The following is a 57,671-nucleotide window of genomic DNA, read 5'->3' on the forward strand; positions in this document are numbered from 1 at the left end:
CGTTTGAGGAGATTTTACAGATAGTCTGGGATAAATCTTGTTTTCCGGGAAATTCGGGCTGTATCGGGCTAAATTTTGTTGCTGAGAGACTTTTAGAAGCAATTTGGGGAAATCACGTTTTCTGGGAAATACAGGCTGTGAATTGCGCATTTTGCTTTTTGGAAACGTTACTTGTATCTGGGATTAATCTTTTTTTTGAAATACAGGTTGTATCGGGTGGGATTATGCTCTGAGGTGGGATTTTGGATCAGATAGGGATAAATCTTGTTTTCCCGGAAATTCGGGCTGCATCGGGTGAAATTTTGCGTTTGAGGAGATTTTACGGACAGCCTGGGATTAATCTTTTTTTCCGAGGAATTCGGGCTGTATCGGGCTAAATTTTGTTGCTGAGAGAATTTTAGAAACAATTTGGGAAAATCATATTTTCTGAGAAATACAGGCTGTGAATTGCTATTTTGCTTTTTGGAAACTTTACTTGTGTCCGGGATTAATCTTTTTTTTTGAAATACAGGTTGTATCGGGTGAGATTATGCTCTGAGGTGGAATTTTGGATCAAATCGGGATTAATCTTGTTTTCTGGGAAATTCGGGTTGTAAGGGGCGAAATTTTGCGTTTGAGGAGATTTTACAGATAGTCTGGGATAAATCTTGTTTTCCGGGAAATTCGGGCTGTATCGGGCTAAATTTTGTTGCTGAGAGACTTTTAGAAGCAGTTTGGGAAAATCACGTTTTCTGGGAAATACAAGCTGTGAATTGCGTATTTTGCTTGTTGGAAACTTTACTTGTGTCCGGGATTAATTTTTTTTAAATACGGGTTGTATCGGGTGGGATTATGCTCTGAGGTGGAATTTTGAATCAGATAGGGATAAATCTTGTTTTCCGGGAAATTCGAGCTGTAAGGGGCGAAATTTTGCGTATGAGGAGATTTCACGGATAGTTTGGGATAAATCTTGTTTTCTGGGAGATTCGGGCTGTATTGAGCGAAATTTTGCCTTTGAGAAGATTCTACGAATAAGCTGGGATAAATCTTGTTTTCTGGGAAATATGGGCTGTATCGGGCGAAATTTTATGTCTTAAGGGATTTTACGGATAGTCTGGGATAAATCTTGTTTTCCGAGGAATTTGGGCTGTAAAGGGCGAAATTTTGCGTTTGAGAAGATTTTACGGATAGACTGGAATAAATCTTGTTTTCCGGGAAATTCGAGCTGTATCAGGCTGAATTTTGTTGCTGCGAGAATTTTAGAAGCAATTCGGGGAAATCACGTTTTCTGGGAAATACAGGCTGTGAATTGCGTATTTTGCTTTTTGGAAACTTTACTTGTGTCCGGGATTAATTTTTTAAATACAGGTTGTATCGGGTGGGATTATGCTCTGAGGTGGGATTTTGGATCAGATAGGGATAAATCATATTTTCTGGGAGATTCGGGTTGTAAGGGGCGAAATTTTGCGTTTGAGGAGATTTTACAGATAGTCTGGGATAAATCTTGTTTTCTGGGAAATTCGGGCTGTATTGAGCGAAATTTTGCGTTTGAGGAGATTTTACGGATAGTCTGGGATAAATCTTGTTTTCTGGGAAATTCGGGCTGTATTGAGCGAAATTTTGCCTTTGAGAAGATTTTACGAATAAGCTGGGATAAATATTGTTTTCTGGGAAATATGGGCTCTAAGGGGCGATTTTTTGTTTTAAGTTTTTTTCCCAGTAGTCCGGGCTGAGTCTTGTTATTTTTGGAAATAAGGGCTGACAAGGAGGTATTTTGTTTTGTGAGGATTTCGGCCTGTTTATTAACTAAGATTTTTAGCAGAGTATTTTTAAGATTTTAAGACTGATGAGTTTTTTTGCAGGATATTTTCTTTGCAAAGAGCTTTTCAGCCTTTTTTTTTGTTTTAGTTTTTTGTCAGAAAGATTTTCTTTTAATTTTTACGTGGACTTACTGGAATTTTATGCAAACTGCCCCCGGGTGGATGGGGCGCAAAGCGCGTCCGGAGTATGACGGAGGACCGGCCGGAGGGTAAGCCCAGGAAGACGGGTGATGATGTTAGTTCATTCTTATTTTTTTTTATTTTGGGGTGGAAAAAACATGAACGGCACCAATTTGTTATGAAAATTCGGATTTTGGCCAAAAAAAGCTAAAAAATTTTTAAGGTAGAAACAAAAATTCCTAAAAAAAGCAAAATCAGTAAGCTCATTCCATTTGTTTTTTAAAAATTTAGGTTAATCTTTAAGTATGAGTAGTCAGGAAGACATTCTAACCATTTTTGGTTCAAACATTACTAAACAGAGAGTAATGCACAGTATTACACAAGAGGAGCTTGCCGCAAAAATTGATTTAACACCAAGAGAAATCACTGGTATTGAATCAGGTAAGCATTGGACAAAGGCCGATAAGATTGAAAAAATTTGCGACCTTTTCGAAATTTCTTATTATCAGCTGTTTGAGGGGGCAAAGAAGACTACGGCAGCTGATGATAACGGCAACAAGATGCCAGACAGAAAACCAGCGGAAGAGAGTCCGGAAACAAAGTTGCATTCACAGGAACTGATTGTGAAACCTGGTGAAAAACTGATAACAAAGCCGGAACTCTATATTCCTGTTGGCAGGGTTCTTGGAATCAATCTGATTCATCTCAGGAAAAAAGCCGGGATGTCTCAGAAGGATTTATCAAGGGCTTCCAACGTATGCGAAAAAAGCATTTCAAATATTGAAAATGCTACTGTCTGGCCTTCTGCTGCTGTCCTGCAAAGGCTGGTGGACATTCTGCAGGTACCTGTGCGAAAACTGTTCGCAACTCCCATTATGGTGTCCGCATACGACCTGGCCCTTTGCATCTACAATCTCAATCATCATGAACTGGCCTTATTTATTGAGCAGTTAACAATGCGGCTTATAGAGTTGCAGGATGATGATTACTAGCAGCTGCGGCAATCAGGAAGTTTTCTTCTGAGAAGACTTTCTGGCTGCTGTACTTCCGGAAGAAGTTTTCTTTGCAGAAGAAGCTTTTTTTGAAGAAGATACTGTTGCTGACTTTTTCGACGCAGACGGACTTGAAGAAGCAGCAGCGGTTTTCTTTACAGAAGAAGTTTTTTTTGCTGCTGATGTTTTTACAGTCTTTGCTTTTTCAGCAGAAGTCTTCTTTGGAGCAGACGATTTTGCAGATGCTTTTGCAGACACAGTTTTAGCTGACCCGCTTTTTACAGATGCAGTTTTTGTGGAAGCTGCCCTGGAGGATGCATTTTTTACAGATGCTGTTTTTGTTGAAGCGGACTTTACAGAAGCACTTTTTTTTGCAGGAGATGAACTGTCATCCTGGAGATCTGCTGCTTCTAAAATAACTGTCGGCTGAGACGATGCAGGTACAGAAGACATGTCATCAGATTTTTTCTCTTCTCCTTCAGAAATGGAAAGTTTTTTAGATTCGATTTCCTGGAGTAAATTTTCTATCTGTGAATAAAGGGAATCAAATTCCTTAAGATCGGAAGAAGATTTTTTTGCCACTTCCCTTTTCTCAAAAGTAAGTTTTCCGAGATCTTCGTAAAGCTTTTCTAATTTTGAATTAAGTCTTGCAATATCAATGCGGGTTACAGACTTATCACTGAAGTCGTTTATTTTTTCACCAGCTTTGTGAAAAATATTTTTTGACGACTCTACACTTCTGTCAAGAAATGAAAAAAGTTTGTCCTTAAATGATTTCTTTTCTGCCATGTTTATCTCCATTAACTTAAATATAACTTTAAAAAACCATACGCGCAACTATGGATTTAATTCCCATTCACCATACTCATCTACAATTTCTGTTTTCATACTGGACATTGGACGCCAGGATACTGAGAATGAAAAATACGGATGGTAATCGTAATACTTCTGACTTCCACTGGTAACTGTTCTTGGTTTAAATGTAAGGGTTGCAGCCATATCCCAGTCACACAGATCATGGGAAAGGGAAACTGAGAATGATTTTATTTTATAACCGGAACCTTTTCTTGCAGACTGGTCAGAATCATAGAATGAATCATCATCCCAGAATTTAAATGAATTATACAAATCAATAAGAGGATTAGTTTCACCACCGATTATGTCACCATAGTCAGTATATTTCTGGATATATCTGAAAATAACTGAGTTTCTTGATTCTGCAGAAAATGTCAGGTCAAGGAAATCATTTATTTTAAATGTCATAGAAGGAACAAATGTAAAGTAACTGTTTGTCGGTTTAAGACAATCATAAACTATGCTTGTAGAAAGTTTTGGTGTCCATGAAATTCTATTCAGCCAGTGATAGTAAGTTGTACTTGAAGAAGCATAGGACAAAGTAAGGGAGTAAGGCTGAAATTCCTTATCTGTTTTTGCAGTCCAGGTCATTGTATCTTTATCAAAGTCATAACCTGTAACATAACTCATTACATAGGCGGCCTTAAAATTATTCCATGTGGCAGAAAATTTAAATGAATCAGAATGCCATTCATCAAGATCATAATTATAACTTTCAGTAAGACTTAAGTTTCCTAACTTTATGGTTGCGGACTGCTGGAAAGGATTCCATTCATATGATTCATCAGTAGAACTAACCTGCTGAATACTGCTGGCAAAACTCATGCTTCCTACAGGAAACCCCAGTTTAAAGGTTGCAGAATAATATTCAACCTGAGGTGGAAGTTTTGTTGACAAAGTAAGGGTCTGGGAATATTTTCCTTCAACAGCAGACAGGGTTCCGCTTAAAGTATGAGTTGTAAAACAGTCATCATCAAAAAGATCTACAGTATTATATTCCCACTGAGGATCATCTGCATCTCCAAGAAATTCCGTTTCAATAAGCTTTACTGTTGTAGACCAGTCAATACTTGTATTCTTAAATACTGAATTATAAAGCAAAGGTTTTACAGAAACTGTATTTGAATTTGTAAGGTCAAGTTTTTTTGCAGCATAATCAGTTTTCTTTACACTGGCTGCAGAAGTTTCTGAATATCCATCCAGATTAGGGTGAGTCTGATATACAGGATTAAAAGTAAAGGTATTTGACATAGATGCAAAAGTACTTCTGTAGGAAAGCTTACTGGTTAAAGTTGCAGGAACCTTTACCTGATAGTATGAAGAATAAATGTAACTCCAGTCAAAATCCTCCGGCTTATAGAGGGGATGCTCATCATAAGTCTGATAGTTTATCTGAGATGTATACTGAGGTGTTATGGAATAAGAAAGTGTATATTCAAGTCCTTTAATATCCGTAACTGAAGAAGATGCTGAGGCTGTAAGGGATGGAAAATTCTTTTCTGAGAAAACAATATCTTCCTTACTGCTGCCAGTGTCTTCTGAGCTATCATTGTCACTATCACTTACAGTTTCGCTTTCAGTCTGAACATTTTCCTGGTCAGTATCTGACTCATTTTGCTGCAGGGCTGCCTTTTCTTTTTCAATTTCTTCCGGGGTTTTAAATTCATCAGGTACATTAAGACTAGTTGTAAAGCCTGAGCTTTTCTTAGAAGAAGACGATGAACTTGAAAGCTGAATTAAGGTTCCGGCAATTTTTGCTGAAACCTTAAAAGGTGTTACCTGTGACGGATAGAAAAAAGTTCTTTCCGGTGTATATGTTCGCCATGTCGAATCAGAGTTTACCCATTCCTCATCATAATAAACACCATCTGAAGAAGAAGTTGTCCTGGACTTTGAACTGAAAACAAGGGATGAAGAAAAACTTGAAATTGAAAGTGAAGAAATATAAGGCTTTATAAAATCCGGAAGAGTAAAATTATATGAGCCTGATGCAGTCCAGGTAAAGGAAGTTACTGTATTTGATGTTGTATCTTCTTCCTCTGAACCATCCCCGTTCATTAAAAATCCCAGCCAGTCAATATATTCACTTCTTTCTGAAAAATCGTCAGTAAAATACGGGTCTGAATATACAGGCATGGCAAGGGTAAATGTAAAAGGTTTTGTCATTGAAAAATTAAGGCCGGCACTATAACGGAATGGAAGTTCAACCCCAAGAAAATTTGACTTATCTGAATAAGTTTCTTCGTTGTAGTAATTGCTGTAAAGTCCGCCTGTTTCAAAAATTGTCTGGGTAAAAGCAATATTTACATTTCCGGAAAGATTTGAAATCATACCTCCGGGTTTATAAACACCTTCTGCACCAAACATAAATCCAAGGTTTGTATAAAAGTCAGCCATAATCTTAAGATAATTTGTAGTATTACCTTTAAAATCATCATCAAGATTATGAAGTACAAGTCCTTCCCTTTTTTGTTCCTTAAGGCTTGTAGCTTTCATAAAGTTGAAGAGACCTTTTGTTATATCATCGTCATCGTCATCATCTGAGCTTGTATCCAGAGGCTTTCTTCCAAAAATATATGTAGTGGTATTAAAATAATAGCCAAGCCTTTCATCATAACCAAAACTTGGATTAAAAATAAGTTCGTCCTTTGGATAATAAAATGCAGGAAGGTAAAGAAGTGGTACATGACCTACAAATAAAACTGCATTAAAAAATGCAAACTCTCCACCCGGCAAAAGCCAGATTCTTGAAGCCCATATTTTCCAATGAGGATCTTCTTCGTCACAAAAGGTAAGTTCTGCATTTTTAAAAGCTATGGTACTTGAGGAGTCACGGCCAAAAATTTCTGACGCAACTATAAGGGTTGAACCTGAAGGAAGATTAATGGCATCACTCTGAGTCTGTACCGCCCTTCCGTTGTCAAAAATACCTTCCAGCGTGCTTGTGTTAAAAAGAAGGGATGAAGCAGTAATATTCTGTCCCCCTGCACTGCCCCCGGTCTGCTGAAGGCTTACATTACCCACTGCATAAACCATGTCAGTTGTACGGTTAAAGGTTATGGAATCTGCACTTATGGATGTTACCGTACTGCCCTTTGTTACGGAAATTTTTACAGCCCCGGTAAGAATTATTTCTTCTGTTCCTGTTTCCTTGTTTTTTCTATACTCAGTATTCTGTGCGCTCTCAATTTTAATTACACTCTGATCTTCCTGTGAAAAAAGACTGAAAGAAGCAAAAGTAATTAAAAGCATGAGGACGATTTTTTTTAAGGTTAAAAAATACTGCGGTTTCACTTTGAAGAAGAATTATATACGGGAGAAGATATTTCTTCAATCGAAATAACCTTATAACTTTTTATCCCTGAGGGCTTCCCTTTCAAGCATACTCTTTATGAATCTGCCGGTATAACTTTTCTTTGACAGTGAAACTTCTTCCGGTGTTCCGGTGGCTATAACTTCTCCGCCTCCGGTTCCTCCTTCAGGACCAAGGTCAATTATGTAATCCGACTGACATATAACATCAAGATTATGTTCAATCATTACAACCGTATTGCCTTTATCTACAAGTCTCTGAATTACATTCATAAGCTGCATAATGTCTGCAAAATGAAGTCCTGTTGTTGGCTCATCAAGAATGTAAAGGGTTTTTCCTGTTGAAGGACGACAGAGTTCTGAAGCAAGTTTTACACGCTGAGCTTCACCGCCGGAAAGAGTAAGGGCATTCTGTCCAAGCTGAATGTATCCCAGACCAACTTCCTTTAAGGTTTCAAGCTTTCTTGCTATATGAGGAATACCTGCAAAAAAATCTGCAGCATCTTCTATAGTCATATCCAGAACATCACTTATGGATTTTCCCTTGTAAGTAACTTCCAGAGTCTCCTGATTAAAACGCTTTCCATGACATACATCACACTGAATGAAAACGTCAGGAAGGAAATTCATTTCGATTGTAATGGTACCTGCACCTTCACAGTTTTCGCACCGGCCGCCCTTAACATTAAAACTGAATCTTCCAGCTTTATAGCCCTTTGCCTTGGCTTCAGGAAGGCTTGCAAAAAGATCCCTTATTTTATCAAAGACACCAATGTAAGTTACAGGATTTGATCTTGGTGTTCTTCCAATAGGAGTCTGGTCAATACTGATTACCTTATCAATATTTTCAAGACCTGTAATTTTTTTATACTTTCCCGTTTCGTATTCAGTGCGCATTACCGCATTACTTGCAGCCGGATAAAAAACATCACTTAAAAGAGTTGACTTCCCGCTTCCTGACACACCTGTTATACAGGTAAATGTTCCAAGAGGAATATCCACGCTGACATTTTTAAGATTATGTTCAGTAACTCCCTGAATCCTGATAAGGTTACCATTTCCTTTTCTTCTTATTTCCGGAATCTTCATCCTGAGTTTTCCGGCAAGATATTTTCCGGTAACAGAATCTTCCACCTGCATTACCTGAGCCGGAGTTCCGCTTGCCATAATTTTTCCGCCGTGAACTCCTGCACCTGGTCCTATATCAACAAGCCAGTCAGCAGTAAGCATAGTCTGTTCATCATGTTCAACAACAATAACAGTATTACCAAGGTCCCTTAAATATGTAAGGGATTTTATAAGCCTTTCATTGTCCCTCTGATGAAGACCGATGGAAGGTTCATCAAGAATGTACATAACGCCTGTAAGTCCGGAACCAATCTGAGTAGAAAGACGAATACGCTGAGCCTCTCCACCTGACAAAGTTGAAGCACTTCTATGAAGGGTTAAATATTCCAGACCTACATTCTTAAGAAAATTAAGACGGGAATTTATTTCTTTTAAAATCTGAGCTGCAATTTTCTGTTCAGTTGGAGTAAGGCTGAGATTTTTAAAAAAGTCTATGGTTTCAAGAACAGAAAGTTCAGTAAGGTCCCAGATGTTTTTTCCGCCGACAGTAACACATAAAGCTTCAGGACGCAGTCTTTTTCCATGACAGGTCTGACATTCAGAAACCGACATAAATTTTTCCTGCATGCGTTCCTTCTGACTTTCACCCCAGGCTTCTGCATAACGTCTTTTCATATCTGCCATTACACCCAGCCATGGTCTTTTATATTCAGAATAACCTTCTCCACTCTGCTTCTGATAAACCCAGTGAAGGATTTTATTTTCATCACCATTCCAGAGATAATGATACTGAGCCTTTGTAAGTTTATTCAGGGGAGTATCCAGTGAAAAACCTCCAGCTTCTGCAACAGCTTCAAAAATACTTCTGTTCCATGCGCTGTCAGGATTATAAAAAGCGATACCTCCCTGATTAAAAGAAAGATTTTTATCCGGAACAATCAGGTTTTCGTTCCATTCCATTTTTTCACCAATACCGGTACAGTCAGGACAGGCACCAAAAGGATTGTTAAAACTAAAAAGCCGGGGCTGCAAATCTGGAATTGAAATACCACAGTCAGGACAGGCATTCTTCTGGCTGAAAAAAACTTCCTGTTCTATATAAGAGGCTTCACGATCATAAGGAGTTCCCCTGGAATCAAGGGCTGCAGCAACCTGAGCATAAGCCTGATCTTCTTTATTAACCCGCCTGAGTACAATAAGGATTCCATTTGATGCATTAAGGGCTGTTTCTACGGAATCAGCAAGACGCCTTCGTATTTCATCTTTTAAAACAATACGGTCAACAACAATTTCTATAGTGTGTTTTTTCTGTTTATCAAGTTTAATTGAATCTTCCAGCTCTACCATAAGGCCGTCAATTCTTGCGCGAACAAAACCTGATTTTTTTGCGTCTTCAATAACCTTTACATGTTCACCTTTTTTTCCCCTGATAACAGGAGCAAGGACTGTAAGTTTGGTTCCTTCATCCCAGCTGAGAATAGTATCAATAATCTGATCTACTGACTGTTCGTTAATCTCCCTGCCGCATTTGGGACAATGAGCCTTACCGATTCTTGCATAAAGAAGCCTGTAATAATCATAAATCTCAGTAACGGTTCCTACTGTTGAGCGGGGATTTTTATTAGTTGATTTCTGTTCAATGGAAATGGCTGGAGAAAGGCCTGAAATCATATCTACATCAGGTTTATCCATTCTTCCAAGAAACTGACGGGCATAGGAAGAAAGACTTTCCATATACCTTCTCTGTCCTTCTGCAAAAAGAGTATCAAAGGCAAGAGAAGACTTTCCGCTTCCAGAAAGCCCGCTTATAACTACAAGACGGTTTCTTGGTATTTCTACATTTATATTTTTAAGATTATGTTCACGTGCACCCTGAATTACGATTTTTTCCTGACCTTCAGGTACTTTATTTATTCTATCCATGTGCACAATTAAATGTTAAAAAACTTAAAATTTCAAGTAAGACTGCCTGCGCCTGATAAATTTCCCTGAAGACGAAGCTTCTCTTCTGCTTCTACAACTTCAAGTACGGAATGAATAAGATTATCAACAACCTGAAGATTCTTTTTAAACTCAGCCCGGTAAAACATCTGAGTACCCTTTTTAACGGAAACAAGAAGTCCACTGTCTTTTAAAACTTTAAGATGATGGGACACGGCAGGACGGGAAAGCTTAAATCTTGAGGCAAGCTCTGTAACGTTAATTCCGTCAAAACCAGACTCAGAGACTTCAAGCATTATCTTCTGGCGTATTTCATCACCAAGGGCAATGAATAAAGGGGAACATTTTAAAAACATTCCCTGCAGCCTTTTAAATTCCTTCTTATTCATAATTCCAATATATTTTGACTGAATGATTTTGTCAACATTATTAGTTTAAGAAATTAAACACTTAGACGCTTAAACAGTTAAACTTAAAATATTTTTAATAGCTATAATTCTTTATATTATATACAATTACAAAATTTTGAGAAATATTAATATAAAAAATTTACACTTTTTATTTGACATTTATTTTAAATTGATTATCATATTTGTATTGGTTCAAGTTTTTGAACGGATATATCATATACAAAGAGGTAATTTCAAGATGAAATTCTTAAAAGCTTTCTTTAAGCATCCCTGGTTTATCATCATAGCCTGCCTTTTCGTTACAGGATTTTTTGGATTTTTTCTGAAAGATCTTAAACTTGAAAATTCCATGAGGCAGTTTTTTCCCCAGAAAAATGAAGCATACACAAGGCTTACTGACACTGAGGATAAATTCGGAAGTATGCTTGCAATTGGTGCCAGCATAGAAGCAGAAACTGGAAGTATTCTTACACCTGAATACATTTCTGTAATTAAAAAAATTACTGACAGGGTTGCCCTTCTTTCTGAAGTAGATACTTCTAAAGTTAACCCTTCAGAAAAAAGTATAGATTCCCTTACCCACATTGATTATCTTTGTGCAGATGAAAGCGGTGCTATTTCTGCATCCCAGCTTATTCCTCCTGAATACTTTGATGAAAACAGTAACTATATTGCCGGAGACGAAGGAATAAATGAACTTAAATCCCGCCTTACTGAATGGTCAGATATGTACAACAGGGTTATTGTTAATGACAATAATACAGCCGCACAGATGCAGATTACCCTTAAAACAACCAGTACATACGAAAACGATATAGAAGCTGCAAAGCGTAATCTTGAAAGTGCAAAAGCCTCCGGTGACGAAGGAGAAATCAAGGCAGCAGAAGAAGCACTAAAAGCAACTGTTGATTACCCGGAAAACAATCTTAAGGAAGCAAAAGAAAGTCTTAAAAAAGCCAAAGCTTCTGGTGATTCAGAAAAAATCAAGACGGCCTCAAAGACATACGAAGATGCAAAAGCTTACTATGATTCATGCAACTCTGATTCTGTAAGACAGCAGAGCACACTTACCGCAATCCGCAAAATCGTAGAAGAAGAATGTAAGGGACACGGAGTTAAATATAAGCTTGTAGGTGAACCTGTTCTTTCTGAAAGCTCAAGGCAGTTTATGACAGCTGACCTTATAGGCCTTATTCCACTTGTAGTAGTTGTTGTTCTTGTTTCTCTTTACCTCAGTTTTAAAACTGTAGCAGGAACACTTCTTCCACTTATAACTGTATTAATGTCTACAGCTATTTCCTGTGGTCTCATGGGTCTGTTTGGAATTACATTTACCCTTGTTTCCAGCGTTATTCCTGTAGCCCTCATTGCAGTAGGCTCTGCTTACGGAATCCATGTTCTTACCCACTATTATATTGCCTTAAAAAATGCAGGAAGTGAGCTTACAAAAGAATCTTATGAAAACTGTGTATTTGAAGGTCTTAAAGATGTATGGAAGGCAGTTATTCTTGCAGGAATTACAACAGCTGTAGGATTTATCTCTCTTGTTACCAGTCCAATTGAACCTCTCCACAGTTTTGCCATCTTTACAGCAATTGGTGTAGGCATTTCCCTGCTTCTTTCAGTTACATTCATTCCTGCAATTCTTCTTGTTAAGGATTACAGAAAAATCGGAAAGAAGAAGGAAAACTCACTTTCTGAAAGAGTCAGAAGACGTGCAGAAAAAGTACGTGCCAAAATCGAATATCAGCTTGCCCGCCGTGGTGGTAAGTCTGTTGATGAAGCAAGTGGAAACACCCTTTACCTTATTTTCCGTTTCTTCTGCGGTACAAAAATCCGTCTTATAATTACAAGTGCAGCAATTGTTGTTTTCAGCATTGCGGGATTCAGACTCCTTAAAATTGATACAGCCCTTATTAACTACTTCCCTGAGGACTGTCAGTTTAGAAAAGATATTGATTATATTGACGAACGTTTCGCAGGAACAAACAGTATATTCTTTAATGTAATTTCTCCTGATGCAAGAAAAGCAATGGAAGAAGAAGCTTCTGTTAATTCTGAGGATGACAACCAGGCAGAAGATGCCTTTGCCGAACTGGATGAATTTGAAGACTTTGACTTTGATGCTGCAGTAGCAGAAAGTTCTGAAGAAAATACTGAAGAAAGTGATGACTCTGATGAATTTAATTTTGACGAATTTGATTTTGATGCTGCAATGGAAGATACGGAAGAAGAAGTTGTTACCGCTGCCACAAATATTACTAACCCTGAAATTCTTAAAGCCGTTGACGACATGAACAAATACCTTCTTGCAAAACATAAAGGTATCGGTAAAATCGTAGCCCTTCCTACATTCATCAAGCGTGTAAACCAGGTATGGAACGCACCTGGAGCACAGGATGATGAAGCAGGAGCTGAATATCTTGCAAAGCTTAACACTACCCTTACAACACAGGAACTTCTTGAAAAAATTAACCACGCTTACATCGAAGCCGGTGGTAAATATGCAACTGTTGAAGACATCATTGACATCCTTATGAAGGACACAAACTTTAACGGTACAGCTTTCTATGAAGTACCATACGATCCTGAAAAATATCCTCAGGATACCCGTGAAGCATTATCAGGTATTGTTGCAAACTATCTTGATTCAATTCTTAGTGGTTCAGCTTCAATCAGCCGCTTTGTTGACAGTACATCACAGCCGCAGATTATGCGTATCACCTGTCAGCTTCGTGTTCATACAACAGATGCAGTTGAATCTGTAATCAATGATGCAAAGGAATATGCAGCCCATAACTTCCCGGAAGGATATACACTTGAATCAACAGGTTCATCTGATATGGAAGTTGTAATGACAGACATGATTGTAGAAAGTCAGATTTCTTCTCTGGCTATCTCATTAATTTCTGTATTTATCATTATTGCAATTTCATTCAAATCAGGATGGGCAGGTATTCTTGGTGCAATTCCTCTGGCATTTGCAATTCTCCTGAACTACATGATTATGGGTTTTGCAGGAATCAACCTTGACCTTGTAACAAGTATTATCGCTTCCCTTGCTGTAGGTGTAGGAATTGACTATACAATTCACTTCCTTTCTACTTACAAGGAAGAACGTTCTAAAACTGATGACATTGAATATGTAACTAAACAGACTTTCCAGAAGAGCGGCCACGGTATTATCACCAACGCACTTGCTGTAGGATTCGGCTTCCTTGTTCTCTGCTTCTCTAAGTTTGTAGTACTCCGCTACATTGGTGTACTGGTTGCACTGGTAATGTTTACATCAAGCTTCCTTGCAATGACTATCATTCCTGGAATCCTTACACTTCTTGACCCTAAATTTATCAGGCCAAAGAATAAAGAATAATGAACATAAATCATGTAACCATATAATGGTTTATTGGTTTAATTATATAAACGGATATATCAGACAGAAGCTTTTCTTCTGTCTGATTCAATACAACTTATAAGGAGATATAAATATGAAAATGACATTGAAACTTACAGCATTAACACTTGCCCTTCTTTCTGCAACAACTGCTGCATTTGCCCAGGGATCAGGAAAAAGCAATGAAAAAGGCGATGAAATCATGCGCATCGTTCGTGATTTTAAGAAACCTGATTTTTCTACTTCTGACGTAATCATGACTCTTACTGACAAAAACGGTAAAAGTGAAAAACGTGCAGTAAGGGAATACGGCCGTGATAAAGACGGACAGACATCTGTTGTAATGATGTTCCTTTCACCAGCCAGCGTTAAGAATACCCGCTTCCTTCAGATTGAAAAAGAAAATGCTGATGATGACAAGTTCATTTATCTTCCTTCACTTAAAAGCACCCGCCGTGTAAATGCAAGCGAAGGTTCAAAATCATTTATGGGAACAGACGCAACTTACGACGATCTTTCTACAAGAGAATTTGAAGAAGATTATCATGAATATATTACAACAGAAGACAAGAACGGTTATAAAAACTGTGATGTTGTAATCATGACTCCAAAGGATAAGGGCTCAAGCCAGTACAGCTACAGAAAAGCATGGATTTATCACGTAGATGAAGCTGCAAAAGTTTACTACCCTGTTTACACTGAACTTTACGATAAAAACAATAAGCTTGTAAAAAAGCTCACTGTTTCTAAGATTGAAAAAGTTGGTGACTTCTACATTCCAATGGATGACAAAATGGAAAACGTACAGACTGGTCACTCTACAACTCTTGAAATCAAAAAAGTTGATACAACAACAAAAGTACCGGACCGTTACTTTACACAGAACTTCCTTAACACAGGTAAATAAATTAATAAGAACTGTTAATTGTCCTTAATCCATATGCTGCCCGGATTCTTCACTGAGTCCGGGTATTTTTTTTGCCAATTTTTTATTTATATAAGGAGGGAATAAAAAAACAGGGCCTGTAAAAAAGCAGCTGACTGTAAAAAATATAAGTCCCGCTTTTTAAAGCCCTGTTTTATTAAGAAAACTTTACCTGAAATTAATCAGGGCATGTTCCTAAAAAACAAAATCTATAACTTCTTCTACCCTGCTGACAGGAATAAACTTGATGCCATTTTTTACATGAGCAGGTATTTCATCAAGATCCCTTTCATTTGCCTTAGGTATAAGAATGGTTTTAATCTGGTTTCGCTTTGCTGCAACTGTTTTTTCCCTTAAACCACCAATAGGAAGAACCTGTCCTGTAAGGGAAAGCTCTCCTGTCATAGCAAGATTAGGCTTAATTTTCTTACCTTTAATAAGGGAAAGGAAAGTTGTAGCCATTGTTATGCCGGCACTTGGTCCATCCTTTGGAGTTGCCCCCTCCGGAATGTGGAGATGAATTGTATTCTGTTCAAACCAGGAAGCTTCTTTTATTCCCTTTGCAATTGCGTACTGCTTTGACCAGTTAAGGGCAATCTGGGCACTTTCCTTCATTACGTCACCCATCTGTCCTGTAAGCTGCAGGCCGCCTTTTTCTGATTTATAGGCAATACTTTCAAGAAGAAGGGTATCTCCTCCCATACTTGTCCAGGCAAGACCAATAGCTGTTCCAGGAATATCAGCACGCTTTATCTGGCTTTCATCAAAGATACTCTTACCAAGATACTTACGAACTTCTTCTTCTCCAATAACATAAGTCCTGGAAGAAAGTTCTTCCTGAAGAGACTTCTTTGAATTTTCATACTTCTGACTTTCTTCAAGAACAATCTTACGAAGGATTTTGTCTATACATTTTTCGTAATGACGAACTCCAGCTTCCCTTGCATATTCCCTGGCAATAAGTGAATAAGCTTCTTTTGTAAACTTAACCTGATTTTTCTTAAAGCCGTCCTTTACAAGATTCTTTGGCAGAAGATATTTTTTTGCAATTTCAATCTTTTCCTGATCGATATAACCTGAAAGTTCAATAATTTCTGCACGGTCAAGAAGAGGCTGTGGAATTGTATCAAGTGTATTTGCCGTAAGAATAAAGAAAACACTGCTGAGATCAAAGGGAAGTCCAAGATAAGCATCACGGAAATTATTATTCTGTTCAGGATCAAGAACTTCAAGAAGTGCAGCTCCCGGATCTCCCTGACTGGAGGCATTCATCTTATCAACTTCATCAATCATGAATACAGGTGCCTTTGTCTTTGAAAGCTTAAGTCCTTCAATAATCTGTCCCGGCTGAGAACCAATATAAGTACGCATAAAGCCCTTAATTTTGGCCTGATCATGTTCACCACCTACACTAAAACGGTAGAAAGGTTTGTTCATACAATTAGCAATTGAACGGCCTACACTTGTTTTACCAACACCTGGAGGTCCGCAAAGAATAAGAACAGCACCTTTACCGTCATTCTTAAGTTTTCTTACGGCAAGGTATTCAAGAATTCTCTTTTTTACGTCATCAAGACCATAGTGATCCTTCTCGAGGATTTTGCGGGCATCTTCAATATTGTAATTCTCTATTGGAGCATCATTCCATGGAAGGGAACAAACAAGCTCAAGGTAAGACCTGGTACTGTTGTAATCAGGGTCGTGACTGTCCATCATCTGGAATTTTTCAAGTTCAGAATCAAGGCTTTCCTTTATTTCACCGGAAAAATTAAATGAATCAATCTTTGACTTAAACTTCTGATATTCACTGGCATGGGAATTACCTACCCCCAGCTCTTCCTGAATACTCTTCATTTCTTCCCGAAGGAAATATTCCCTCTGGTTCTTTTCTATTTTTTCATTAAGTTCGCTCTGGATTTTTTTCTGTACCCTGAGGATTTCCTGTTCTTTCTTTATAAAAACAAGAACCTTTTCCATACGTTTACGTACATCAACAGTTTCAAGAATTTTCTGCTGTTCAGTTTTTTCTATATTAAGTATTGAAGTTATAAAGTCTGCGATTTTGCCAGGATGATTAATATTATTAAGGTTCATCCTCATTTCTTCACTTACAAGGGCATTAGCTTCTCCGATTTCCCTCATTTCACTTATAAGGGCACGGGTAAGAGCCTTGACTTCAAAAGAGTTTTCCCCTGTATCAGGCAGATATTCAACGGCTGCTACCATAGGGCTGGTTGCAGAGAGAACTTTCTTAATCCTGAATCTTGTGATTGTAGAAACAAAAAGGTTTACTGCACCATCAGGAAGGTTTGTCTTCTTTATAATTCTTGCTGCAGTACCTACTTTATAAAGATCAGCTGCCGTAGGATTCTTTTTATCTTCCTTAAGGAGAACAAAACCAACGTAACCGTCACCTTTATAGGCTTCTTCTATAGTCTTTATATCGTCATTGCCGTTCACCATAAAAGGTGTAAAAATTCCTGGAAAAATAGGAATGCCTCCTAAAGGAAGAAGGCATAACTTATCAGGAAGATTCATATCCTGAGGCATTAAAGTTGTAGATTCATTAATACTAATTTCTTCATTATCTGAAAAATTTTGTTTTTTGCTCATACCTCAAATATACTGAAATTATGGCAAAAATACAAATTTTTCTAAAAAGTGTATTTAGTCACTAAGACAGGTAATTTTCATTACTTTCATGGAACCGGTAAATTCAAGTTTTTCATCAGGAAGTGCTGCAAAAGAATCTTCTTTAGCAAAAGAAAGGCCGTTTACGCTGCCCTGACCCTCTAAAACAAAGTAAAGAAGAACATCACCTGGAGTTTCCTTTGCTTTTCTTGCCTCCTGAGTATAGCTGTCATTTACGGTAAAGGTTTCAAGTGAAAAATATGGACATTCAAAATGACCGGAAAAAGCTTTAACAGGATTAAGGCCGTCATTTTTTATACAGGCAATTCCCTTTTCTACGTGACACTCCCTGCCCCTGTTAAAATCATAGAGTCTGTAAGTTATATCACTGGACTGCTGAATTTCTAAAAGACGCATGCCTTTTCCAATTGCATGAACTGTTCCGGAAGGTATAAATACAAAATCACCTTTCTTAACATCTACATAAGAAAGATACTTTTCAAGACTGCCGCCTTCTATTGCATTTTTTAATTCATCATCAGAATAGCTGCCATTAAGACCGTAAACAAGTTTTGCACCTGCTTCTGCATCAAGAACATACCAGCATTCTGTTTTTCCACGGCAGTTTTCGTAGAGGGCTGCCTTTTCATCATCAGGGTGAACCTGAATACTTAAACTGTCATTTGCCTGGATAATCTTTCCTAAAAGAGGATAATCACCTCCTGCAAAAGATTTAAAATCCTCCTGGCATCCATTGGGATGTGTAGACGCAAACCATAATTCATAGCCCCAGATTTTTTCGGATTTAATAGCTTTAAGTTTAAGCATTCAAGTACTCCTGTTTTATTGTCTTATATTTATTTCTGATATTTACTTCTGCCAGAGAAGAGACGGATAATATCCGCTTTTTATCTTAGCATCAATTTCTTCCCTTACAATCTGACGGTCTTCCGGATAAGTCATACCAAACCATTTTTCCGGCGAAGTATAAAACTTAATTGTTCCATGACCATGTCTTACTATATCACTGGCAGCAACAGGTAAAAGAGCTTCTGTCTTTGCCTGGTCCAGGGAAGTTGCCTTAAAATTATCCCAGTAAACATTAAATTCTTCAAAAGCCTTAAGGGAAAAACCAAAGAGATTCATGCTTACCCATTCTTTTCCGGTAAATGGAATTTCTTTACCATCAACTTCGCTGACAATTCCGTCACCCTTATAGGAAATCTTAGTATTTTCTACGATAGAGTCAAGATATCCGTCCTTTACGGTACAGACACCACGGCTTACGGAACCACTTTTACTCATTGTATTGCCAAGAACGTAACCTACCATGGCATGTTCAGGAGAATCAGTTTTTATTGAGGAAAGATGGCCGGAAAGAATCTTAAAGGCTTCCCTTCCATAATAGTCATCACTGTTTATGACTGCAAAAGGGGTCTTTATTGCTTTCTGGGCACAAAGAACAGCATGTACTGTTCCCCATGGCTTTGTTCTTTCTGCACAACGGCTGAGTTCTTCTCCTGTAAGAAGGGAATCCTTTGACTGAAAAACATATTCCGCATCAAAATTACGGGCAAGACGGTCAAAAAGCCTTTCGCGGAAATCTTTTTCTATGTCTTTTCTGATTACAAAAACAACTTTTCCAAATCCACATTTCTGTGCATCGTATGCTGCATAATCAAGAAGACATTCATTGTTTTTTCCTACTGCATCAATCTGTTTTACTCCGCCGTAACGGCTTCCCATTCCGGCTGCAAGAACTAAAAGAGTTGGTTTCATGATTAATTCCTGTTTTTTATTTTGTAATTGCCTCAAGGGCTATTTCTATCATATTTGTAAATGTAGTCTGCCTTTCTTCTGCAGTTGTTTCGCCTCCAAGAAGAATGTGATCACTTACAGTAAGAACAGCAAGAGCCTTTCTGTTAAATTTTGCAGCCAGTGTATAAAGTTCAGCTGCTTCCATTTCTATACCCATGGCTCCATATTCAGCCCAGAGCTTCCAGTTGGATTTAGGGTCATAGAACATATCACTGGAAACAATATTACCTACATTTGTCTTAAGTCCTTTTGCCATACTTGCATCATAGGCATTCTTAAGAAGTTCAAAATCTGCAATTGGGGCATAATGAAGGCCGTTAAACCTCATGGTATTAAGACCTGAATCTGAACATGCACCCTGAGCAAGAATAACTTCACGAAGGGCAATATCCTTTCTTACGGCACCGCAGGTTCCTACACGGATTGCTTTCTGAACTCCATAAAACTGGAAAAGTTCATTTACATAAATAGAAAGGGATGGTTGTCCCATACCTGTTCCCTGAACAGATACTCTTTTTCCTTTATAAGTTCCGGTAAAACCATACATACCGCGGACTTCATTATAACATTTAGCATCTGTAAGAAAATTTTCTGCAATAAATTTTGCCCTTAAAGGGTCACCTGGAAGAAGAACTGAATCTGCAATTGCTCCTTCTGCTGCATTGATGTGTGTACTCATTATGTAACTCCTTTTTAAAGTCAGTAAAATCCCTGTCTGAATAATTTCTGCAGGGTCTTTCAGTATATCATATATTCAGTAAATAATCATAAAATTATTCATTTGAAAAGGTTTTCATTGCTATTATTTGTCAGCCATCTATTGAAAAAAAATTAACGACCGGCTTTAACAGTAATATTAAGAAGTTTTTTTGCTTCTGAAGCAGAAGGCAGAGATGAAAGTCTCCAGCTCCAGTTACCATTAGCTGCAGAAGGAACATTCATACGGCCTTCACTTCCGGTTTTGAGGATATCCTGAAGGGGAATTATGCAATATTTTGCACAGGAAGATTCTGCACATTCAACAAGGGCCTGACAGATTTTTTCTTCCGGCGTATCATCCTTTAAGCCAAGGTAATCACAAACATTCCATTTATACTGAAGTGGATTTTCCTTAAGGGCAGCTGTAGTAGTATTATTGTCGTGGGTACCTGTATAAACTACACAATTTTCCGTATCAAAATTTTCCGGCAGATAAAGATTGCGGCTGCTTTCTTCTGTCCATGGATTTTCGTTAAAGGCAAACTGAAGGATTTTCATTCCAGGGAAAGCACACTGATCCCTTAAGTCTGCAACTTTTTTAGTAATAACACCTAAATCTTCTGCAATAATTTCTGCTTTAGGACATTTTGCCTTAATAACATCAAAGAGATCTTTTCCGGGCCCCTTTGTCCACTTGCCATTAACAGCAGTTTTTTCGCCTTCAGGAACCTTCCAGTAAGATTCAAAACCCCTGAAGTGATCAATACGTACAATATCAACAAGCTTCATCATGGAAGAAATACGGTTTACCCACCAGGAATACCCGTCTTCCTTTAAAGCCTTCCAGTCATATAAAGGATTCCCCCACAACTGACCGGTTGCAGAAAAATAATCAGGGGGAACTCCTGCCTGACTTTTCTGCTGAAGGCGTTTTCTGCAAATCTGGAAAAATTTCTGGTTTGCCCAGAGATCTGCACTGTCTCCTGCAACAAAAATAGGAATATCACCTATGATTTTTATACCTGCTGCATTTGCATAATCTTTAAGGGCCTGCCACTGAGAAAAGAAGAAAAACTGAACAACCTTAATCTGTTCAAGTTCATCTTTATGTAACTGAGTCCATTCATTAAGGGCTTTTTCCTGATGACGGGCAAGATCCTTAGGCCAGTAATTGTTCCATCTTGAAGCTTCTCCGTAAACTTTTTCTTCTGCAGCCCTGGAGTCATAATATTTTTTTATTGAAGTAAAAAGTGCAAAATCATCAAGCCAGAAAGCATTCTTTTTCTTAAAAGAAGTAAAAGCCTTTTTATCATCAGCATTCATTGATAAAAGAAAATAAGAGGCGCATTTATAAAGGAGAGGAAGCTTCCACCAGACAAGGGCTCCAAAATCTACCCTTTCGGAAGACTTTATGTTTTGAGGAACCTTTACATCCGCTTTTTTAGCCCATCCTCTTTTTACAAGGTCTGCAAAATCTATCATAAGGGGATTTCCTGCAAAAGTAGAAAAACTTGCATAAGGTGAATCCCCGTATCCTGTAGGTCCCAGAGGTAAAATCTGCCAGAGTTTTTGACCTGCATTTTTAAGCCAGTCACAAAATAAAAATGCCTGACTTCCTAAAGTACCAATACCTTCCTTAGATGGAAGACTTGTTATATGAAGTAAGATTCCCGACTTGCGGATAATTTTTTTTGCCATACTGTCAGTATAGTGCATAAAATGCAGGAATTCCACGAAAAAAAAATACTAAAAAAAAGCGGCTTTCCTCTGCCAGAAAAATTCAGCAAAAGAAAACCGCCTTTATCATTACATAAATTAATTATATTTCAAAATCCATGCATACACGGGTTTTGGTATAAGGACGTACTGCTTCATTTGCAGCCTTAACATGATCAGGATGAACCTGATAGCCTTTAAGGGCTTCTTCACTTTCAAGACATGTATCAAGCATTACATCTGCATTGGAAGAAGTAAGGCCATTAATATTAACCTTTACTTCCAGAAGACCTGGTACTTTTCCTTTAAGGGCTTCAAGCTGCTCCTTAATGTTCTTTTTTACCCTGTCTTTTTCTGCAGAATCAAGCTCGTCCTTAAGCTGCCATAAAATTACGTGCTTTACCATATAATTACTCTGTTGGTCTCTTCTTAAGTTTCTTTGACTTAATTACAGCCTGACCTGTACCTGTGCTCTGTTCCATCATAGCACGAACCTTAAGTGGAAGACCGAAGAGTGTAATAAAGCCTTCAGCATCCTTGTGGTTATAAAGTTCACCAGTTGTAAAGCTTGCAATTGATTCATTGTAAAGGCTGTATGGTGAAGAGCTTCCTGCTCCGCGGATTGAACCCTTGTAAAGTTTAAGCTGAACCCATCCGGTTACAGTTTCTTCTGTTTTGTCTACAAATGCCATGCAGCTGTCAAAGAGTGTTGTAAACCATTTTCCGTCATAGATAAGTTCTGCAACTTTAATGGAAAGCTGCTGCTTGTAGTGATATGTATCACGGTCAAGACAAATATGATCCATCATGCGGTGTGCTGCATAAAGAATAGCTCCACCTGGTGTTTCGTAAACACCACGGCTCTTCATTCCTACACAACGGTTTTCACAGATGTCAACAAGACCAACACCATTTCTTCCGCCGATTTTGTTAAGTTCTGTCATGATCTGAAGACCATTCATTTTTTTACCGTTTACAGAAACAGGAATACCCTTAACGAATTCAATCTTAACGTATTCGCCGCCTTCTTTTGCTTCTTCAGGAACAACAGTGTTCTTAAGCATATGTTTATAGTTAGGTTCATTTTCTGTCTTTTCAAGTTCAAGACCTTCATGGCTAAGGTGCCAGATGTTTTCGTCACGGGAATATGACTGGTCTTTCTTCATTGGAACTTCAAGTCCCCTGTCTTCAAGATATTTGATTTCTGCTTCACGGCTGTCCATGTTCCATTTATCATCACGCCATGCAGCGATTACTTTAAGATCTGGAGCAAATGCCTTAATAGCAAGTTCAAAACGAACCTGATCGTTTCCTTTACCTGTAGCACCGTGACAGATTGCAACTGCCTTTTCCTGACGGGCATATTCAACAAGAATCTTTCCAATAAGAGGACGGGCAGTAGAAGTACCAAGAAGGTATTCATCTTCATAAACTGCATTAGCCTTAAGTGCAGGCCAGATGTATTCTTCAATGTATTCCTGACGGGCATCTACAACATAACATGCAGAAGCACCTGTCTTAAGGGCACGCTTCTTAATTGCCTTCCAGTCATCACCCTGACCTACGTCAATGCAGACAGCGATTACATCATAATCGTAATTTTCCTTGAGCCACGGAATAATAACTGTAGTATCAAGTCCACCTGAATAAGCAAGAACAACCTTGTCTTTCTTTGATTTTTTAGCGGCCTTTTCAGCCTTTACTGCCTTAGCTGGTTTTTCTGCAGCTTCAGTTTTTTTAGTTGCCATAGGAATCCTCGCAAAATGAAAATTTATACATTCAATATAGTAATTAACTTATAAATATGCAAGTAACATGCATAAAAATACTTTCAAATTCGGGGAAAAGTTTAAAAATATGCTAAAATTTTACAAATGCTGCCTGAACCGTAAACCTGAAGGCCTTTTCTTCCGGCGATAAATAGGAAAATGCAGCTGTTTCCCTGCGGAAAGAACCAAACTTATCATTACAGCAGGTACATTCAGGGCGTACACAGATATTTTCTTCCGGCACACCACATTTTTTTAAGAGGGCAAGGTTGGCCCTGGCAAGAGAAAGGGCGTACTGGCCCTGTCCAAGGTTTCTGACACATTCAGGAGTAAAATTGGATGAAAAATACTCTGCCCTTTCCTCGTCAACATTATAACAGCAGTCATGAATGTGGGGTCCAAGTACGATTTTAAAATCCTCAGGTCTGGCAGAAGTTTTTTTGAGGGCAAGCTCCAGGGCATTTTTTACAATACCGGTTCCCTTCCAGCCTGAATGAAGGACAGCCACAGTAGAAGTAACAGGGTCATACATAAATATTGGCATGCAGTCCGCTACAGTTACCAAAGGTATAAGGGATTTGTTCTGAGTAATAATTCCATCTGCCCTCACATTCTTACAGTCATCAGCATCCTTAATAAATACAACTTCCTGAGAATGATAAAGTTCAACCTGAGCAGGAATTTTATCAGGAAAAGAAAGGCGGTTTAAAAATTCAAGACGGTTGGGATTTACTTCGTTCCAGCGGAATCTCATGGAACCTGCAGCTTTTAGCGACATTCCCCAGACAGGTGAATCAGGTGAATCAATAAATTTCTGAGAAAGAATAAGGTCTTCCATAACAAACTAAACTAAACTGAACTTGAATCAAGGCCTTCTGCTTCCGTTAAAATATCATAGGCATGGTCTATGAGCATATATGCAGCAGAAAGATTTTCCTTAAATTCCTTGTTCTGTCTTCCTCCGATTTTTGACCAGTTGGTAAGTCCTCCGTAATACTGACTTTCTGCCCCGTTTACAATGGCACCTATAAGTCCCTTCATTGAACGGAACCATTTACCTGCCTTTTCAATAAAGCTCTGGGCAGTATCTTCTACATCATTCATTACGGCTGTAAAACCTGCACGACTTGATGGATCCTTGTCAGGACTATGACCGAGACTGTTAAGGGCAGCTGCTACTTCTCCCCCGTCAGAAAGGGATGCATTAAATACAGCAAAATCATTCCTGATATTCTGCAGGAACCTGAAGTTATCCGTATATTCAGCAGAATTTTCCTTTACTACAAAATCCCCTTCCAGCATTAAGGTTTTTAATACTGCTTCTATAGTTTTTACGATTGTTCCAAAGAAAAGCCAGATAAAGCCCATGGAAAGTTCATATCTGAAAGGATAACCTGTCCAGAGTTTAGTCCATGGCCTTACAGGAAGAAGTGGAAGATCATCATAATCAAAGTAAGTCTTTATCTTAATCTGAACCCTGTATTTTTTATAATCAAAGAGCCACTGATTCCATCTTGTGTCAAAATTAATTCTCCACTGGCTCTTGAATTTTACAAACCAGTCTTCCCCACCACCAAATGGTCTTGAATCATAAAGGGCATTGTCAAAAACCAGGCGGGCAATATCCTTAACAGGAAGACCGCTGGAAAAAGAACGGATTTCTTCTATATGAAGATGGGCTCCGTTTATAAACTCAGAAACAAGCTGTTCTTCATCACCCTGGTTGGGATTATCTGCCGTAGTGTTGTAATAAAAGGAAAATAAAGCTACAAGGGCTTCATTACCTGGAATATTAACTACATTCATTACCTTTGCTATTGAAGCAAAGTCACTGCGGGAAAGATTATAAAGACATTCCTTTGCCGGTGTAAAATTCCTTATAAGGGAATCAACATGCATGCGGTTAAAGGCTTTAAGCCATTCAATTGAACGGACACACATATACATGGCAGTTCTTTTTGATTCAGGAAGGCTGTCCAGGGCATCATCGATTTTTTTTATAAGCTGAACCCTGGTTTCTGTTGTAAGGTTTTTTGTAAAAGGAAATTTATAGGGATCTGAATTCTGCTGAATCTGTTCCGTAATTTCCGGCATTACAACAAGACTAAGATAATAATAGTAAAGACCAGGGTTACTTTCATAACTCTCAATATAAGGCATAAAAAATTCCTGAACCTTACGAATCATAAAAAGCTTTTCGTAAGTACCCAGGGTAAGGACACTTCTTCTGTGGGAAATAAGTCCGGGATATGTATGTTCTACATCATGAGCTATGTGATTTATAAGGGATGTATTGTAAATATCTTCCGGAGTAATATTAAAAAGAGCTGATTTTATTTTAATCCAGAGACGCCTTAAAAAAGATTCCTGCTGAAGGCGGATGGAAAGGCTTGTTTTATATTCCTGCTCATTTACAGGCAGTGAAGATACATCATCATCCTCTTCTTCCTGTGCAGACCTGCTGACCTTATCAAGCATATCCTTACGCTCATCATCTGAGATTGTAGTAACCATTCTGTCAAATGCGGATCTTTCGTTCTCTGCTGCCATAGATTCCTTATCCTAAAAAAAACATTGTACTTTGTAAAGTAAAAACACAAGATTTATCCCTTTTAATAATTTCTCAATTTAAAGCAAAAATTAATCTTAAACAAATGTAAGGGAAGAATAAATTCAGAAAACAAAAAGGAAACTGGCTGTAAATAAAAAAAGTTCCCTTAAAAAAAGAGAACTTTAACTACGGTCCCTACGGGAGTCGAACCCGTCTTTAGAGATTGAGAATCTCTCGTCCTAAACCGATAGACGAAGGGACCAGAATGTAAAAAAGTTGTGTTTTCTACAAAAAAAAACTGAACCAAAGGTCCAGTTTTTAGTTCCCCAAGGAGGATTCGAACCCCCACAGTCAGAACCAGAATCTGAAGTGCTACCATTACACAATCGGGGAATGCAATGTGAAAGTAATATATAAGTTTCAAAAAAAAGTGTCAATAGGATAATGTCATTTTTTAATATTTTTTTTGTAAAAGTGTAAAATAAAGGGGACCTGCACCTTTAGCAGCATCAGGAAGAATATGAAATCCATATTCTGTTTTAAGGGCAAGAGAAAACATGGTAAGGGGATCAAGCGAAAACTCCTGACTGTCCCAGGAAACATCAGCAGTAAAATTATTAAGGTTACCTTTAAGGACTTCTTTTACATAATCAGGACTGCATATATTAACATCATCAAATTTTTTAAGAAGCTTTTCCACCCTGCCATCGTTTTCATCATGGCTTAAGGCACAGGTTGCATATAAAAGAAAACCGCCTTTTTTTAAAAGTCTCCAGGCAGATGACATAAGGGCCCATTGTTCCATGGAAAGGGTCTTTACTCTTGAAGGAGTCCAGTCCTTTAAATACTTAGGATCTGCAAGGACATGACGTTCACTGGAACAAGGAGCATCAAGGAGAATGGCATCAAAAGCCTCTTCCTGACGCTTGCACCATAAGGCAGCATCTCCAAGACTGGTAATTACTGTAGAAGAAATTTCTTCCGGTAAAACTGTTTCAATTACTTTATCAAGACGGGCTTTTCTGGCAGGGGACCTTTCATTGGAGTTAAGGCTGGCAGAAGGAGATTTTATTCCGGAAATAACAAGGGACTTTCCACCAGGAGCTGCACACATATCAAGAAGGGAAGAAGCCTTTGTCACATCAAGGCACAAGGCAGCGGTAAGGCTGGCAGGATCAAGAAAATATGATTCTTTACCCCAGGAAAGACGGGCATAAACATTGTCTTCTCCGAGAGCAGCCTTTAATAAAGGCCATCTGTCTGCGTAAAGCTCTCCATAATAAAGTTCAAAGGCCTGTTCCCCTGTTAATCTGGGGGTGTTTTTTTTCTGTTTCATAAACTGATCCTGTAAATCTATAAAAAGCTAAAAAAAAGCTCAGGTCCAGATATTTACGATAAATCCCTAGTTAAAATATCTGTCGTAAAGTTCCATTCCCTTATCATACTCTTTTTCAAAGGAATTAAAGCGGTAATCCATATCTGCAAGAGTATTTTTATTAACAACTTTAAGCTGCCCGTTCTCCCTGTAAACTTCAAGAAGGCCATAGTAAATCTTAGAAAGAATCACCCTTCTCTCTGCATTTTCAAGTCTGCCCTTAAAAGTTTCATCAATGGCTGCTTTATCAAGAAGGATACGCAGGGCCGGAGCAAAACGCTTTTCGCTGAGCATTATAACATCTGTACCAGCTTCTATTGCCTTTACGGCAGCTTCTTCCGGAGGAAAACCGTTTTCTGTTAAGGCTGCCATAAAAATATCATCACTGATAACCAGGCCATCATAAAAGAAATCCCCCTTAAGCTTTTCCTTTATCCAGTAGGGACTTAAGGCTGCAGGTTCATCACCGGAAAGGGCGGCTATTCTTGCGTGGGACATAAGGACCGCTCCCGGACTTGTAGTTAAAACCAGTTTAAATGGCTTTAAATAATATTGTTCAAAAAGAACTTCTGAAACTTTAATTTCCGGAAGTCCTGTATGAGGGTCTACATTTGTATTGCCTGGAAAATGTTTTACAACAGTACATACCCTGGCTTTTTCAAAGGCATTTATCTGGGCTACAGAAAAAGCAACTGTTCTTGCAGGATTACCAAAACTTCTTGAAAGAAGAAAATCACAGTTTTCCGGACCTGAAGGTTCAGCAACAGGAGAAAGGTTCATGGAAAAACCAAGGTACTTCATCTGTCTGGCCTGACTGTAATACATACGTTCTGCAACATCTGGAGAAATGGTTTCTGCAGTCAGTTTGGCTGAAGGAAAAGAACTGGTTATTCCTTTAAGGCGGTTTACCATACCTCCTTCCTGATCAATGGCAATATGTGGAAGTGGAAGGGAAGCTTCCGAATATACTTCATTTATGGATTCTATATATTCCATTACCTGCATATAGTCATCTGCAATATTATAGGCAAATAAAAGACAGCCTCCAGGAGCAAGTATTTTTTGTTTAAGTTCTATACTGTTTTCTTCATTTTCAGGATATACATCGTAATAAGTTTCTACAGGTAAAAAACGCCTGCATCCTGCAACATTTACAAGAAAAAGCTGACTGGCAGCATCTTCCGGAGACAGGGAAGCCACATAGGAAATAGCAGCCAGGTTAAGTTCATCATAAGAAAAATTCTCACCATTACAAATGTAACCATCCCTGCAAATATTAAAGGCCTTTGAAGAACAGATAAGGCAGCAGAATAAAAATATGAATATACGCAAAAAAACTTTATGTTTTAAAATTGGATTCATATTAAAAGATTATCAGAAAGGCAATTAAATTTAAATATTTTATAAAAAATTAAATTCAATATATCCGGGAAAAAAGCCCTGCTATGTCAAATTTTTTGTTTAACTGCTATAATTTGTCCTGATGAAAAACATTATTATAGTTACAGGGGCCTCCAGCGGCATGGGTACATGTTTTGCTCAGGAACTGGCCCTGGAAAATCCTGACCAGCTCTGGATTATTGCAAGAAGAAAAGAAAAGCTTGAAGAATTAAAGAAAAGCATAAATATCACCAGTCCTCAGGTAGAAACAGTCTGCATTGCTCAGGACATAAGCGGAAAAGAAGGAGCCCTTGCCATAAAGGCTCTCCTTAAAAAAGCAGATGAAGAAAACCAAAGTCAGGGAGGAATCTGCATTAAGGTTCTTGTAAACAATGCCGGCTTTGGAAGTTACGGAGAATTTGCAGACACTGACACAGAAAGGGAAATGGATATGGTAGAGCTTAACTGCACTTCCCTGACAGGAATTACAGGATACGCCCTCCCTTACATGACAAAAGGCTGCCGCATTATAAATACTGCAAGTCTTGCATCCTTTCTTCCTTTGGGAAACTTTGCAGTATATGGAGCAAGCAAGGCCTATGTCCTTAGTTTTAGCGTTGCATTAAGGGCAGAACTTAAAGACAGGGGAATAAGTGTAACAGCACTTTGTCCCGGACCTGTAAGTACAGAATTTGCCAACGTTGCTTCAAGGGGAGCAAGAAAAGAAGTTTTACACGGAAAGGACCCCCTTAAAACAGTAAGACATGCAATAAAGGCTTCAAAAAAAGGTAAAATGTATTCAATGTATGCCTTTAAATGGAAGTTTAAGGCAGCAGCCAGCCGCTTTATAGGCAGATATGCAGGGGCCTGGTTTACCTTCAAATATTGCAAAAGACCAAGTAATTGATATAATTCTATACTATAAAAAAGGACGCCGGTTGTGCTTCAGCAGATGCTGTCTGGAGTGCCAGAGAACAACTGTCCTGAAAAAAAATTTTATACATAAAGGACATTTTTATGGAACAGCAGTACAAAATCACCAGTGCACTTTTCACGGACTTCTATGAGCTCACTATGGCTCAGGGTTACTGGAAGCAGAACATGAATCACAAGGTCGTATTCGACATGTTCTTCCGACGCAATCCCTTTAATGGAGGATTCAGTGTTTTTGCGGGAATTGAAACTCTTCTTGACATTATTACAGAGTTTAAATTTTCTGAAGAAGACATTGCCTATCTTAAGGAACAGAAAATCTTTGAACAGGGATTCCTTGATTACCTTAAGGACTTCCATTTTTCCGGAGACTTATGGTCTTTTGAAGAAGGTTCAATAATTTTCCCACAGGAACCTCTTGTACGTATTCACGCAAACCTTATTGAAGCACAGATTCTTGAAGGTCTTGTTCTTAATCACATTAACTTTCAGAGCCTTATTGCAACTAAAACAGCAAGAGTATGGCTTGCCAGCAAAAAAGGAAACATTATGGAATTTGGCCTCAGACGTGCTCAGGGACCAGATGGTGCAATGAGTGCAACCAGGGCTTCTTACATTGGTGGAGCTGCAGGTACAAGTAACACTCTTGCAGGAAAACTTTACGGTATTCCTGTAATGGGAACAATGGCTCATTCCTGGGTTATGAGTTTTCCTAGTGAACTGGAAGCTTTTGAAGCCTATGCAAAAATCTATCCTGAAAAAACAGTATTCCTTATTGATACCTATGACACACTTAAAAGCGGAATCAAAAACGCTATTAAAGCCGGAGCAAAACTTGTTGAACAGGGATACAACTTTGGCGTAAGACTTGATTCCGGAGACATCTCTTACCTTACTCAGGAAGTACGAAAGGAACTGGATAAGGCAGGATTCCCACAGGCCTTTATTTCCGTTTCAAACGAACTTACAGAAGAAATTATTGAAACTCTTGTACAGCAGAATGCACCTATTGCAAGCTGGGGTGTTGGAACCCACATGGTAACAGGTGGAAACGAATCAAGCTTTACAGGCGTTTATAAACTTGCAGCCCGCCATGATGCAGAAAAGAACTCTATGGTTCCTGCAATGAAATTCTCTGACAACCCTGCAAAGACTACAAACCCTGGCATTAAAAATGTATGGAGACTTTATGATGAAAACTCCATGGCAAGGGCAGATATTCTTGGTCTTGAAGATGAAGTTCTTGAAGCAGGAAAGGAATACAGGTTCTATCACACAATGGTTGATTACCGTCAGTTTACATTTACTGCAGCTTCAGTTAAACCTATGCTTTCACTCCGCCTTAAGGACGGACAGAGAACACAGGAACGTCTTGATGATGCAGTTCAGCTTAAAAAGAGCCGTGAAGTAATGATGAAGGAAATTGAAACCCTGGATGCTTCTTACAAGAGAATCCTTAATCCACACATTTATAAAGTTTCCGTAACAGAAAAACTTAAGGACCTTAAGCTTGCCTTTATTAAAGCAAACATTAAATAAGGTATAAAAAAAATCAAAGCCCTGAAACTGAAAATAAAATCAGATTCAGGGCTTTTTGTTTATTCAGAAAAATTAAGGGACATAAGATAATTTTCTTTTGAATCCCTGACTATTTTTACAAAGTCAGCATTTTTTTCCTGAAGGAAATTTCTTAAATCATGAATACAAGTAAAAAGATGACGGCGGTTTTTACTGTCATCACTACCCCATAAATAATTACAAAGTTCCATTACAGTTACAGCTTTATTAAGGCGGTCATAAAGATAAAAGAAAAGTTTTTCCTTTAAGCAGCCGGATTTTTCTGTCTTAAAAAGATTCTGAGGATCAAAAGAATTTGCTGAAGGAGAAAATTCTTTTTCACGGCAGATGCAGCTTATATAGGGATTTATCTCCGGACTGTTAAGGAGATCCTGTAAACGTCTCCAGATTTTACTATAAGGAAGAAGTTTTTCTGCAGTAAAAATAGGATTAAAATATTCTTCATTTTTAAGCGCCCAGTAAAAAGCCATCTGATCTCTCTGAGGAAACGGATCATTGTAAACTACAACAGGAACCAGAATTCCTTCATCAAGAAAAAGGGAATAAGGATTAAAGGAATCCAGCTGAATGGCTGACATATCTACAAGAGTAAAATCTATTTCGTTGTACTGATGAGCTTCTACGTAAGAATAAAATTCATCCGGGTCTGTCATCATCTTTATGGAAAGATCATCTTTTTTAAGAATCTCTGCCAGATAATTCCAGACAGGAAGCTGAGATTTTTTTGTAAGGAGAACAGAGGTCATTTCTTCTTTTTCATCCCTGCATTTATATAAAGCTCATCCTGATACCAGTCAAGGCGGAGACTGAAATATTCATCTTCGTACCCCTGGCAGACAGCCTTAAATTTATAAACATTACTGGTTACAAAATGAGAAGGATTAACTGAATCCAGGTCTACATAGGAATTACCATAAAGTATAAGGAAGTTAACGGAAGAAGAAATATCCTTACCGCTGTTCAAATCAAAGGCAGAAGTATGAAGCTGAATCTTACGCAGGGAGTTTCCCTTAGAAAAATCCAGGGAGACATTAAGGGCCTTATGACTTACCTTTATATTTTTCCAGCTTACATAAGGGCCTGTTGCAATCTTTACCCTGTAATTTCCAGGTTTAAGATAAACAGGTTTAGTCTGACAGTAAAGGGCACCCTTAGAAAGATTTTCATCTGCCACAAAAATTCTTCTGCTGTCCTTTACCTCCGGAATTTTATCATTATCATCTACAAAGAAAAATGCCCTGGACTGAAGGTCTGCATCAGCGCTGGCAGTAGAAGGAAGTTTTAAGCTTAAAGTAACTGGAGTATACCATTTGCTTAAAATTGTTTTATGAACATAACCTTCTGTCCATACATAACGTCCGGCAGCAAAAAGAAAAACTACAATTACAAAAGCCGAAAGAATAAAAGTAAACCATTTTCTCTTTGGCTTAACTACTTCGTACTGAACAGGTTTTGAAGAAATTACTGACTGAGCCAGCTGAACCCTTAAGGCATGGGTATCATAACGCTGTAAAAAATGCTTTATCTTTTTTATAACTGAATCAATACTTCTGTATCTTCTTTCTGCCTTAGGCTGCATCATTTTTTTTATGAGGTGACAGACAAGAAAAGGGAGTTTTGGATCAAGCTTTTTAGGCGGAAGATACTCTCCCTTTTTTATTCTGGCAATAGTTTTGCGGTCCATTTCTCCAGGGTAAGGTTTTGTTCCTGTTACCATTTCATAAAGCATGACACCCATGGAATAAATATCTGCCCTCTGGTCAACTTTACTGGAATCAGCTATCTGTTCAGGACTCATGTAGGCTGGAGTCCCTAAAGTGGAACCTGATCTGGTTATATTTTCTGAAGTGCTTCTTGTGTGAGCAGTAGTTTTGTCAGAAGTTTTAGTTCCTGTCCTGTCACTTTTACTTTCAGGGATCTCACTTTCTTTTTCTGCAGCGGCAATACCAAAATCTGCAAGCTTAACTTCACCATGACGGGAGATAAGGATATTACCAGGTTTTATATCCCTGTGAACAATTCCTTTTGAATGTGCATGCTTTAAGCCATAACAGGCATCAAGAAAAATCAGCAGTGATAAAGCAGGAGGCAAAGATACCTGCCGTTCAATTACTTTATCAAGGGACATACCGTCTACATATTCAAGGACAATATAATCAGAGCGGCCTTCTGTAAAATAATCAAACATTCTTACAACATAAGGAGAAGATAAATCCAGAAGAATCTGAGCTTCTCTTTTAAATCTTTCCCTGATGGAAGTTCCGCCGTTTTTTAATGTAAGTTTTTTTATGATTACAGTGCGCTTTAAAGAAGGATGCATGGCACGATAAACAGTACCCATTCCTCCTACTGCAACAACTGCAAGTATTTTATATTTTCCGATTACGCCAGGAACCACAGCCATTATTATCCCCTACTGTTAAATTACTGAAACTATATTTTTTTCAGGATCAAATTTTCCTGATTTATTGATTACTACAACATTCATCTTCTGAGGATTGTGAAACTGAACGTAACTTCCGTTCTGCCTCAAAAGATATTTTTCACTAACAGGCCTGTGACCACCAAACCATAAGGCTTTTTTTTCTGAAAGGCCGGTAAGCATGGAAAAAAGTTTTTTTACACTGCCCTCTGCAGCAACATCATTATCTGTCCAGGTAAAGGCATGAATTAAATCGCTGCCACCTTCTATAATTTCTTCCCGGGTAAAAAAAGATTCCGGCTCTGCATGAGAAACACAAAAGGTTTTAAAGGCAGAACAGACAGGAAGATGACTTTCAAAAAGACTTATAAGATAAAGTATGGCATCTCCATAAACCTGTCTTATAAAATCGCAGGTCATCTGTCCTTCATTGGCATACTTATAAAAAGGCCTGTTTCCATTATCAAAAGAGTTAAGGATATTTTCGTGATTACCTTTTAAAAAGTGAAAATTCCGGGGAAAATCTCTTTTTAATTCCATTACAATCCGCATGGTAGAAATATTTTCCTTCATTTCTTCCTGCATGGAAGGTCCGGCATAAGCATTACTCTGCCAGTCCTCATAGGCCTGCTGCCACCTGAGCCTGCCCCTTTTTTCTGAGTGAATTCCATCTCCTACACAAAGTATAATCAACTTCTGCTCACAAAGTAATTCTCCAACAGAAAGCTTAAAGGCAGGAAGTTCTGCTTTAAGAAGCCTGAGTAAAAAATTATAGCGGCCATGAAGATCCGGAACAATTATTACCGGTAGGGAACTGAAAGTAAAATCCAGAAGATAGCCGCTTTTACCCTCTTTATTTAAAGGACGGTATTCAGGAGATTCAGTTTCCAGAACTGAAATAGTTTCATCAAGTTCCTGCATGAGCTGAGAATCATCAGGCAGACTTGAGGAAGGCTTATAGGAATTCAGTTTTTTTAAAAGGGAAGAAAAATCCATGTAATAAAATATCAGCCCATTATAAGATTAGAAGATCCTATGGTAATTTTATCACCAGGATTAAGACGGACATACTTATCAGGAGGAATACGCCTTCCGTTAAGAAAAGTTCCGTTAGTAGAATTTTCATCCTTAAGAAAATATGCGTCACGTATTTTCTGAATCATGCAATGATGGCGGCTGGCAAGCTTATTGTCTACAACAATAGTATTGTCTGTTTCCCGTCCAATCATAATCTTTGCAACAAGAGTAATTCTTTTCTTGTTGAAAACCAAATATGAAACCTGCTGACTTTCAGCAATGCGTTCAAGATGCTGTCCTAAAGGACTTGCATTTACAACTGTAGTATCTGCCATGCATTTATTATATCCCGAATAATAGAAAAACGCCAACATCTATGATATAATCCTGCAAAACCGCTCATACGGAAGATGACAGGAGAAAACAAATGGAAAAAAAAGACCTTGCAAAAACCCTTTCTCAGAATGAATATCCTGGAAGAGGAATTATCGCTGGAAAATCTGAAGACGGAAAATATGCCGTTGCAGCCTACTGGATTATGGGAAGAAGCGTAAACAGCAGAAACAGAGTTTTTGTAGAAGATGGAGAAGGAATTAAAACACAGGCTTTTGATCCTTCAAAACTTACAGATCCAAGCCTTATTATCTACTCACCTGTAAGGGTACTGCCAGGCATTACTGTAGTAACTAATGGTGATCAGACAGATACAGCATGGGAAGGACTTAAAAAGGGACTTACATTTGAACAGTCTCTCCGTTCAAGAAAATTTGAGCCGGATTCACCAAACTTTACACCACGTATTTCTGCAGCCCTTCATGTAGAAAACTCAAACTATGATATCACCCTTTCAATTCTTAAAAGTGACGATGGTGATGAAAATGGTACAAACAGATATACCTTTGCCTATGAAAACCCTGCAGCAGGAACAGGCCGCTACATCCACACATATATGGGAAACGGCAACCCTCTTCCAAGCTTTGAAGGTGAACCAGAAAAAGTTGAACTTAAGGGAAACATCGATGAACTTACAGACAGAATCTGGAATAACCTTAATGAAGACAACAAGGTTTCTCTTTTTGTACGCTTTATTGATATTGCTAGCGGAAAAGCAGAAAGCCGCATTGTAAACAAAAACAAATAATAAAATAATAAAAGAATAAAAGAAAGGCACCTTTTTACAGCAAACCAGGGATACACTTTATCCAGGCCTTAAAAGGTGCCTTTTTGTATTTTAAATTAAATCAAAAAAATCACTGACAGAATAAATCTATTCTTTAGAAGGGTTTTTGTTTTTATAGATGGCAAGAATCTTCATAAAAGCAGAATCCTCTTTTTTCATTTCCCTTGAGCCCCTGGTAATATTACAAAGAGACATACCGAATTTTCTGGCAATTTCTCTTTGAGTTGTTCCTGCATCAAGTTCCTTAACAAGATTCCAGCGGTTGGAAAAATCCTTCAGTTCAGCCTTTGTAAAGAGGCATCCGAAAAAATCAAATATAAGGTTTTCATCCTGAATATCTGCCAGGAGTGAACATATTTCCTTAATGGTATCATTAACTGTTTCTTTAGCCATTTTAAACATTCACCTCAAATTTTTTCAAAAGAAAAAGACCGCCCCTTTATAAAAGAAACGGCCTCTAATATTCAGCTGCAAAATCAGAATTCTGCAAGAGTCCTGTTAATTCTTTCGATTGACTTGTCTACTCCAAGAATAAGGATTGAACCCATTAAAGGAGGAGAAACACGGCTTCCTGTAACTGCCATACGGATAGGCATCATAAAGTCACCGAGTTTAATTCCAAGCTTTTCTGCATAAGACTTAGCAAGAGCTTCACTGGCTTCGTGATCAAGGGAAGGAAGCTGCTTTACAAATTCAATTGCATTCTGAAGAACTTCCTTTGTTTTTGCTTCATCAATCTTTTTAGGAATAATGTCAGCCTTTGGTGGAACAGCAGGCTCTGTAAAGAGGAAGTGTACCATTTCCGCAGCATCAGTAAGGAAGTGAAGACGTTCCTTAATAAGAGGCATAAGCTTCATAAGGGCAGCCTTTACATCTGCAGAAGACATATTCATTGAAGCATCTACACAAACAGGTTCACCATCAGGACCAAGGGCTACACCAGAATATTCAGGTCCAACCTTTGGCTTAGGCTGAGGATTTTCAGGATTAATTTCAAGGCAGGCATCACCTGTTTTAGTTATAAAAGGAAGGGTCCACTTATAAAGTTCCTCATCAGTTAAGGCACGGATATACTGACCGTTGTACCATTCCAGTTTTTTATAATCAAATACAGCAGGAGCCTTGTTAAGATGTTCAAGCTTGAATTTCTTTCCAAGTTCTTCCAGTGTATACATATCTACACCGTCATCATAAGAGCAGCCTAAAAGAGCTACATAGTTTACGATAGCCTGTGGCAGATATCCCCTTGCACGGAATTCATTAAGGGATGTGGAACCATGGCGCTTTGAAAGCTTTTTACCATCAGATCCGTTTACCATAGGAAGATGACAGAATTCAGGATGTTCCCAGCCAAATGAACGATACATCTGAACGTGAAGAGGTGTAGATGGAATCCATTCCTGAGCACGCATTACATGAGAAATCTTCATCATGTGGTCATCAACAATATTTGCAAGATGATATGTAGGGAAACCATCTGACTTAAGCAAAACAGGATCAGGGGAAATATCTTCATTTTTCCATACAATGTCACCAAGAAGATGGTCTGTAAACTTTGTTTCTCCTTCAAGAGGTACCTTAAGACGGATTACATAAGGCTTGCCTGCATCAAGATTTGCCTTTATTTCTTCCGGAGTAAGATGACGGCAGTTACGGTCGTATCCAGGTGGAAGTTTGTTTTCTGTCTGTATTTTACGGATTCTTTCAAGACGCTCTGAGTCACAGAAACAGTAGTAAGCTTCTCCCTTTTCTACCAGTTTCTGGGCATATTCCTTGTAAAGTTCAAAACGTTCACTCTGAACATAAGGACCATATTCACCACCCTTGGAACCACCTTCATCCCAGTCAATTCCAAGCCATGCCATTGTGTCATACAGGTTCTGTACGTATTTTTCGTCATAGCGGGTACGGTCTGTATCTTCAAGACGGAGAATGAATTTACCGCCCTGAGAACGTGCATAAAGATAATTAAAAAGTGCAGTTCTTACACCACCAATATGCTGAAGTCCGGTTGGAGACGGAGCATAACGAACCCTTACTTCTTTGTCCATATAAACCTCATATATATAAATATTCTTGAATTCTTGCTGCGATTATAACTGCTTTTATAATTCTGAACAAGCACAGCCCCCTGACAAGCCGGAAGGGCATAAAAAAAGCACCGGAATTGCTTCCGATGCTTTACTGAGCTATTGCAGACTCGAACTGCAGACAGCCGCCTTAAAAGGGCGGTGCTCTACCACCTGAGCTAATAGCCCATCCGTTCGTTGAACGTGAGAATAATATATACTTTATATAAAAAAGCGTCAAGTGCATTTTTAATAAATTCACATAAATTTTTATATTTTTTTTTACACTGTACATAAAAAAAACCTCCGCATGTTCAACGAACCCTGCGGAGGTCAAAAGGAGAGGAGGATGCAGAAAAAAAGGAGATTTTTAATCGTCCTCAAAACTGCTTGTATATTGCCCTTGCAATATTCATAAAAACAAACACTGCCATGGGGGCAAAGTTACAATTAAAAGCTCCATTCCCTGATAAAATTCTGTTATATAATTACTTTATCTGATTAAGGGCGCTCACTACAGCATCAATACCTGCCCTACCTACACTTGTAGATTTTCCTGCACCCCAGTACTGCTGGCCGTCTTCGCAGGTAATCTGAACATAAGCTACGGCACTGGTATCATTACCTGTACCAACACTGTGCTCATGGAAGGCTGTAATACTGAATGCAGGAGCCGGTGTGGCCTTAAGGGCTGCAGAGAAGGCATCAAGAGGTCCGTTACCCTTTTCTCCAATAGTAAACTTTTCTCCCTTCCAGGTTACTACACCACGGCACATGGTTGTTTCTCCGGAAGTTCCGTTTCCTTCAAGATGAGTTTCTGAAAGGTCAAGAATAGAAAGGCTTCCCTTTGCTTCAAGCCACTGTTTTACAAAGAGGTTATAAATCTCTTCTGTCTGAAGTTCACGCTGAGCCTTATCTGCTGCAGTCTTAATGATTTCTCCAAGAGCCGGATGCATTGCTTTAGGCAGAATAAGTCCGTATTTTTCTTCAAGAATATAAGCTGCACCACCCTTACCGCTCTGACTGTTAATTCGGATAATTCCTTCATACTGACGACCGATATCATGGGGATCAATAAGAAGATAAGGAACATCCCAGAGGGCATTTTTATCCATCTTAGTACGGGCAGCCATTCCCTTTCTGATGGCATCCTGGTGAGAACCACTAAAGGCAGTAAATACCAGTTCACCTGCCCATGGACTTCTTGGATTGATTTCCATACCGGTAAAGCGGTTGTAAAGTTCTGCAATTTCAGGAAGATTTGTAAAATCAAGTTCAGGGTCAACACCTTCTGAGAACATGTTAAGGGCTACATTTACAATATCAAGATTACCAGTGCGTTCACCATTACCAAAAAGACAGCCTTCTGTTCTGTCAGCCCCTGCAAGAAGGGCAAGTTCAGCAGAAGCAACACCTGTTCCACGGTCATTGTGGCAGTGGGTAGAAATAATTACATGTTCCCTGTCAGAAATATGCTTTGCAAAATATTCAATACGGTCTGCATAAACATTTGGAGTATAGCATTCAACTGTTGTAGGAAGGTTCATGATGATTTTTTCACCAGGAAGAAGGCCCCATTCTGCCTTTACGGCTTCACAAACTTCAATTGCATAGTCAATTTCTGTCATGGAAAAACTTTCCGGAGAATATTCAATACGAATCTTTTTTCTGTCTTCTTCTGTAAGGCTGTTTTTAATGCAGCGGACACCTTCAATAGCAATCTGCTTTATTTCTTCCTTTGACTTACCAAAGGTATATTTACGCTGGGCAGGAGAAGTAGAATTGTATATATGGAAAATTGCCTGCTTACAGCCTTTAAGGGCTTCAAGAGTCTTTTTTACAAGCTTTTCGCGGGCCTGACAAAGAACCTGAATGGTAACATCATCAGGAATGTGATTTTCTTCTATAAGGCGGCGGCAAAAATCGTATTCTGTGTCACTGGCTGCAGGAAAACCAACTTCTATTTCTTTAAAACCAATTTTTACAAGAAGATCAAAGAAGGCAAGCTTTGTGTCAATTCCCATAGGATTAACAAGAGCCTGATTACCGTCCCTTAAATCAACGGAACACCATAAAGGAGCCTTTGTAATTCTTTTTGAAGGCCAGGTCCTTTCCTTAAAATCCAGGTCCACAAAAGAACCGTACTTTCCATTTGGATTCATTCTGCTCATATTTTTACTCCCCCATTTAATTAAATACAGTAAAAAAATAAAAAAGACCTGCTGCCTAAGCAACAGGTCCTTGTATACAAAATCAAGAAATGATATTGAACAATCCTAGTACCTAGTGCCCGGGCAAGCGTTACGAGAATCTAGGTTTAGTAGAAGGTTCAATTTAATCATGTTTATTTTATATCCCTTATAAGTTTTTTATTCAATAGTTACAGGCCCTTAACTTTTACTTTTTTGGACCTGTAAAAAAATGAATCAATTAAAGCTTGTCAAAAAATCCTTTAGCCTTAAGGAGTTCAGCATTAAGGATACCACCCATTGCTGCACCGCGCTTAGTGTTGTGGCTTAAAGCTACAAACTTAACGTCAAATACATTACAAGGACGGAGACGACCGATTACACATGCCATTCCCTTTTCTGTTTCGCGGTCACGGCGTGGCTGAGGACGATTGTCTTCATGGCGTACAACAATAGGATGAACAGGAGCACTTGGAAGTTCAAGTTCCTGTGGAAGTGACTTGTATGAAGTCCATACCTTTTCGATTTCTTCAAGGGAAGGTTTTTTATCCTGAGGAAGATCAAATTCAAGGGAAATACAAGCTGTGTGACCATCAATAACAGGTACACGGGTACATGTTGAGCTTACCTGTGGAAGTGAAGCATTTGCAATCTTATCGTCGTCAACTTTTCCAAGAATCTTAAGGCATTCTTTTTCTGTCTTTTCTTCTTCTCCACCAATGAATGGAACGATATTGTCAATCATATCAAAAGAAGGAACACCAGGATAACCTGCACCACTTGTTGCCTGAAGTGTAGTTACGATCATGCGCTTTACAGGATAACCTGCCATAATAAGGGCATGAAGAGGCATCATATAAGTCTGAAGGGAACAGTTAGGCTTAACTGCGATAAATCCCTTATCCCAGCCGTGATGTTCCTGCTGCTTTTTAATAATATCAAGATGAGAATAATTGATTTCCGGAACAAGCATTGGTACATCTTCTGTCCATCTGTTTGCACTTGCATTTGAAACTACAGGAATTCCTTCTGCAGCATAAGCTTCTTCAAGAGCCTTAATTTCGTCTTTTCCCATTTCAAGGGCAGAAAATACAAACTTACATTTTCCAAGGGCAAGCTTTGCATCGTTTGCATCCTGAATTGTAAGGTTTGCTACATCTGCAGGGATTTCTTCACCGATGAGCCATTTTGATGCAACAACATCCTTATAAAGTTTACCTGCACTACGTGGAGATGCTGCAACATATGTAACCTTAAACCATGGGTGATTTTCCAGAAGTTTAATATAGCGCTGTCCTACCATACCTGTAGCACCAAGAACACCTACGCTTATTTTTTCCATAATATACTCCTTAGTTATAAGCGGTCCATAAAAGGGACCTGATTTTTTTTATTAATTAAAGATTGCAGCTTTTGATTGCGTCTTCAATAATTTTTTTAGCTGCATCAGTTGGCTCTGCAAGAGGAAGACGTACACTTCCGGCTGCAAGTCCCTTAACATTCATGGCATACTTAATGCATGTAGGGTTTCCGTCTACAAAGGCTGCCCTGAAGAATGGCTGAAGGCGGTAATGAAGCTTTCTTGCTTCTGCAAAGTTACCCTTTTCGCATTCGTGTACAAGCTGACCCATAAGACCAGGAATCATGTTTGTTACTACAGAGATAACACCGTCTCCACCTGCTGCCATAAGAGGAAGTGTAAGACCATCATCACCACTCATTACTGCAAAATCAGGTTTTGAAAGCTTAATCTTTTCTATTACTTCCATCATCTGGTTAATATTACCACTGGCTTCCTTTACTCCCACAATATTTGGAAGTTCAACAATACGCTGAAGAAGGGCTGTAGAAATATTCTTACCAGTGCGGCCCTGAATATTATAAACAACTACAGGTATCCCCACTTTTGAAACAGCTTCAAAATGACGGAAGATACCTTCATCACTAGGCTTATTGTAATAAGGTGTAACTACAAGGGCAAAATCTGCACCAAAATCCTTAGCACGCTGACAGTAACGTACAGCATCCCTGGTATTGTTGCTTCCTGCACCTACCATTACTTTAACGTCTTTACCATTTTTTTTATTAAAATCCTTTACTAAAGGGAAAATAATATCAAGAAGTTTTTCTTCTTCATCCTCATCAAGAGTTGGTGTTTCACCGCTGGTACCAAGAGGAAGAAGTCCGTCTATTCCCTGTTCAAGCTGGAACATGACGTTTTTCTTAAAACCCTCATAATCCACATCACCATTTGAAAGCATTGGTGTAATCATTGCAGTATATGCACCGTGAATTAAAGCCATGACAGTCTCCTTGCTAAATAAATCGAATAAATATTAGTGATTTGCAATGATTTAATCAATTGAATTCTTTAAGTAGAAACATGGATTAAAGGCTTAAAAACTCGACATAAAAGCCTGATACCGATAGAATAACTTCTATATAAATAATCAGATATAAGGTGCAGAAAATGGCAGGAAATACTTTTGGACAGGCATTCAGGGTTACAACTTTTGGAGAAAGTCATGGAGAAGGACTTGGCTGTATTATAGACGGCTGTCCGGCAGGAATTAAGGTAGATGAAGATTTTCTTCAGGCAGAAATGGACAGAAGAAAGCCGGGAGCTAAAAGTGCAGCTGTAACTGCCAGAAAAGAATCTGACAGGGCTGTAATTCTTAGTGGTGTGTTTGAAGGAAAAACCACAGGTACTTCCATTGCAATTCTTATCAAAAATGAAAACCAGCATTCAGGAGACTATTCAAATATAAAGGATTTATTCAGGCCAGGGCACGGAGACTATACCTACTTTGAAAAATACGGAATCAGGGATTACAGGGGCGGAGGCCGTTCCAGCGGAAGGGAAACCTGTGCAAGAGTAGCTGCAGGGGCCTTTGCAAAAATGTTTCTTGCTCAGGAAGGCATAAAAGTGACTGCCTATACAAAAAAAGCTGCAGGTATCAGTGCAGAAAAAACAGACCTTGCAGAAATAGAAAATAACCTTATGAGATGTGCAGATAAAGATGCTGCAGAAAAAATGCTTAAAGCTGTAGATCAGTACCGCATGCAAAAAAATTCCTGCGGAGGAATTGTAGAGTGTATTGCACAGGGTGTTTCTACAGGTCTTGGAGAACCTGTTTTTGACAAGGCAGATGCCCTTATTGCCCATGCCATTCTTTCTATAGGTGCCGTAAAGGGAATTGAATTTGGAAGCGGCTTTGACAGTGCGGATTCAGATGGAAAAAGCAACAATGACCAGATGAGGGAAGGTCCTGTATTTGAAAGCAACAATGCAGGAGGAATCCTTGCCGGTATTACCAACGGAAATGACATTATATTCAGGGCTGCAGTAAAACCTGTACCAAGCATTTACCTTGAACAGAAATCCATAGACATTAATGGAAAAAACTGTGATGTCTTAATTGAAGGAAGACATGATATCTGTCTGTGTCCAAGAATTGTTCCGGTTATAGAAGCCATGACTGCCATTACTCTGGCAGACCTTCTTTTAAGAAACAGGGCTTCAAGAGCATAAAAAGGCGGTGAGGCAAAATGACTAAAAAAAATAAAATTAAAGCTACTATCGCAGCATCAGCAGGCCTTATTATTATCCTGAGCATATTTTTTGAAGTCAGAAGGGCTTCTGTCCTTAACCCGGAATGCAGCAGCCTTAGTAAAGAAGAGAAAAATCTCCTTTCTGATAAATTAGAAAACCTTTACCCTGAACGCTTACAGAGGCTTCATCCCCTGCCTTACAAAAACCAGGCCGGTTTTGACATAAACTCAGGGAGTGCAGTTTTAATTGATACTGCAACAGGCAACATTCTTTACGAAAAAAATCCTGATACCCTTATTCCTCCTGCTTCAATGACAAAGCTTGTAGAAATGGCAGTTGTTTTTGAGGACGTTAAAAATGGAAAGATTAAGCTTACGGATACTGTTCCCCTCCCTCCTGAAAGCTGGGCAGAAAACCTTCCCTGGGATGCTTCAAGAATGGGATTAAAAAAAGATGATAAGGTTGACCTTAAAACCCTTCTTACAGGACTTGCAGTTGCCAGTGCAAACGACGGTTCAATTGCAGTTGCAAATTATGTAGAAGGAAGAATGGACAAGTTTGTTGCAAGGATGAATTCCTTAATACATAATCTTGGCCTTAAAAATACATTTTTTGTTGAAAGCTCAGGCTACAGTGCTCAGAACATTACAACAGCCAGGGAATTTACGGACTTTTCCCTCTGGTACATTACTTCTTTTCCGGAAAGCCTTAAAGACTATCACTCTGTAAAGGAATTTACCTATCCGGAGCATAATGGCTGGACTATAAGCAACACAAATAAACTCCTTGATGAACTGGAAGGCTGCGATGGCCTTAAAACCGGTTTTATTGATGAAAGCGGCTACAATATTGCCCTTACAGCAGTAAGAAACGGACAGCGCTATCTTGCCGTTATAATGAATGGTCCTGGAAGAAGTACCCTTGAAGGTAACTATTACAGACAGATTGACGGTACAAGACTGATGGATTACGCCTTTAATAATTTTGAAAGCTACAGGCCTGAAGAAAAATATGAATATGTAATTTCAAATCCTGGATGTAAGGAAGAAGCATTCAAACTTATTCCGGCAGAAAAACTTGACTTTACAATTCCAAAAGCTGCTCATGGAAAAATTCAGTGTAAGGTAATAAAGCCTGATTTTGTATCTGAAGAAGTAAACGCAGGACAGGTTCTGGGAAAACTTATCTTCCATGCAGACAATGTTGCCCTGCGAACAGTAGATCTGGTAAGTGACCGTACTACTACTCAAAAAAGCGGGCCGGGGCTCATAGCTGATAAAATAATAGTATGGTCTTTAAGAAGGTCAATGTAAATTATCTTGCAAACTGGGCTGCATCTACAATGGTACAGCCTGAATCAAGAATGGCAGATATTAAAAGATCAATATTTTCGTAAAGATAATCCTTTCTGCTGCCTTTAGATTTTCCGGTACTGATGCTTATAACCATTCCGTCATATAAAGAGGCAGTAATCTGATCAATGAGCTGGGAAGAACTTAAGTATTTTACAGATGGATCAGAAGCTGCTTCTTCAAAAGAAACAGAGTCCTTTATTTCCTGACAGGCTTCAAGATATGAATAACCTGCTTCTGCTGCAGCTGCCTTCATCATATCATTACTTCTATAATATGGTGCATGCCACATAAGGGAAAGTTCCTTACCCGTTGCAGAAAAGAACTCATCTTCATTTCTTGCCAGTCCCCTTTTTATAAAATCACTATCAATAATAAAATTAGAAGAAAGAAGATCTGCACTGCTGTAAAAAATTGAAGCACACTGACAGCCGGAAGCAACAATCTGTTTTGTTTCTACAGGATAACGGCGGATAAACTCTCCGTTAAGAAAGAAAGTTCCCTTTAATGAATATTCTTCCAGAACACTTAAAATCTGAGGCACCCCTTCTCCGCTTTCCATTGCATCAAAAACAAGGGCAACTCTTTTTGACTTTCTTGTTTCTGAAGGAATCTCTGTCTGAGAATAAAGAGGATATGTAAGAACAGATCCGGAAAGAGACCTTACATAAATCGAATTATTAAAATGATTATTTAAGGAAGTTCCAAGGAATACCCTGTAACGGGAATTTTTTTCAGAAGCATTCTTTACATCTGACAAAGCAGCATTTAAATCCCAGGATTTTCTTTTGGAATTCCAGCTGTATATTTTACCTGAAGCTGTTTTAGAACAGATTTCTTCTCCATTCCAGAAAGCCTTTCCTGCAGAAGAAAGAAAAAGAACCTGCTGGGAAGACGCAAGACTTTTATAATCAACAGAATAAAGAAAAACAGTTTCGTCACTGCCGGCAACAAGAGTAGAATTTGTAAGCCATAAAAGGGACAGAATCTTTTCTCCTGAAGTTTTTCCGCAGAGTTTCCATTCAGTCAGGTCATAAATAAAGGCTGATTTTCCACTGCCAAAAGCCAGATGCTTTCCGTCTTTAGAAAGCACAGGTTCCGTTGATTCTTCTGTATCAAGAAGAAGTTCCATGCGGCCGTTTTTTCCGTAAAGAGAATAGAAGGTAGCAGTCTTTTTTCCGGTTGAATATGAAAGCATTTCCATCCATAAAAGAGGCTTTCTTTCTCCAGTCCAGAAGACCTTATATTTAAGTGGAGCGCCTTTTATACCAGTAAGGGGATAGATTCCCCGGCTTGTAACATAATCATAACCGGAAGAACCAATGGAATAATAATTTATAAAGTTTCCCCCTGTAATAAGAACCAGCTGGTGGCCTTCATTATCACAAAAGAAGATATCTTCAGAAGGATCAAAGGACTGAGGAAGTCTGCCTGCAATTGTTCCATTGCCAACAAAAGAAGAATACAGACCCCTTGTATAAAGTTCATTTTCCCTGATGAGGTAAATAATGTCACCGCTTATATAAAGAAGGGAAGCATTGTCTGTCCATTCAACAGAAGAAATATAACCGTCACCGATTTTACGGTAATCTTCCGGCAGGCTTACATTTTTAAAGGCAGAAGATGGAGTTATAAAATATACGGCACCATTTTTTTCATAAAGAAGAGCCTTGCTGTCCGGTGCCCATTTTACGTTTACACTGTCATATCTGAAAGGATTTTCTTCAACAAGAATACAGGATTTACCGGTCATTGCATCTACAAGAAGAAGCTGTCCCTGGGCATTTTTTGTCTGGTTTACATAACAAATCCATTTTCCATCTGGACTTGGACTTACAGCACCGATTCTTGTGTATTCAACAGGGATTCTGTCACTTTCACTTTTCCAGGTAAGGGAATCGTCGGCAAAGGAATACCAGGCTGTTCCATATCTGTTACGAAGCTGAAGGGTTGAATTTTCATTGAGCAGTTCCATTTTTTCCGGAAAACAGGTAATAAGCTGGGGACTGCCCTGAATATTATCCTGACCAAGCTTTACCGTAAAAAGGGCATCATACTTACCGGCACCGGGAATATCCTGATTAACTGTATAGATAAGGGAACTTTTCTGATTAAGATCCAGGTTCCCGAAAGTAGCCTGACCGGAGACTATTGCTGAAAGAGCCAGAAAAAGTGCTGCTGAATAGAATTTCTTCATATAATAACCTTATTTCATAAGAGAAAGTGGGTCAATAAGCTTACCATTCTTATAGACACTGAAGTGAAGATGAGGACCGGTTGAATAACCTGTATTTCCTACAAGACCAATCTTAGTATTCTGAGTTACAGACTGCCCCTTTTTACATGTAATCTTGCTCATGTGACCGTAAAGGGTCTGATAGCCATCATAATGATTTATAATTACATAATTACCATAAATGCTTGAGTAACCTGTAAAGCTTACCTTTCCGCTGAGGGAAGAATAAATTGCAGTTCCTGTAGGACAGGCCATGTCAATTCCACTGTGACGGGATGTTACACCTGTAAAAGGATCTGGCCTTAAACCAAATCTTGAAGTAAGACGCCATTTAGCATGAATAGGTTTTGTAAAAAGTTCACCCATAGCCTTCTGAAGGCTTTCACTGTCAAGTTTTGCACCAGGAATAAAAAGCTTCTGTCCGGCAACAAGAACTTCAGATGACAGCTCATTGGTATCAAGAATATCTTCTACAGTAACGGAATATCTTGCAGAAAGCCCCGTAAGGTTTTCTCCAGACTGAACAAGGTGAATAAGGCCGTCTGCAGAAGGAATACGGATTTTCTGACCTGCACGAAGGGACCTTACGTTTTCTATATTATTAACTGCAATAAGTGTAGAAATATTTGAAAGTCCGAATTTGCGGCTGATAGAGCTGATTGATTCACCACTTTTTACAGTATAGTTCTGATAAGTAACGCTTTCCCTGATTCCGGCTGTATTTACAAGAAGACTGCCGTCAGAAGTAAGTACATTACCGTCCTTATCGTAATAAGATGAGTCACTAAAGGCAAACTCATTCATAATTGAATCAATACGTTCCATATCCGGAGCCATAAATTCAACAGGAAGGGCAATACTTGCCTTTTTCTGAAGATAGGAATCAATAAAAACCGGAAGTGATACCAGGGAAAGACCACATAAAGGAATCCACCAGTATTTTGGACCGTATTTTAAAAAACTTGAGCATACAGTCTGCAGGCTCTCTGAAACAAAGGAAAAGGATTCTGTACGTATTTTCTTTACAAATGCCCAGACAAACCCCTTTAAGCTGGATAAATTAAGCCTTAAAGGAATGGCAGAGCCGGCCTTAAAAGAGCGAAAAGCACTGCTTCTTCTAGAAAATGATCTTGAATATGATATACTTGTCGAACAGTTAAATATTTCCATATACTTATTATCGACACAAATATTTTTACATATTAGAATTATTAACATTCATAAAGTTAAGAAAAAAGGTCATTAATATGAAAAGCAAATCAAAAAGTCTGGATTTAATAATAAAAATACTTGCAGCCCTTCTGGTCATTACCATTATCCTTAAGCTTTTTGTAATTGAATTCTATAAAATCTCAGGACAGTCCATGACACCTGCCATTAAATCAGGCTCCACTATTGCCGTAAGTAAAATTTCCTACGGGCTGGTACTCCCCTTCTCTGACAAACTTTTATTCAACTGGTCCGGTCCTAAAAAAGGAGATGTAGTCTTTTACATGTATAATGACAGAATGGTAATAAAAAGATGTGCTGCTACAGCAGGTGATACGCTGGAATATTCCTATAATTCGGGCTATAATTTGAAGGTAAACGGGAAAACTGTTTCCCTTACAAAAAACCAATACGAAAATCTGAAGAATACTACTTCTGTTCCGGAGAACACAATCCTGGCACTGGGAGACAACAGTGAATTTTCAATTGATTCCAGAAATTACGGATTCGTACCGGTAAACAATATTTTAGGCAGAGTTTTATGCAGGTAAACGGCTTCTTTCAAAAAAAACGTTTTATAACCGTACTTACAGTTTTTGTTCTTTTTACCGGATATACAATCTGGAATTTTATACAGCTTTCCTTTGTAAAAAAGCAGCCTGCTGACGAAATCACAAAAACACAGGATTATGAAAGAGGTTCAATCGTAGACAGAAACGGCAAATCTCTTGCGGTACAAACAACCTTCTACACACTGGCAGTAACTGCAAAAAACGTACCGTCTCCGGAAGAATTTGTTAAGGACATAGCAAAAATCATTGATATTGATCAGCTTCAGACAGTAGAAAAAATAAAAAATTCCATAAAAAGCCCGTCTACACCCTTAAAAAAGAAAATTACCCAGGACGAATATAAAGCCCTGCTGAAACTATTTGATGAAAAGAATTACCGCAGTTTCTGGAGACTGGACAAAGTTCCGGGAAGAATCTATCCGGAAAACTCACTTGCAAGCCAGCTTATAGGCTACATGGGAATAGAAGGTTCAGGACTGTCAGGTATTGAATTAAGTCAGGACAAGCTTCTTTCTCCAGACCGGGATAAATCAAAGGAAGCAGAAAAAGACTCCGGTCAGGAAGAAAAATCTGATGACAATCTCAGGTCTACTCAGAATGTTTACCTGACCATTGATTCATCCCTTCAGTATAAACTTGAACAGATTGCAGGGAATGCCATGAAGGAACACCAGGCAGAAAGCGTAATCCTTATTGCTTCCTATGCCAAAACGGGAGAAATTCTTTCATATATTACCCTTCCTTCTGCCAACCTTAATGACTACACATCTTACCCGGCAGAATGCAGGATAGACAGACCTGCAGTTACAGTTTACGAACCAGGAAGTGTATTCAAGATTTTTTCTGTAGCAGCCTTCCTTGACAACGGTTCAATTACACCGGATGACAGCTTCAAATGTGACGGAGTATATTCAAGAAAAACCTCCGGTGGCGAAGTAATCCGTATAAAATGTCTTGACCACCACGGTTACCTTACGGCAAAGGGAGCCCTTAAGTATTCATGTAATGACGCCCTTGCCCAGATGAGTGAAACTATAAATACAGATACATTCCTTGAATACCTCCACAACTTTGGCTTTGGAGAAAAAACAGGTGTTGAACTGCCTTCAGAAACCAAGGGAATTATAAAGGACCAGAATGATAAGTTATGGTCTGCCCGTTCCAAGCCTACTATTTCCATCGGTCAGGAAATTTCTGTAAGTGCCCTTCAGATGGTACAGGCTGCAACTGTAATTGCCAACAGGGGTGTAAAAGTGCCCCTTACCTTTATTCACCGTATTACGGATGCAGAAGGAACTACAACCTACAGCCACCAGACAAGCAAGGGGCAAAGGGTTATAAGTGAATCTACTGCAAAATATATACTGGAATGTATGGAAACCACTGCAAGAAGCGGTACAGGTACAAAAGCTTCCCTTAAAGATATTTCCATTGGTGTTAAAACCGGTACAGCCCAGATGACAGACCCTTCTACAGGAAGGTACAGTACTACAGACTTTATTTCCAACTGTATGGCAGTATTCCCTGTAGAAAATCCGGAAATAGTTCTTTATATCGTTATAGAAAAACCAAAGGGAGAAACCTATGCCGGCCGTATTGTTGCCCCTGTAATTGCCCAGGCAGCAGACGAAATTATTGACTACCTGGGAATGAACAGGGATCAGGCCCCTTCTTTTGAACATTCAGGATATGTAACCATAGAAGGTTCTTCCCCAATTCAGGTTGAATCCACAGTACCGGACTTTACAGGAAGACCAAAAAGAGACCTTCTTTCACTCCTTAAGTCAGGCACCATTAAATTTGAGATTCATGGTGAAGGATGGGTTGTAAAACAGAATCCTCCTGCAGGAAGCCCTGTTACAAAGGACATGACAATTGAACTCTATCTTGAACACTAATCTGGACTTATTCAGACAGAGATTCCCAGGCCTTTATGAAATAAGTAAGGCAGATTCTTCTCAGGAATTTATTACTACTCCTGCAAAAAACGGAGAATATACAGCCTCTTTTAAAGGAAACTGGCTGCATTCAAGATATAATCCCTCCGGAGAAGCCCTTAAACTGATACAGGATTTTGATGAAGACAAATATGAATCTGCCCTTTTTTTAGGAAGCGGTCTTCTTTATGCTCCGGAATTACTTGCAGAAAAAGCTCCTGACAGCCAGATTATTATAGTTGAATCAGATCCTTCTGCCTTTTACGCAGCCCTTGCCTGCCGTTCCCTGGAAAAGCTTTTTAAGCATCCAAAACTGGCCTTAATACTTACAAAAGATTCTGAAGAAGCTGCTTCTGCCCTTAAAAATTTCAGTGCAGGAGGAATGAAAGTTTATTCTTTTCCAAGCCTGACTGCCTCTAATAAAAACTGGTATGAAGCTATAAAACTTTCTGTAGAAAAATCTGCTGAAAGGGAAAAGGTAAATGTAAAGACCCTGGAACGCTTTTCTTCCCTCTGGCTTAAAAACAGCTGCAAAAATTTAAGAAAGAGTTTTACTTTAGACGGAATAAATAAATTTAAGGATATGGCAGGGGATATTCCCTTTACAATCATTGCTGCAGGTCCAAGTCTGGAAAAGATTCTTCCCTACATGGAAGAAATTAAAAAGAGAAGCATAATAGTTTGTGTAGACACTGCCCTTCATGCCCTTCTTGCAAAAAATGTTGAACCGGACTTTATTGTTCTTGTAGACCCCCAGTATGTATGCGCCCTTCACCTGGAATTTTTAAAGGCTCCATCTTCCATTCTTATAGCAGAAAGTGCAGTTTACCCTTCAGTATTACGTTTTGAATGTAAGGAAAGGGTTTTATGTTCCTCAAACTTTCCTATGGGTAAATATTTTGAATCCTATCTGGGAGAAAAAGGAAGGCTGGGTGCCGGAGGAAGTGTTGCAACCGTTGCCTGGGATTTTGCAAGGTTCTGCGGGGCTAAAAGAATATATATAGCTGCCATGGACCTGGGATTTCCGGGAAAGCAGACCCATATAAAAGGTTCACAATTTGAAGAAAAGGCCCACGTAAATTCAATAAGAACAAATACTGCAGAAACCTTTAGTACCGGCTACCTTATGAGTGCGCCCTTAAAAAAAGCCCTTAATTATGAAAACAAGGAAATACTTACAGACTTAAGGATGACCATATTCTCTTCCTGGTTTGAAGCATCCTGCAGTAATGCCCTTATAAAGGGACAAAAAACCTATTCCCTTACATCCGACAGTCTTGCTATTAAGGGAATAGAAAAATCCGGTCTGGATCAATTTCTTAACGAAGGGCTGCTGGACAATAAAGGCAAGGACAGCAGAAATGATTTTTTTGCCAGGGCAGAAAAAGAAAAAGCCAGATTAAAGGAAGAAGAGGCTAAAAAAGAAGGTCCTGATTTTGACCAGGTATTAAAGCTTTTTTTATCCCAGCTTAATTTTCTTACTTGCAATGCAGATGAAGGCTTAAAAATCTGCCGCAATGCCGTAAATGACCTTAAAAAGAAAAAGTCTGTAAATACACCTGTCCTCTTTAATAAACTTGAAGATATAGATAAAAAAATACTTACATCATCTGCAAAAAATGCAGCTGCCCTTGTTTTTCCTACAAAAGACCAGCTGGACAAGCTTACTGTGGGACTTTCCCAGGACAAGGTAATCTGCCAGTTTGAGTATTCCGGAATAGTCTACAAAAGTATAAAAGAAGCATGCTCCTCTTATATTGAACTTCTTGCCGGCTGCTAAAAAAAATCCCTGATTTTTTAAAAAAGCCCTTATGTTTTTTTGACCGGGTCCGATAATAAAAGAGTACTGTGATAACAGTCACGCTGAGAGTGGACAGACAATGAAGTACGGACGGTCATTACGACATCCAGACGCCCGTGCCTTGTGTAATTCATATCTCCATCCGAAGAGGCCCATGTGGAAGTTTTCCGGGGCCTTTTCTTTGTTTTAAAAGCCCTGGCTGATTAAAGAAAATACCCATTCATGCCGATAAGAAATCTGAGGTATTCTATGGAAAATCTGCAGATAGCTTCCCTGAAGGCAGGAGACTGCCACAAAACAGCATTAAAACTTGATTCTCTCTTTCTGGTAACCCTTCCACCATGTCCTATTACTGATGATCTTATTAAGGCCCTTACTGAATGGCAGTTTACGGAACTTGAAGAAAGTCAGGAAGAAAGCGGCAGTACATTTACAGAAGAAGATGTTCAGGAAAAACCTCAGGCAGTAAAAGCTGCACCACACATAGAACTGGAAACCTCAGACATTACTTCAGATTTTATTGACGAAGAAGAAAATCCTGCCCTTACGGCAATAAAGGCAAAGCTTGCAGAGCTTACGGCAAAAGTAGATGAATGTAAGGATGACAAAATAGAAGCCGTTAGAAACGTATACAATTCCTACATGACATACATCCACTGGATTTTTATGCACTATGCCAGTCATAAAAAACTTAACATTAAGGAAATCATGGACACTGTTTCAAGATTCGTTAAGTTTGTAAAAGAAAACCAGCAGACCATGCTCAGGGTTTCTCCTAGTGAAGAAAGTTATGTAAAAAACATGATTATCAGCCATTCAATCCGTTCTGCAGTAATAGCAACTGCCATTTCCATCAGGCTTAATATGCCGGAAGAAAAACTGGTAGAACTGGCAACAGCTACAATTCTTCACGAAATAGGACAGATAAGGATTCCTCCGCAGTTTTACATGAAGGACCACAAACTTACCGCCAGCGAAAAAGCTCAGATGAATACTCATCCTATTATCAGCTATAACATCCTTAAGGAAGCAAACTTTCCATTAAGCATACAGCTGGCTGCCCTGGAACACCACGAAAGGGAAAACGGATCCGGCTATCCAAGACACATTACAGGAGATAAGATTTCACTTTACTCAAAGATTATTTCCGTTGCCTGTTCCTTTGAAGCAATTACAGCCCCAAGAACTTACAAGGATGAACGCAATACTTACGCTGCAATGGTTGAACTGCTTAAAAATGACAACAATGCTTACGACCCTATTGTACTTAAAGCACTTCTTGTTACACTTTCCATTTTCCCTATAGGTTCTTATGTTTACCTTTCTAACGGAAAGATTGCCCAGGTTGTAGATACCAATCCTACTGACCCTAAAAACCCTGTTGTTCAGATTGCAGGTGATAACAGTCCGGAAGGAAAGATTCAGACCAGTGACAACGGTATAAAAATTGTAAGGGCAATGAATAAAAAAGAAACTGAAGACTTCCTTGCAGCAATGAAAAAATAAAAAAATCCGTCTATTCCTGAAGGTTTATATTCAGTAATAAACGGATCTTCTGTAAAAACAAAACAAATTACTTCTTAAAAAATCACTTATTGGAATCAGTTAAAGAAATCCCTTACCTTCTCTACCTCTGCCTGAAACTTTTCATCAATTACAGGGGGATGAGAATTAAAGTAAAGAAGCTGGTCAAGTTCATTCTGAGTATGAACGCCCCATACAGGTACAACATTTTCATACTGATGTAGAAAACCAAAGGCCAGGGGTATATTGCTTAAAACGCCGCCATTTAAAGGCTGCATAGCTATACAGCCGGTATCATTTTGAGCACAGAGCTTTACAATATCCAGGACCCCAGCTTCTGTAAGCATGTTAAAAGGAAACTGAACTGTTTCGTAAAGTCCGCTTTTAACTGCTTCTAAGGCTGTCTGATGATTATAAGTTGCCAGACCTATATGAGAAACGATTCCCTCTTCTTTAAGGGAAAGAAGTTTTTTATATCCTTCATCACTGCAGTTAAGCCCAGGTACTTCTGAATCACATTCAACCTGATAAAGATCAATTGTATCCGTATCAAGAGACTCAAGACTTAAATCAATATCCTTCTGAATACCATCCGGGGTAAGTGAAGATGTTTTACTTGCAAGAAAAACGTTGGACCTGATGCCGTGAAGGGCTCTGGCAAGACGCTGTTCACACAAAGGTTTTGATCTGGCTACATCAAAAAAATTAATTCCTGCAGCATAAGACTGGTGAACAAGGGCACACACCATTTCTTCAGGGTCAGGAGCGGACTCTATTTCCTTACAGTCCAGGCTCATTCCCCCAAAGGCAGTGCGGCTAACCAGAAGATTCGTTTTTCCAAGGGTAACGAATTCCATCTGGTTATTATCTCTGTACCGGCTTATATTCTTTTATTGCTTTCTGAATGAACATTGTAAGTTCACTAAGGGCAACCCTTTCCTGCTTCATGCTGTCACGGAAACGTACTGTTACAGTATTGAAGTTTGGATTAGCAGAACCATCTTCGTTCTTTTCGTTGATTGTATCGTAGTCAACAGTTACGCAGTATGGAGTACCAACTTCATCCTGGCGGCGGTAACGCTTACCTACTGTACCAGAAAGATCATAATCAGTAACAAAATCTTCCTTAAGAAGGTGCTGGATTTCCTTAGCTTTTTCTGCAAGACCGTCTTTCTTCATAAGAGGAAGAACGGCTACAGTAACAGGTGCAAGGCGTGGATCAAGGTGAAGTACTGTACGATAATCATCTTTTCCGTCTGTACCAACATTTTCTTCTTCATAAGCTTCACAAAGGAACATAAGGAAGTTACGGTTAAGACCGGCAGATGTTTCTACTACATAAGGAATGTAGCGTTTGTTTCCGTCTTCCTGATCAATGTAGTTCATGTCTTTCTTTGAATATTCCATGTGCTGTGAAAGGTCAAAGTCTGTACGGCTGTGAATACCTTCTACTTCTTCAAAACCAATAGGGAAATTGTAAGTAATATCGTAAGCATCCTTTGCATAGTGGGCAAGCTTGTCATGGTGATGCCACTTAAGGTTCTTTTCTGCAATACCGTACTTAAGGTAGAAGTTCCAGCGGTCCTTTCTCCATCTGTCAAAAGTTTCGTCTTCTGTACCAGGTTTACAGAAATATTCCATTTCCATCTGTTCAAATTCACAGGTACGGAAAATAAAGTTCTTAAAAATAATTTCATTACGGAAAGATTTACCAACCTGAGCAACACCAAAAGGAATCTTCATGCGGTTTGACTGAACGATGCTCTTAAAGTCAGTAAAAATACCCTGACAGGTTTCTGGACGGAGATAAATAAGATGAGATTCATCTGCAATAGGTCCCTGATAAGTTTTGAACATAAGGTTAAATTCACGTACTGCAGTATACTTGCGGTTTGTACTTCCACAGGTAGGACAGTTAATATGTTCATCAATAAAAGCCTTCATTTCTTCGTGAGACATTGTGTCTACAGGCTTGTCTGTTTTAAAGTCATGGGATGCACACCAGTCTTCAATAAGTTTATCTGCACGATGGCGGGCATTACATTCAAGACAGTCAACCATTGGATCTGAAAAGTGATCTACGTGACCAGAAGCCTTCCATGTTGTATGGTGCTGGAAAATTGCTGAATCAAGACCAACAACATCATCATGAAGCTGGGTCATATATTTCCACCATGCATTCTGAATATTACGCTTAAAATCTACACCAAGAGGACCATAATCCCAGGCACCTGCCTGTCCTCCATAGATTTCTGAAGCCTGATAAACAAAACCCCTTCTTTTACAGAGGGAAATGATTTTGTCAAGGGTACATGCGTGGGTATCTTTTTCGTTTGCCATTTTTATATTCTCCTGTTCCGTTACAGGTTTGTAACGGTCTTAAATATTCAAGATATTATCATAAAGGTTCGTAATTGAAAAGTAGAGGAATTTCCCTAGAGAAGTTTCCTTACTGCCAGAAAAACAGAGCCTAACGCTGCTTCCATGGCATAAGGGCATTCTTAATTGGATGGGAACCAAGAATTTCCTTTTCCTTTACAAGAAGCTCATTCCAGGGTACATCCTTTTTTTCTTTTGCAGAAAGCTGGGGATTTACTTCCAGCCAGTCATACTTATAAAGCCTGATTTTTAATGCATTTGTTGAATTAAAAATAATTCCGCAGAATCCCGGGGCGAGGCCAAAAGTTACAACTGAAAGTGCTGCACTTATAAGATTAAGGATAAAAAGCCCGATTGAAAAAAGAGTATTATCAAAAAACAGTATATATGATTTTTTTAAGCTTTTTAAAAGTGAATTATTCATAAGGCTCATTACCGGAATAAGATACTGAAGGCTTAAAACCGTAACTACAATAAACCAGAAAATAAAGGCTGCAAGAAGAAGGAATACAAAATTTCCTGTAGAAGAAAAGGACTTTATATAATAAGGAATGCTGTACCTTGCAACGGCAAAAAAGAGGGTAAAAATAAGACCGGCCTTTATTCCATCAGTAAAAGAAGAAGGAAGGGACTTAAAGAAAGAGCCAAAAGAAACACCCTCTGACCTTGAAGCAGCAGCTGCATTTTTTCCTTCCGCAAAAAGAAGGGTAAAAATTATTCCGGAAATAACTGTTACAAAGGCAAAATAAATTACAAGGGTAAGAAATGTTCCGGCAGAGAAAAAGCCCTGTAAAAACCAGGCAAGAACTAAAGCAAGAGAAACAATCATCATGAAAACATTCAGAAGAATTACATGAAAAATGTTTTCCCAAACATCAACAAAATTTTTAACAAGAAAAAACTTAAACATGTTAAAAAATTTACTGATTTTATTATTTGCCGTCAACACAAGATAAGTGTTATAG

42 protein-coding genes and 3 tRNA genes are annotated in these 57,671 nt (G+C 38.7%); 13 read left to right on the plus strand and 32 right to left on the minus strand.

The genetic code is table 11. The features are described from left to right. Window positions 1–233: hypothetical protein (locus tag K6D58_RS06000; protein WP_296828627.1), on the plus strand; the 233-nt coding region annotated here is incomplete at its 5' end. 1,991 nt (window positions 234–2,224) lie between these two features. Then, the gene (locus K6D58_RS06005; protein WP_296828628.1) at window positions 2,225–2,911 is read left to right on the plus strand and encodes a helix-turn-helix transcriptional regulator; all 687 of its coding nucleotides are present in this window, start codon (window positions 2,225–2,227) and stop codon (window positions 2,909–2,911) included. Between the two features lie 12 nt (window positions 2,912–2,923). On the opposite strand, the gene K6D58_RS11975 is transcribed toward K6D58_RS06005, so the two are convergent. From K6D58_RS11975 to K6D58_RS06025, 4 genes are all read right to left on the minus strand, one after another. After that, entirely contained in the window at window positions 2,924–3,700 is a 777-nt protein-coding gene (locus tag K6D58_RS11975) for a hypothetical protein (RefSeq protein ID WP_296828630.1), read from the minus strand. A gap of 48 nt (window positions 3,701–3,748) precedes the next feature. Beyond that, window positions 3,749–7,018 carry an LPS-assembly protein LptD gene (locus tag K6D58_RS06015; RefSeq protein ID WP_296828632.1) on the minus strand — a complete coding sequence of 1,090 codons (3,270 nt, stop codon included), beginning with the start codon at window positions 7,016–7,018 and terminating at the stop codon, window positions 3,749–3,751. Window positions 7,019–7,111: 93 nt separating this feature from the next. Further along, complete coding sequence (gene uvrA / locus K6D58_RS06020; protein WP_296828634.1) at window positions 7,112–10,069, minus strand: excinuclease ABC subunit UvrA; 2,958 nt, start codon at window positions 10,067–10,069, stop codon at window positions 7,112–7,114. Between the two features lie 32 nt (window positions 10,070–10,101). Further along, on the minus strand, window positions 10,102–10,476 hold the full coding sequence (locus K6D58_RS06025; RefSeq protein WP_296828636.1) for an ArsR/SmtB family transcription factor: 375 nt from the start codon (window positions 10,474–10,476) through the stop codon (window positions 10,102–10,104). A gap of 259 nt (window positions 10,477–10,735) precedes the next feature. Between K6D58_RS06025 and K6D58_RS06030 the strand changes: the two genes are divergently transcribed. Together K6D58_RS06030 and K6D58_RS06035 are read left to right on the plus strand one after the other, a co-directional pair. Beyond that, window positions 10,736–13,870, plus strand: coding sequence for an MMPL family transporter (locus K6D58_RS06030; RefSeq protein ID WP_296828638.1), 3,135 nt, complete (start codon window positions 10,736–10,738; stop codon window positions 13,868–13,870). A gap of 115 nt (window positions 13,871–13,985) precedes the next feature. Beyond that, the gene (locus tag K6D58_RS06035) at window positions 13,986–14,798 is read left to right on the plus strand and encodes an outer membrane lipoprotein-sorting protein (RefSeq protein WP_296828640.1); all 813 of its coding nucleotides are present in this window, start codon (window positions 13,986–13,988) and stop codon (window positions 14,796–14,798) included. Window positions 14,799–15,011: 213 nt separating this feature from the next. On the opposite strand, the gene lon is transcribed toward K6D58_RS06035, so the two are convergent. From lon to K6D58_RS06100, 13 genes are all read right to left on the minus strand, one after another. Continuing rightward, entirely contained in the window at window positions 15,012–17,387 is a 2,376-nt protein-coding gene (lon, locus tag K6D58_RS06040) for an endopeptidase La (RefSeq protein ID WP_486389755.1), read from the minus strand. Window positions 17,388–17,483: 96 nt separating this feature from the next. Further along, on the minus strand, window positions 17,484–18,275 hold the full coding sequence (locus tag K6D58_RS06045) for a type I phosphomannose isomerase catalytic subunit (RefSeq protein ID WP_296828644.1): 792 nt from the start codon (window positions 18,273–18,275) through the stop codon (window positions 17,484–17,486). 42 nt (window positions 18,276–18,317) lie between these two features. Beyond that, a complete protein-coding gene (locus tag K6D58_RS06050) occupies window positions 18,318–19,226 on the minus strand; it encodes a nucleotidyltransferase family protein (RefSeq protein WP_296828646.1) in 909 nt (302 codons plus the stop codon). 16 nt (window positions 19,227–19,242) lie between these two features. Continuing rightward, window positions 19,243–19,944 carry a purine-nucleoside phosphorylase gene (gene deoD, locus K6D58_RS06055; RefSeq protein ID WP_296828648.1) on the minus strand — a complete coding sequence of 234 codons (702 nt, stop codon included), beginning with the start codon at window positions 19,942–19,944 and terminating at the stop codon, window positions 19,243–19,245. A 152-nt stretch (window positions 19,945–20,096) separates the two neighbouring features. Then, on the minus strand, window positions 20,097–21,662 hold the full coding sequence (malQ, locus tag K6D58_RS06060) for a 4-alpha-glucanotransferase (RefSeq protein WP_296828650.1): 1,566 nt from the start codon (window positions 21,660–21,662) through the stop codon (window positions 20,097–20,099). A 121-nt stretch (window positions 21,663–21,783) separates the two neighbouring features. Further along, window positions 21,784–22,086 (minus strand): Dabb family protein, encoded by a 303-nt coding sequence (locus tag K6D58_RS06065; protein WP_296828652.1) that lies wholly within the window; start codon window positions 22,084–22,086, stop codon window positions 21,784–21,786. A gap of 4 nt (window positions 22,087–22,090) precedes the next feature. Then, the gene (locus K6D58_RS06070; protein WP_296828654.1) at window positions 22,091–23,428 is read right to left on the minus strand and encodes an argininosuccinate synthase; all 1,338 of its coding nucleotides are present in this window, start codon (window positions 23,426–23,428) and stop codon (window positions 22,091–22,093) included. Window positions 23,429–23,540: 112 nt separating this feature from the next. Then, complete coding sequence (locus K6D58_RS06075; protein ID WP_296828656.1) at window positions 23,541–24,287, minus strand: purine nucleoside phosphorylase YfiH/LACC1 family protein; 747 nt, start codon at window positions 24,285–24,287, stop codon at window positions 23,541–23,543. A gap of 11 nt (window positions 24,288–24,298) precedes the next feature. After that, window positions 24,299–25,999 carry a DUF5312 family protein gene (locus K6D58_RS06080; RefSeq protein ID WP_296828657.1) on the minus strand — a complete coding sequence of 567 codons (1,701 nt, stop codon included), beginning with the start codon at window positions 25,997–25,999 and terminating at the stop codon, window positions 24,299–24,301. A 190-nt stretch (window positions 26,000–26,189) separates the two neighbouring features. Beyond that, window positions 26,190–26,262 (minus strand) — tRNA-Glu (locus K6D58_RS06085). 60 nt (window positions 26,263–26,322) lie between these two features. After that, window positions 26,323–26,393 (minus strand) — tRNA-Gln (locus K6D58_RS06090). A gap of 61 nt (window positions 26,394–26,454) precedes the next feature. After that, complete coding sequence (locus K6D58_RS06095) at window positions 26,455–27,336, minus strand: RsmB/NOP family class I SAM-dependent RNA methyltransferase (protein ID WP_296828658.1); 882 nt, start codon at window positions 27,334–27,336, stop codon at window positions 26,455–26,457. A gap of 66 nt (window positions 27,337–27,402) precedes the next feature. Next, window positions 27,403–28,737, minus strand: a complete 1,335-nt coding sequence (locus K6D58_RS06100) for a glycoside hydrolase family 3 N-terminal domain-containing protein (RefSeq protein WP_296828659.1) — start codon at window positions 28,735–28,737, stop codon at window positions 27,403–27,405. A gap of 121 nt (window positions 28,738–28,858) precedes the next feature. On the opposite strand from K6D58_RS06100, the gene K6D58_RS06105 reads away from it, so the two are divergent. Continuing rightward, complete coding sequence (locus tag K6D58_RS06105; RefSeq protein ID WP_296828660.1) at window positions 28,859–29,662, plus strand: SDR family NAD(P)-dependent oxidoreductase; 804 nt, start codon at window positions 28,859–28,861, stop codon at window positions 29,660–29,662. A 110-nt stretch (window positions 29,663–29,772) separates the two neighbouring features. Next, window positions 29,773–31,227 (plus strand): nicotinate phosphoribosyltransferase, encoded by a 1,455-nt coding sequence (locus K6D58_RS06110; RefSeq protein WP_296828662.1) that lies wholly within the window; start codon window positions 29,773–29,775, stop codon window positions 31,225–31,227. A 59-nt stretch (window positions 31,228–31,286) separates the two neighbouring features. Here the strand turns inward: K6D58_RS06110 and K6D58_RS06115 are convergent, their stop codons facing one another. The 4 genes from K6D58_RS06115 to K6D58_RS06130 are packed head-to-tail and all read right to left on the minus strand — an operon-like array spanning window position 31,287 to window position 35,040. Further along, window positions 31,287–32,012, minus strand: coding sequence for a helix-turn-helix domain-containing protein (locus tag K6D58_RS06115; RefSeq protein ID WP_296828664.1), 726 nt, complete (start codon window positions 32,010–32,012; stop codon window positions 31,287–31,289). Continuing rightward, window positions 32,009–33,670: a serine/threonine protein kinase gene (locus tag K6D58_RS06120; RefSeq protein WP_296828665.1), complete on the minus strand. Its 1,662-nt coding sequence runs from the start codon at window positions 33,668–33,670 to the stop codon at window positions 32,009–32,011. The genes K6D58_RS06115 and K6D58_RS06120 overlap by 4 nt, the downstream gene beginning before the upstream one ends. 15 nt (window positions 33,671–33,685) lie before the next feature. Further along, a complete protein-coding gene (locus tag K6D58_RS06125) occupies window positions 33,686–34,684 on the minus strand; it encodes a metallophosphoesterase (protein WP_296828667.1) in 999 nt (332 codons plus the stop codon). Window positions 34,685–34,695: 11 nt separating this feature from the next. After that, window positions 34,696–35,040, minus strand: a complete 345-nt coding sequence (locus tag K6D58_RS06130; RefSeq protein WP_296828669.1) for an FHA domain-containing protein — start codon at window positions 35,038–35,040, stop codon at window positions 34,696–34,698. Between the two features lie 92 nt (window positions 35,041–35,132). Here K6D58_RS06130 and K6D58_RS06135 point away from each other — a divergent pair, with 92 nt between their 5' ends. Further along, window positions 35,133–35,846 carry an IMP cyclohydrolase gene (locus tag K6D58_RS06135; protein WP_296828671.1) on the plus strand — a complete coding sequence of 238 codons (714 nt, stop codon included), beginning with the start codon at window positions 35,133–35,135 and terminating at the stop codon, window positions 35,844–35,846. A gap of 126 nt (window positions 35,847–35,972) precedes the next feature. Here the strand turns inward: K6D58_RS06135 and K6D58_RS06140 are convergent, their stop codons facing one another. The 6 genes from K6D58_RS06140 to dapA all read right to left on the minus strand — a co-directional run bounded on the left by K6D58_RS06140 (window position 35,973) and on the right by dapA (window position 42,446). Next, window positions 35,973–36,278 carry a Trp family transcriptional regulator gene (locus K6D58_RS06140; protein WP_296828673.1) on the minus strand — a complete coding sequence of 102 codons (306 nt, stop codon included), beginning with the start codon at window positions 36,276–36,278 and terminating at the stop codon, window positions 35,973–35,975. Window positions 36,279–36,361: 83 nt separating this feature from the next. Next, complete coding sequence (gene gltX, locus K6D58_RS06145) at window positions 36,362–37,936, minus strand: glutamate--tRNA ligase (protein WP_296828675.1); 1,575 nt, start codon at window positions 37,934–37,936, stop codon at window positions 36,362–36,364. 134 nt (window positions 37,937–38,070) lie between these two features. Continuing rightward, a tRNA-Lys gene (locus tag K6D58_RS06150) sits at window positions 38,071–38,143 on the minus strand. Between the two features lie 299 nt (window positions 38,144–38,442). Beyond that, window positions 38,443–40,116, minus strand: a complete 1,674-nt coding sequence (locus tag K6D58_RS06155) for a 2-isopropylmalate synthase (protein WP_486389756.1) — start codon at window positions 40,114–40,116, stop codon at window positions 38,443–38,445. Window positions 40,117–40,384: 268 nt separating this feature from the next. Further along, a complete protein-coding gene (gene asd / locus K6D58_RS06160; protein ID WP_296828678.1) occupies window positions 40,385–41,485 on the minus strand; it encodes an aspartate-semialdehyde dehydrogenase in 1,101 nt (366 codons plus the stop codon). A 55-nt stretch (window positions 41,486–41,540) separates the two neighbouring features. Continuing rightward, window positions 41,541–42,446 (minus strand): 4-hydroxy-tetrahydrodipicolinate synthase, encoded by a 906-nt coding sequence (gene dapA / locus K6D58_RS06165; RefSeq protein WP_296828681.1) that lies wholly within the window; start codon window positions 42,444–42,446, stop codon window positions 41,541–41,543. Window positions 42,447–42,613: 167 nt separating this feature from the next. Between dapA and aroC the strand changes: the two genes are divergently transcribed. Together aroC and K6D58_RS06175 are read left to right on the plus strand one after the other, a co-directional pair. Beyond that, window positions 42,614–43,675, plus strand: coding sequence for a chorismate synthase (gene aroC / locus K6D58_RS06170; RefSeq protein WP_296828682.1), 1,062 nt, complete (start codon window positions 42,614–42,616; stop codon window positions 43,673–43,675). 17 nt (window positions 43,676–43,692) lie between these two features. Next, the gene (locus tag K6D58_RS06175; protein WP_296828684.1) at window positions 43,693–45,009 is read left to right on the plus strand and encodes a D-alanyl-D-alanine carboxypeptidase family protein; all 1,317 of its coding nucleotides are present in this window, start codon (window positions 43,693–43,695) and stop codon (window positions 45,007–45,009) included. 1 nt (window position 45,010) lies between these two features. On the opposite strand, the gene K6D58_RS06180 is transcribed toward K6D58_RS06175, so the two are convergent. Next, window positions 45,011–47,245: a polysaccharide deacetylase family protein gene (locus K6D58_RS06180; RefSeq protein WP_296828686.1), complete on the minus strand. Its 2,235-nt coding sequence runs from the start codon at window positions 47,243–47,245 to the stop codon at window positions 45,011–45,013. A 9-nt stretch (window positions 47,246–47,254) separates the two neighbouring features. Beyond that, window positions 47,255–48,454: a peptidoglycan DD-metalloendopeptidase family protein gene (locus K6D58_RS06185; protein WP_296828688.1), complete on the minus strand. Its 1,200-nt coding sequence runs from the start codon at window positions 48,452–48,454 to the stop codon at window positions 47,255–47,257. A 77-nt stretch (window positions 48,455–48,531) separates the two neighbouring features. Between K6D58_RS06185 and lepB the strand changes: the two genes are divergently transcribed. The 4 genes from lepB (at window position 48,532) to K6D58_RS06205 (ending at window position 54,309) form a co-directional block, all read left to right on the plus strand. Next, a complete protein-coding gene (gene lepB, locus K6D58_RS06190; RefSeq protein WP_296828689.1) occupies window positions 48,532–49,044 on the plus strand; it encodes a signal peptidase I in 513 nt (170 codons plus the stop codon). Continuing rightward, the gene (locus K6D58_RS06195; RefSeq protein ID WP_296828691.1) at window positions 49,035–50,963 is read left to right on the plus strand and encodes a penicillin-binding protein; all 1,929 of its coding nucleotides are present in this window, start codon (window positions 49,035–49,037) and stop codon (window positions 50,961–50,963) included. The genes lepB and K6D58_RS06195 overlap by 10 nt, the downstream gene beginning before the upstream one ends. Continuing rightward, window positions 50,941–52,782: a motility associated factor glycosyltransferase family protein gene (locus K6D58_RS06200; RefSeq protein WP_296828693.1), complete on the plus strand. Its 1,842-nt coding sequence runs from the start codon at window positions 50,941–50,943 to the stop codon at window positions 52,780–52,782. Before K6D58_RS06195 ends, K6D58_RS06200 begins: the two co-directional genes overlap by 23 nt. 270 nt (window positions 52,783–53,052) lie before the next feature. Beyond that, a complete protein-coding gene (locus K6D58_RS06205) occupies window positions 53,053–54,309 on the plus strand; it encodes an HD-GYP domain-containing protein (RefSeq protein ID WP_296828695.1) in 1,257 nt (418 codons plus the stop codon). Between the two features lie 95 nt (window positions 54,310–54,404). On the opposite strand, the gene K6D58_RS06210 is transcribed toward K6D58_RS06205, so the two are convergent. The 3 genes from K6D58_RS06210 to K6D58_RS06220 form a co-directional block, all read right to left on the minus strand. Next, window positions 54,405–55,184, minus strand: coding sequence for an aldo/keto reductase (locus tag K6D58_RS06210; RefSeq protein WP_296828696.1), 780 nt, complete (start codon window positions 55,182–55,184; stop codon window positions 54,405–54,407). Between the two features lie 7 nt (window positions 55,185–55,191). Further along, the gene (locus K6D58_RS06215) at window positions 55,192–56,667 is read right to left on the minus strand and encodes a glycine--tRNA ligase (RefSeq protein WP_296828698.1); all 1,476 of its coding nucleotides are present in this window, start codon (window positions 56,665–56,667) and stop codon (window positions 55,192–55,194) included. A gap of 130 nt (window positions 56,668–56,797) precedes the next feature. Next, entirely contained in the window at window positions 56,798–57,616 is an 819-nt protein-coding gene (locus tag K6D58_RS06220) for a YesL family protein (protein WP_296828701.1), read from the minus strand. Window positions 57,617–57,671 lie beyond the last annotated feature (55 nt).

This window comes from Treponema sp., from assembly GCF_024696245.1.
Taxonomy (GTDB): Bacteria; Spirochaetota; Spirochaetia; order Treponematales; family Treponemataceae; genus Treponema_D.

Bases quoted from the DNA above. Each gene is read 5' to 3' on its own strand.
- K6D58_RS06195 (WP_296828691.1), top strand. From the start codon at position 49,035: ATGCAGGTAAACGGCTTCTTTCAAAAAAAACGTTTTATAACCGTACTT.
- K6D58_RS06215 (WP_296828698.1), bottom strand. From the start codon at position 56,667: ATGGCAAACGAAAAAGATACCCACGCATGTACCCTTGACAAAATCATT.
- K6D58_RS06125 (WP_296828667.1), bottom strand. From the start codon at position 34,684: ATGGATTTTTCTTCCCTTTTAAAAAAACTGAATTCCTATAAGCCTTCC.
- K6D58_RS06105 (WP_296828660.1), top strand. From the start codon at position 28,859: ATGAAAAACATTATTATAGTTACAGGGGCCTCCAGCGGCATGGGTACA.
- K6D58_RS06075 (WP_296828656.1), bottom strand. From the start codon at position 24,287: ATGGAAGACCTTATTCTTTCTCAGAAATTTATTGATTCACCTGATTCA.
- K6D58_RS06115 (WP_296828664.1), bottom strand. From the start codon at position 32,012: ATGACCTCTGTTCTCCTTACAAAAAAATCTCAGCTTCCTGTCTGGAAT.
- K6D58_RS06065 (WP_296828652.1), bottom strand. From the start codon at position 22,086: ATGGTAAAGCACGTAATTTTATGGCAGCTTAAGGACGAGCTTGATTCT.
- malQ (WP_296828650.1), bottom strand. From the start codon at position 21,662: ATGGCAAAAAAAATTATCCGCAAGTCGGGAATCTTACTTCATATAACA.
- K6D58_RS06100 (WP_296828659.1), bottom strand. From the start codon at position 28,737: ATGAATCCAATTTTAAAACATAAAGTTTTTTTGCGTATATTCATATTT.
- K6D58_RS06015 (WP_296828632.1), bottom strand. From the start codon at position 7,018: ATGCTTTTAATTACTTTTGCTTCTTTCAGTCTTTTTTCACAGGAAGAT.
- deoD (WP_296828648.1), bottom strand. From the start codon at position 19,944: ATGAGTACACACATCAATGCAGCAGAAGGAGCAATTGCAGATTCAGTT.
- K6D58_RS06050 (WP_296828646.1), bottom strand. From the start codon at position 19,226: ATGAAACCAACTCTTTTAGTTCTTGCAGCCGGAATGGGAAGCCGTTAC.
- K6D58_RS06140 (WP_296828673.1), bottom strand. From the start codon at position 36,278: ATGGCTAAAGAAACAGTTAATGATACCATTAAGGAAATATGTTCACTC.
- K6D58_RS06025 (WP_296828636.1), bottom strand. From the start codon at position 10,476: ATGAATAAGAAGGAATTTAAAAGGCTGCAGGGAATGTTTTTAAAATGT.
- K6D58_RS06175 (WP_296828684.1), top strand. From the start codon at position 43,693: ATGACTAAAAAAAATAAAATTAAAGCTACTATCGCAGCATCAGCAGGC.
- lepB (WP_296828689.1), top strand. From the start codon at position 48,532: ATGAAAAGCAAATCAAAAAGTCTGGATTTAATAATAAAAATACTTGCA.
- K6D58_RS06220 (WP_296828701.1), bottom strand. From the start codon at position 57,616: ATGTTTAAGTTTTTTCTTGTTAAAAATTTTGTTGATGTTTGGGAAAAC.
- dapA (WP_296828681.1), bottom strand. From the start codon at position 42,446: ATGGCTTTAATTCACGGTGCATATACTGCAATGATTACACCAATGCTT.
- gltX (WP_296828675.1), bottom strand. From the start codon at position 37,936: ATGGACAAAGAAGTAAGGGTTCGTTATGCTCCGTCTCCAACCGGACTT.
- K6D58_RS06205 (WP_296828695.1), top strand. From the start codon at position 53,053: ATGGAAAATCTGCAGATAGCTTCCCTGAAGGCAGGAGACTGCCACAAA.
- asd (WP_296828678.1), bottom strand. From the start codon at position 41,485: ATGGAAAAAATAAGCGTAGGTGTTCTTGGTGCTACAGGTATGGTAGGA.
- K6D58_RS11975 (WP_296828630.1), bottom strand. From the start codon at position 3,700: ATGGCAGAAAAGAAATCATTTAAGGACAAACTTTTTTCATTTCTTGAC.
- K6D58_RS06180 (WP_296828686.1), bottom strand. From the start codon at position 47,245: ATGAAGAAATTCTATTCAGCAGCACTTTTTCTGGCTCTTTCAGCAATA.
- K6D58_RS06135 (WP_296828671.1), top strand. From the start codon at position 35,133: ATGGAAAAAAAAGACCTTGCAAAAACCCTTTCTCAGAATGAATATCCT.
- K6D58_RS06005 (WP_296828628.1), top strand. From the start codon at position 2,225: ATGAGTAGTCAGGAAGACATTCTAACCATTTTTGGTTCAAACATTACT.
- K6D58_RS06210 (WP_296828696.1), bottom strand. From the start codon at position 55,184: ATGGAATTCGTTACCCTTGGAAAAACGAATCTTCTGGTTAGCCGCACT.
- K6D58_RS06070 (WP_296828654.1), bottom strand. From the start codon at position 23,428: ATGGCAACTAAAAAAACTGAAGCTGCAGAAAAACCAGCTAAGGCAGTA.
- K6D58_RS06045 (WP_296828644.1), bottom strand. From the start codon at position 18,275: ATGCTTAAACTTAAAGCTATTAAATCCGAAAAAATCTGGGGCTATGAA.
- K6D58_RS06110 (WP_296828662.1), top strand. From the start codon at position 29,773: ATGGAACAGCAGTACAAAATCACCAGTGCACTTTTCACGGACTTCTAT.
- uvrA (WP_296828634.1), bottom strand. From the start codon at position 10,069: ATGGATAGAATAAATAAAGTACCTGAAGGTCAGGAAAAAATCGTAATT.
- K6D58_RS06030 (WP_296828638.1), top strand. From the start codon at position 10,736: ATGAAATTCTTAAAAGCTTTCTTTAAGCATCCCTGGTTTATCATCATA.
- K6D58_RS06185 (WP_296828688.1), bottom strand. From the start codon at position 48,454: ATGGAAATATTTAACTGTTCGACAAGTATATCATATTCAAGATCATTT.
- aroC (WP_296828682.1), top strand. From the start codon at position 42,614: ATGGCAGGAAATACTTTTGGACAGGCATTCAGGGTTACAACTTTTGGA.
- K6D58_RS06035 (WP_296828640.1), top strand. From the start codon at position 13,986: ATGAAAATGACATTGAAACTTACAGCATTAACACTTGCCCTTCTTTCT.
- K6D58_RS06120 (WP_296828665.1), bottom strand. From the start codon at position 33,670: ATGGCTGTGGTTCCTGGCGTAATCGGAAAATATAAAATACTTGCAGTT.
- K6D58_RS06155 (WP_486389756.1), bottom strand. From the start codon at position 40,116: ATGAATCCAAATGGAAAGTACGGTTCTTTTGTGGACCTGGATTTTAAG.
- K6D58_RS06080 (WP_296828657.1), bottom strand. From the start codon at position 25,999: ATGGCAGCAGAGAACGAAAGATCCGCATTTGACAGAATGGTTACTACA.
- K6D58_RS06095 (WP_296828658.1), bottom strand. From the start codon at position 27,336: ATGAAACAGAAAAAAAACACCCCCAGATTAACAGGGGAACAGGCCTTT.
- K6D58_RS06130 (WP_296828669.1), bottom strand. From the start codon at position 35,040: ATGGCAGATACTACAGTTGTAAATGCAAGTCCTTTAGGACAGCATCTT.